We start from the raw sequence: 55,087 nt of genomic DNA, 5'->3' as shown, positions 1-55,087 counted from the left end.
TGGGCTCGATCCTGGGCGGCGGCGAGCTGACGGTGCCGTCGGACCGCCTGTTCTATTCCGGCGGCGGCGGATCGGTGCGCGGCTATGAATACCAGGGCGTCGGCCCGCGCCTGCCCGACAACACCCCGCGCGGCGGGCTGAGCCTGTTCGAGACCTCGCTGGAAATCCGCCGCGACGTGTGGCGCAGCTTCCAGGCCGTGGCCTTCGTCGACGCCGGCGCCGTCGGCTTCCAGGAAACGCCCAACTTCAGCAACCTGCGCTACGGCGCGGGTCTGGGCGTGCGCTACAAGCTGCCGTTCGGCCCGATCCGCGCCGATATCGCCTTCCCGCTGTCGGCGCGTGAAGGCGACGCCAAATTCCAGATCTACGTCAGCATCGGGCAGGCGTTTTGACCGACGCCCCGCCGCCCGAACCGACCCCGGCCGAAGCGCCTGACACGCCCGCGAAGAAGGCCCGGCGCAAGCGCACGCGCCTTCAGGCCCTCGCCTTCTTCAGCGGCATGGCCCTGGCCGCCCTGGTCGCCCTGCTGGTCGTCGTGCTGGTCGGCGGGCGGATGTACCTGGTCAGCGGCCCGGGCCGCGAACTGGTCACCAGCTTCGTCGCGGGCAAGAAGATCGGGCGCTACGGCCGGATCAACGTCGAAGGGGTCAAGGGCGACATCTTCAACGACTTCACCATCGACCATGTCACCGTCACCGATGCGAAGGGCGTCTGGCTGGAAGCGCGCGCCGTCCGGGTCGACTGGGACTGGCTGCCGCTGATCACCCGCCGGTTCCACGCCACCAACATCGAGGCCGGCGTCGTCCGCCTGATCCGCCGCCCGCTGGTCGAGCCCTCGACCACGCCGCCGGGTCCGCAGGCGCTGGGCATCGACATCGACCGCTTCGCCGCCAACGTCGAACTGCTGGAAGGCTTCAGCAAGGAGTACGGCCGCTGGAACCTGTCCGGCGAGGCCAATGTGCCGCGCCAGGGCGCCAAGTCCGCCGTCGTCAACGCCAACAGCCTGAGCCGTCCGGGCGACCACCTGCGCCTCAACGCCGTCTTCGGCGGCGATCTGGCCGAGACCCGGCTGAACCTGCGGGCGGTCGAGGCGCGCGGCGGCCCGATCGCGGGCGCCCTGGGCTATTCACCGGACCAGCCCTTCCTCGCCAGCGCCATCGTCAACGGCCAGGTGGTCGACGCCGTCGTCCGCTCCGGAGACTTCGTCCCGCTGACCGTCAAGGGCCGCTATGGCAAGGACAACACCCGGATCAGCGGCTTCTTCGACTTCTCCGGCTCGGACCTGCTGGCCCCCTTCATCGCGCGCCTCGGCCGCACCGCGAAATTCGGCTTCGCCACCTCCCCCGACACCGACGGCGACGGCCAGCAGGGCGTCGCCTGGCGGCTGATCACCGAGAACCTCACCTCCGACGCCAGCGGCCAGATCAGCATCAAGGATCGCCGCAGCCGGGACGGCGTCCGGCTGGACATCGCCACGCCGTCGCTGAACCGCCTCATCGGCCACCCGTCCGCCGGCCCCGCCTCCTACGTCGGGGTCTTCAAGGGCGACGCCGCGAACTGGACCCTGGCCGGCGCGGTCGATCTGGTCGGGGTGCAGGCCTCCAGCTACCGGGCCGCCCGCTTGCGCGGCCCGCTGAACGTGCAGGTGAAGTCGGGCCGCATGGATCTGGACGGCGACATCCAGGCCGACGGCGGGTCGACGGCGGGCATCATCGGCGGCCTGCTGGGCCCCCGCCCGCGCATCGTCTTCGAGGCCGCGCGCCTGGCCGACGGCGCCATCCTGCTGGAGAAGATCAACGCCAGGGGACAGGCGCTGGAACTGACCGGCTCGGGCGGCCGCGACCTGACCGGCGGTCTCGGCTTCCGCGGCGAGGCCCGGATCACCGACGCCTCGAAGATCCACCGCGACGCCCGCGGCGCCTTCGGCGGCCCCATCAGCGCCGCCATGGCCCGGAACGGCGCCCCCTGGCGGCTGACCTTCGACGGCCGCGGACGCGGTCTGGCCACGGGACAGGCCGAACTGGACCGCCTGCTGGGCGGGACGCCCCGCCTGCAGCTGACCGGCGCCCTGAACGGCGGACGCATCGAGGTCGAGCGGGCCGCCCTGACCGGAGCGCAAGGCTCGGCGGGGGCGCGCGGCCTGATCGAGGGCGACGGCCGCCTGCGGCTGGCCCTGAACTGGAACGCGCGCGGCCCGTTCGGCGTCGGCCCGGTCGAGATCGATGGAGCCATGACCGGCGACGGCGCCCTGACCGGCACCCTGGCCCAGCCCCGCGCCGACCTGCGCGCGGCCTTCGGCCAGGTCAGCGCCGGGGCGCTGAAACTGACCGACGCCAACCTGATCCTCAGCTTCCGCAAGGGCGCCGACGCCTCGGACGGCCGCATCGCCGTGACCGCGGGCTCGAACTACGGCCCCGCGCGGGCCAGCGGCAACTTCTACCTCGGCGGGTCGCGCATCCGCCTGACCGACGTGGACCTCGACGCCGGCGGCGTGGCGGCCCAGGGCGCGATCGCCCTGTCCAACCGCATCCCGTCCAGCGCCGACCTGACCTTCACCGCCCGTCCCGGCGCCTTCCTGGCCTCCGGGGAGGCCAATGGCCGCGTTCGCCTGACCGAGGGAGACGGGGCCGAGACGGCCATCCTCGACGTCAGCGGCCGCAATGTGCGTCTGGCAGGTTCGCCCTATGTGATCCGCACCCTCGACCTGGACGGGCGCGGGACCCTGGACCGGCTGCCCTTCAACCTGAAGGCCGACGTGGGCGGGCCGACGCCGCTGTCGTTCAACGGCACGGGCGTTTACGCCCGCGAGGGCAAGGCCCAGTCCGTGGTGCTGGAAGGCGCGGGCTCGGTGCGCGAGATCGATTTCACCACCCGTTCTCCCGCCGTGGTCGCCCTGTCCGGCGACGGCCGCGTCGCCCGGATCGACCTGTCGGTCGGCGGCGGCGTCCTGAGCGGCGAACTGCGCCAGGATTCCCGTGCGGCCATCATCGAGGCCAATCTGACCAGCGTCGAGCTGGGCTCCATCGCCCCGGACGTGCGCGGCCGGGTCACGGGCCGCCTGTCCCTGCGCGGCGCCGGCGATGACCTGTCCGGCTCGGCCAACATCAGCCTGGAGAACCTGCGCAGCATCGACGCGCCGCGCGGCCTGTCGGTGGACGGCACGCTCAGCGCCATGCTGGTCGACAACACCCTTCGCCTGGAAGCCCGCGCCACCGACGAGAACGCGGTGGAAGCCAGCGCCGACCTGACCCTGCCGGTGGAAGCCTCCGCGGCCCCGCTGCGGCTCGCCATCGCCCGCACCCGGCCGATGGAGGGCAAGATCAACATGCGCGGTCAGATCCAGCCGATCTGGGACCTGTTCCTCGGCGGCGATCGCTCTTTGTCGGGCCAGGTGACCGCCAACGCCACCCTGGGCGGCACCCTGAACGAACCGCGCATCAACGGCCGTCTCGACCTGCAGCAGGGGGCGTTCCGCGACAACGCCGTCGGCCTGCGGCTGGAAGGCGTCACCCTGAGCAGCCGGTTCGACGACACCACCGCCCTGATCGAGACCTTCACCGCCAACGACGGCTCGGGCGGCACGGTCAACGGCGACGGCCGCATCGGCCTGCGCCAGGGCTCGGGCTCCAGCTTCGAACTGGCCCTGACCCGCTTCCGCATCATCGACAACGACATCGCCGAGGCCCGGGCCTCCGGCCCTCTGACCGTGGTCCGGGGCGAGGACGGCAACATCCAGCTGGCTGGTCAGATCGACATCGACGACGCCCGGATCGAGGCCAACCCGCCGGGCTCCAACGGCATCGTCCGCATGGATGTGGTCGAGATCAACCGCCCCGGCGGCGACGTCCCCGAAGAGGCCCAGAACCGCCCGCGCGGCCCGCAGATCGGCATGGACATCGCCATCCGTTCGCCCGGCGGCGACGTGCATGTGGTCGGGCGCGGCCTGAATGTGGAGATGGGCGTCAATGCGCGCGTCACCGGCACCATCGGCCGCCCGATCCTGAGCGGCACCGCGCGGGTCATCCGCGGCGACTATGATTTCGCCGGCAAGCGGTTCGTCTTCGACGACACCGGCTCGGTCACCCTGTCGACCCGGCCCGACCAGATCCGGCTGAACCTGTCGGCCACGCGCGAGGATCCGGCCCTGACGGCCACCATCCGCGTGACCGGCACCGCGGTGCGGCCCGAGATCGCCCTGACCTCGACCCCGGCCCTGCCCCAGGATGAGATCCTGTCCCAGGTGCTGTTCGGACGGTCCGCGTCCCAGCTGTCGCCCTTCGAGGCGGCCCAGCTGGCGGCGGGCGTGGCCGCTCTGGCGGGCGGCGGCGGCTTCGATGTGATCGGGAACCTGCGCCAGCTGGCCGGACTGGACCGCCTGTCCTTCGGGGGCGAGGCGTCCAGCATCACCGTGGCGGGCGGACGCTACATCACCGACAATGTCTATCTGGAGATCATCGGCGGCGGCGAGGATGGGGCCGAGGTCAACGTCGAGTGGCAGGTGCGCCGCAATCTGACGGTCAGCTCCAAATTCGGCGGACAGGGCGACGCCAGCCTGTCCATCCGTTGGCGCCGGCAAAGCCGGCAGCCGGGCGGCGGATCCGAAGACCGCCGCCCGAACCGGTAGGCTTAGTAGGTTTCGGCGGCGCGCGTCCGGATCTTGTCCAGGGCGCTGGCGCCGCGGATGCCGGCGATGTGGGTCACGGCGGCAATCAGCATCAGGACCAGGATCGCGATGGTCAGCCACAGCGGCTGGGCCGCGCCGAACGCCGGCACGACCAGGGCCAGCAGGGACCCGCCCAGAGCCCAGATCACCAGCACCAGGAACAGGATCGGCAGCACGATGTTCGGCTTGCGCCACTGAACGAAGGCCAGGATCAGCTGCAGGACGATGAAGCCGCCCGCGATCATGATGCCGAACTGCGACTGCTGCGCGATCTGGGCCGGATCGGCCGTCTGTCCGGTCAGGTCATGAACCATGCGCGCCGCCGCTTCCTGCGCGGCCGGCGTTGAGGAGTACCAGCCGCCGATCGCCGTGTTGACCGCGCCCACCACCATGCCGACGGCGCTGACCTTGGCGGCGCCCAGCGCGGCTTCCTCGGTCGCCAACGGCGCGGTCGGGTTCATTGCCTTGAAGATATCAGTCATCCGTTTCCTCCTCTGGATGGAGCTTGACCCTAACGCGCCGCCGGAGGGAGTCGATAGCCGTCCCCGCCTTCACCTTTCTTCCGAGGGCGTCTAGGGTCCCGGCGCATGCGGATTCTGCCTTCTGATCAGACCGTGCTCGACCATGTCGCGGCGCGCGAAGCCGTCATCATCGGACGCGCCGTGACGTGGGCGAACGTCAACTCCGGCAGCCGCAACGCCGAGGGGCTGAACGCTGTCCTGACGCTGCTGGAGGCCGAGGCGCGCCGTCTGCCCGCCGCCGTCGAGCGCATCCCCACCCAGGGCTCCACCACCGTCGCCGACGACGGCTCGGTGCGGGCCGAGGCCCACGCCGACGCCCTGAAGATCACCTGCCGCCCGGACGCGCCCCTGCAGGTCGTGCTGACCGGCCACTACGACACCGTCTTCCCGGCCGAGAGCGGCTTCCAGACCGTCGTGACCCGCGCTGACGGAGCCCTGAACGGGCCGGGCGTCGCCGACATGAAGGGCGGCATCTCGGTGCTTCTGGCCGCGCTGGAAGCCTTCGAGACCCATCCGGACCGCGAGCGCGTGGGCTGGACCGTCCTGCTGAGCCCGGACGAGGAGATCGGCTCTCCCGCCTCCGCTCCCCTGCTGGCCGAGCTCGGCGCGCGCGGCCATGTCGGCATGACCTATGAGCCCGCCCTCTCCGACGGCACGTTGGCGGGCGAACGCAAGGGCAGCGGCAACTACCACCTGATCGTCACCGGCAAGGCCGCCCACGCGGGCCGGGCCTTCGACGAGGGCGCCAACGCCGTCGCCGGCGCCGCCATGATCGCCGCCCGCCTGCACGGCCTGAACGGTCAGCGCGAGGGCGTCACCGTCAATGTCGCCAAGATCAGCGGCGGCGGGGCTCTGAACGTCGTCGCCGACAACGCCGTGGTCCGCTTCAACGTCCGCGTCCCCGACGCCCAGGCCTCGGCCTGGATCTCCGAGACCGTGCGCCAGATCGCGGCTGAGCCCCCCTTCCCCGGCCTGACGCTGGACCTGCACGGCGGCATGACCCGCGCGCCCAAACCCATGGACGTCTCCCAGACCGCGCTTTTCAACGCCGTGCGTGATGCCGGCGCCCTTCTGGGCCAGACCATCGCCTGGAAGCCGTCGGGCGGCGTCTGCGAAGGCAACAACCTGCACGCCGCCGGCCTGCCCAATATCGACACCCTCGGCGTGCTGGGCGGCGACATCCATTCGGATCAGGAGTTCGCCTGGCCCGCCAGCTTCGTCGAACGCGCCCAGCTCAGCGCCCTGATCCTGTGCAAGATCGCGTCGGGCGAGATCGACGCCCTGAAACTGAAGTCCCTGCGTCTGGAGACGATGTAACCCCCATGCTCGTCGTCCGCCCCGCCGGCCCCGCCGATCTCGACTTCCTGCTGGAGCTGGCCATCCTCAGCGGCCCGGGCTTCACCAGCCTGCCCGAGGATCCGGACCAGCTGTCCGAACGCCTCGACCTCAGCCGCGACAGCTTCCACGGCAAGATGGAGCCGCAGGAGCGCTGGTACACCCTGATGCTGGAGGAGTCGGAGACCGGCGACGTCGACGGTATCGGCTCGGTCAAGGCGGCCGTCGGCCTCAAGCGCCCCTTCTTCAGCTTCCGCGTCGTCAACAACGCCCAGTCGTCGCCCTCGCTGGGCATCAAGCTGGAACAGAAGACCCTGGTGTTGGTCAACGAATGCACCGGCTGGACCGAGGTCGGCTCGCTGTTCCTGAAGGCCGACCGGCGCAAGGGCGGCGCGGGCCGCCTGCTCAGCCAGTCGCGCTACATGCTGATCGGCGCCGAGCCCGAACTGTTCAATGACAACGTCCTGGCCGAGCTGCGCGGGGTCTTCACCCCCGACGGCGCCTGCCCCTTCTGGGACCACGTCGCCCACAAATTCTTCCCGATGGAGTTCGACGAGGCCGACCGCATGACCGGCTCGACGGACAAGCAGTTCATCCTCGACCTGGCCCCGCGCCACCCGATCTACATCGACCTGCTGCCCGAGCCCGCCCGCGCCGTCATCGGCAAGGTCCACCCGCAGGGCGTGCCCGCCATGGCCCTGCTGGAAAGCGAGGGCTTCCGGCCCAACGGCCTGATCGACATCTTCGACGCCGGACCGACCGTCTCGTGCCAGCGTGACAACATCCGCACCGTTCGTGACGCCCGCCCCCTGACCGTCGCCGTGGCGGACGAGGTCGAGGCCGAACTGCCCGCCCTGATCTCGACCAACAGCGTCGGCGCCTTCCGCGCCGTGCGCCAGCGCGCCCATATCGAGGGCGACGTCGCCACCCTGAATCGCGAGACCGCCGATGCGCTCAAGGTGCGCGCCGGAGATACGGTCCGCGTGAAGACCTGAGTGATCCCATGACCGTATTCCAGTCCATCGACCCCGCCACCGGCGAAACCGTCTGGGAAGGCCCCGCCGCCTCCGCCACCGAGGTCCAGGCCGCCGCCGACCGCGCCCGGGCCGCCTTCCCCGATTGGGCCGACCGCCCGCGTCAGGACCGGATCGACGCAGTCAAACGGTATCAGGCGGTCCTGAAAGAGCGCGCCCCTCAGATCGCCGAGGCCATCAGCCGCGAAACCGGCAAGGCCTTGTGGGAGACCAACACCGAGCTTCAGGCCATGCAGGGCAAGGTCGACATCTCGATCCGCGCCTATGACGAGCGCACGGGCGAGCGAACGGCCCAGACCGCCTTCGGCTCGGCGACCCTGCGTCACCGCCCGCACGGCGTCGCCGCCGTGCTCGGCCCGTTCAACTTCCCCGGCCACCTGCCCAACGGCCACATCGTTCCGGCCCTGCTGGCCGGCGACACCGTCGTCTTCAAGCCGTCGGAAGAGACCCCGCTCACCGGCCAGCTGATGGCCGAGGCCTTCGAGGCCGCCGAACTGCCGACCGGCGTCGTCAACGTCGTCCAGGGCGGCCGCGACACGGGCGCGGCCCTGCTGGACAGCGGCATCGACGCCCTGATGTTCACCGGCTCCGGCGCCGCCGGTGCTCACTTCCGCCGCAAGTTCGCGGACGATCCGCATATGATCCTGGCGCTTGAGCTGGGCGGCAACAATCCGCTGGTCGTCTGGGACGCCGCCGACGCCGAGGCTGTCGCGGGAATTGTGGTCCAGTCCGCCTTCATCACCACCGGCCAGCGCTGCTCCTGCGCCCGTCGCCTGATCGTGCCGGAAGGACCCCAGGGCGACGCCGTCATCGAGGCCGTCGCCGCCCTCAGCGACCGCCTGCTCTTCGCCCCCTGGAACAGCGCGACGGAGCCCTACGCCGGTCCGCTGATCTCGGAGCGCGCGGCCCAGGCGGCCCTGCAGGCCCTGCAGCAGCGCATCGACCTGGGGGCCAAGGTGGTCCGCGCCTCCGGCCCGGTCGGCAACCTGCCCGGCGCCTTCGTCCGCCCCGCGATCATCGACGTGACCGGCCTGAACGTGCTGGATGAGGAGATGTTCGCCCCCTTCCTGCAGGTGATCCGGGTTCCGACCTTCGAGGCGGCCATCGCGGCGGCCAACGCCACCCGCTACGGCCTGTCCGCCGGTCTGGTCAGCGACAATCCGGCCAACTGGGACCGCTTCATCCGCCGCATCCGCGCGGGCGTCGTCAACTTCAACCGCCCGACCACCGGCGCCGCCGGCGACATGCCCTTCGGCGGCCTCGGCGCCAGCGGCAACCACCGCCCGAGCGCCTACTACGCCGCCGACTATTGCGCCTATCCGGTCGCCAGTTTCGAGGCCGAGGCGGTCAAGAACATCGAAAGCGAGATCAAGGGGTTGTCGGCGTGACCGTCCCCGCCGTCGAAGCCAACGCCGACGGCCTGATCGGCCCGACCCACTCCTATGCGGGTCTGTCGCCGGGCAACCTCGCCTCCAGCCTGAACGAGGGCCAGGAGTCCAACCCTCGCGCCGCCGTCCTGCAGGGTCTCGACAAGATGAAGCGGCTGGCCGACCTCGGCCTGCCCCAGTTCGTCCTGCCGCCGCACGAGCGGCCCAACCTGCCCTTCCTGCGCAGCCTCGGCTTCTCCGGCACGGACGCCCAGGTGGTGGAGCGGGCGTGGAAGGAGGCCCCGACCTTCGCCGCCGCCGCCAGTTCGGCCTCGCCCATGTGGGCGGCCAACGCCGCCACCGTGACGCCCAGCGCCGACAGCGCCGACGGCCGGGTCCACTTCAGCCCCGCCAACCTCGTCACCAACCTGCACCGCTCGCTCGAGCACGCCCAGACGAAGCGCGCGCTGGACGCCCTCTTCCCCGACCCCGCCCGCTTCGCCGTGCACGACGCCCTGCCTTCGGTCTCCCATCTGGCCGACGAGGGGGCCGCCAACCACGTCCGCCTGTGCGCCGACCACGGAGAGCCCGGCGTCAATCTTCTGGTCTGGGGCCGCGAGGCCTATGAGCCGTGGTCCGGCCCCTATCCCGCCCGCCAGACGCGCGAGGCCTCCGAGGCCCTGGCCCGCCGCCACGGCGCGTCCGGCGCGGTCTTCGCCCGCCAGTCGAAGGCCGCCATCGCCGGCGGCACCTTCCACAACGACGTGGTCTGCGTCGGCGCGCTGGAGACCCTGTTCCATCACGACCTGGCCTTCGAGGACACCGCCGGGACCCACGCCGCCATCCGTTCGGCCGCAAAGGGCTTCGAGCCGATCTTCGTCGAGGTCTCGTCCGCCGACCTGCCGCTGGCCGACGCCATCTCCAGCTATCTGTTCAACTCCATGCTGGTGCGGATCCCGGGCGAGGATCGCCTGACCCTGATCTGCCCGACCGAGACCCGCGACAACGCCCGCAGCCATGCGGTGGCGCAAGGCGTGGCCTCGTCCAACGGTCCTATCGGCAAGGTCGAGTACGTCGATGTGCGCCAGTCGATGCGCAACGGCGGCGGCCCCGCCTGCCTCCGTCTCAGGGTGGTCCTGAACGACGCCGAACTGGCCGCGACCAATCCCGCCATGCGCCTGACCGAGGGCCTGCACGGCGCGCTCAGCGTCTGGGGCGCGACCTGGTACCGCGACCGCCTCGGCGTCGCCGACCTGGCCGATCCGGCCCTGCTGGACGAAAGCCGGGGCGCTCTGGACGAGCTGACCTCCATCCTCGGCCTCGGCTCCGGCTTCTATCCGTTCCAGAGGGACTGACCGCCATGACGACCAATCCGGCCCTGATCGCGGGTGGCGTTCTCAGCGCCGGAGCCTCCCTTCTGCACCTCGCCGCCATCGTGGGCGGGGCATCCTGGTACCGGACCCTCGGCGCCGGCGAGCGGATGGCGCGGCAGGTCGAGCAGGGCTCATGGACCCCGCACCTCATCACCCTCGGGATCGCGGGCGTGCTCGCCGTCTGGGCCGCCTACGCCTTCTCCGGCGCCGGACTGATCCCGCGCCTGCCGCTGATCCGCACCGCCCTTGTATTGATCACCGCCGTCTATCTTCTGCGCGGACTGGTGCTCGTCCCGGCGTTCGCCCTGAACCCCGGCGGCGTCACGCCCTTCGTTCTGTGGAGTTCCCTGATCGTCCTGGCCTATGGCGTCGCCTACGCCATCGGAACCTGGACCGCCTGGCCCGCCCTCTCCGGCCGACCCTGACCTTGAGCGAGACCGAAAGGCCGACCCCATGACCGCCGCCTCGACCGAGACCATGTCGCCCGCCCGGCGCCTGCGCAACATCATCGGCGGCTCGGCGGGCAATCTGGTCGAGTGGTTCGACTGGTACGCCTATGCGGCCTTCACCCTCTATTTCGCTCCCGTCTTCTTCCCCAAGGGCGAGCCCACCGCCCAGCTGCTGAGCAGCGCCGCCATCTTCGCCGTCGGCTTCCTGATGCGGCCGGTCGGGGCCTGGATCATGGGCGTCTACGCCGACCGCAAGGGCCGCAAGGCGGGGCTGACCCTGTCCGTCACCCTGATGTGTACAGGCAGCCTGATCATCGCCTGCACGCCCGGCTACGCGACCATCGGCCTGGCCGCCCCCGCCCTACTGCTGCTCGCCCGCCTGATGCAGGGCCTCAGCGTCGGCGGCGAGTACGGCTCCTCGGCCACCTACCTGTCCGAGATGGCCACGAAGAACCATCGCGGCTTCTGGTCCAGCTTCCAGTACGTGACCCTGATCTCGGGCCAGCTTCTGGCCCTGCTGCTGCTGATCCTGCTGCAGAACACCCTCAGTGAGGACGCGCTGGCGTCCTGGGGCTGGCGCATTCCCTTCTTCGTCGGCGCGGCGCTGGCGGTGATCGTCTTCTGGCTGCGGCGTCGCCTCGACGAGACTCGCGCCTTCGTGGCCTCCGACGCCAAGGCGCCGCCGAAATCCAGCGCCCTGCTGCTGATCCTCAAGCATCCCAAGGAGGCCCTGCTGGTCATGGGCCTGACCGCCGGGGGGACGCTCGCCTTCTACGCCTACACCACCTACCTGCAGAAATTCCTCGTCAACACGACCGGCTTCACCAAGGACGTGGCGACCGAGATCAGCGCCGCCGCCCTGTTCCTGTTCATGTGCCTGCAGCCCGCCGTGGGCGCCCTGTCCGACCGTATCGGGCGCAAGCCGGTGATGATCGCCTTCGGGGTCACCGGCGTCCTCTTCACCGTGCCGATCATGTCGGCCCTGGCCACGGCCGACAGCCCCTTCGTCGCCTTCCTGCTGGCGCTCTCGGCGCTGGTGATCGTCAGCGGCTACACCTCCATCAACGCCGTGGTGAAGGCCGAGCTCTTCCCCGCCCACATCCGCGCCCTGGGCGTCGCCCTGCCCTACGCGATCGCCAACGCGGCCTTCGGCGGCACGGCGGAATATGTGGCGCTGTGGCTCAAGGGCGCCGGGATCGAGAGCGCCTTCTTCTGGTACGTCACCGCCATGATCGGCGTCTCGCTGCTGGTCTATCTCTTCATGCGCGACACCAAGCATCAGAGCCTGATCGCCCACGAGGACTGAGCCCTCCCCGCCGTCATGAGGGGCGCTCTCGCCCGGCGCGTAGAGATGCACAGGGCCGGATCGGCCCCGTCAGGAGACCGAGCATGCGCCGTTTCAGCCCCGCCCCCTTCATCGCCCTGGCGGCGATGACCGCCTTCGCCGCCGGCCCGGCGGCGGCCCACGCCCGGCTGGTCACGGCGACACCAGCGCCGAACGCGACCGTGGCGGCGCCCTCGACCATCAGCCTGACCTTCAGCGAGCGCATGGCGCCCGCCTTCTCCGCCTTCGACCTCGTCAACGCCGCGGGCGAAAAGGTCCCGGTGCGGATCGCGGTCGGCGAGGACGGCAAGACCCTGACCGGAACCCTGGCGCGCCCGGCCCCCGCCGGGGTCTACCGCGTCGACTGGCGCATCGCCTCGGGCGACGGCCACCGCATGACCGGCTCCTACACCTTCACGGTGCGCTGACGCATGCTGGAAGGCGCGGTCATCGCGCTCCGCTGGCTTCAGTACGGCGGAGCGGTCGTCCTGCTCGGGACCCCGTTGTTCCTGCTCTACAGCTTCAGGGGGACAGAGGGCCCGAACCTCGCCTGGGCGCGGCCCACGCTGATCGGGTCGGCCCTCGTCGTCGCGCTCGGTTCGCTCGCCGCCCTAGTGGCCCAGACCGCCGTCATGGCCGGCGCGTTGAGCGAAGCCCTCAAGCCCGCCTCCCTGTCCTTCATGGTCACCGGCACGACCCTGGGCATGGCCATGGTCGTTCGCGGCGCCTTGGCGTTGCTGGGCCTCGCCGCCGTCGTCGCCTTCAGACCGGGCCGCGGCCTGTGGGCCTTCCTGGTCGCGGCGGGGCTGATCATCGCCGCCAGCTTCGCCTGGACCGGGCACGGCGCGGCGACGGAAGGCCCCGGCGGACCTGTCCATCTGGCGGCCGACATCGTGCACATGGCCGCCGCCGCCCTTTGGCTCGGCGCCCTGGCGGCCCTGACCGCCCTGCTCGTCCGCCGGACCGCTTCGGATGATCCGGCGATCCATCGCGCCCTGCACGGCTTCGCCGGCCTGGGGACGCTCGCGGTCGTCCTGCTGGTGCTGACCGGCCTTGTGAACAGCGGGTTCCTGGTCGGGCCCGCCCGCGTCGGCGCGTTGGGCGCCGGCCTCTACGGCCAGCTGCTGATCGCCAAGCTCGCACTGTTCGCACTGATGCTCGCCATGGCGGCGCAGAACCGTTTCCGCCTGACGCCCACGCTCGGCGTCGTCCTGGAGAGCGGCGACGATCCCCGACCGGCGCTTCAGCGGCTCCGGCGCAGCATCGTCGCCGAAACCGTGGTCGGCGCCCTGCTGCTCGCCGTCGTCGCGGTCATGGGCACGCTGGCCCCGCCCTCGGCCCTGTGACCGCCTAGAGCCTGATCCGTTGAGGAGGAATCGCTTCGCGATTCCGCCGATGCGGTGAATCAGGCTCCAGATTTAAAGCGAGAGCCTGATTCACGCTTCAGCCGGAACCGCGAAGCGGTTCCGTCTAAAACGATCAGGCTCTAGCGCGGCGCCCGCGACGACCAGTGGATGTGATGGATGCGCCAGCCGTCGGCGTGCCGCTTCAGCACAATGGTCTCGGCCGTCAGCCGGTCCACGGCGCGGCCGTTGAACTGACCCGTCGTGCGGCCCTCGCTGGTGATCCAGGCCACGTCGCCGTCGGCCCATCCCGACCGGCGCGACACCGTCGCCTCCGAGGCCGCGGCGAAGGCGGCGTCCGAGCCGAGGTGGTGAGAGGCGTATTCGTCCCGCGACCGCTCCGCCCCGCCCTCCTCGAAGATCATCACCTCCGGCGCCAGCAGGGCCACGGCGGCGGCGGTGTTCCCGGCCTTCAGCGCGGCGTGGAAGGCGTCGACCACCGTGGCCGCGTCCGCCGCCTCGGCGGCGACGGCGCCGGCGGCGGCGCTGTGGTCATGGGCGTGATCCTGGGCGAAGGCGGGCGCCGCGCACAGCATGGCGGCCGAAAAGGTCAGGGCGAGGCGGGTTCGGGACATGATCGGCTCCGGTGCGTCAGGTTCAGGGGTGGATTCAGGTGGCCGACTGGTTGTGGCGGGCGAAAACGCGCGGGGCGCCTGATCTCAGCACCAGCAGGGTGTCGTAGGGATCCTTGTGGCCCTGCGGCGTCTCCATGCCCGGCGAGCCCAGCGGCATGGCCGGCACGGCCAGGCCCACGGCGGTCGGTCGGTCGGCCAGCAGACGGACGACATCCTCGGCCGGCACATGGCCCTCGATCAGATAGCCGCCGACCAGACCGGTGTGACAGGACGCCAGCGCGTCGGGAAAGCCCCGGCTGCGTCGCACCGGCTGAAGGTCGTCGGTCACGACGACGGTGGCGGTGAAGCCCGCCCGGCGCATGTGCGCGACCCATCCGTCGCAGCACGGGCAGGTCGGGGTCTTGTAGACCGTCAGGGCGCGGGGTGGCGCGGTCTGGGCGCAGGCGGCGCCCCCCATGCCCACGGCGAGGCCCGCCCCGAGCAACAGACGGCGGTTCAGTGTCGATCGCATCAGATGTGTTCTCCGCGGGGCGTTCATCTCTATACGGGAGATGGCGTCGCCCCCCTCATGAGGGTTATCGCCGACGCATGCGTATGCTGGACGGGGCATGGAGGCAGGTGTGCAATGACGGATGACCTCAGAACAATGATCGCCGCCGCCGGACCGGTGGACGAGACAGGGCTGGCCGGTCTGGAAGACGGCGTCTGGATCCGCGTCGACCAGCGCCGCGCCCAGATGCGGATGGGGCAGGTGCGGCTCGCCGCCGTCGCCATGGCCCTGGTCATCGGCGGGGTGAACGGGGGCCTGATGCTGGCGGCGTCCCGGTCCGCGCCGTCCGAGATGCAGGTGTTCGCCGTCTCGGCCGACGCCTCGCCCCTCACGCGCCTGGACGCCCGCGGATGAAGACCGCCTGGACCTCCATCCTGATCACGGCGGTGCTGGCCGCCTTGGCCAGCGGCGCGGCGACCTGGGTCAGCGCGACCTGGATCCTGCGCGACCGCCAGCCCCCCAGCCTGCACAGCGTCGTCCATGAGAAGCTCGACCTGAACGCCGAACAGGACCGCCGCCTCGACGCCATCGAGGCCCGCTTCGCCCCGCGCCGCACCGCCCTGGAGACCGAGGTCCGGGCCGCCAACCGCGAACTGGCCGCCGCCATCGCCGTCAACCGGGGCGACACGCCCGAGGTCCAGGCGGCGGTCGATCACTTCCACACGGCCATGGGCGACCTGCAGAAGGCGACCCTGGCCCATATCTTCGAGATGCGATCCGTCCTGACCCCGGCCCAGGCCGAGGTGTTCGACGCGGCGGTCGCCGACGCCCTGCGCCGCGACGCCGGTTAAGCGCGGGCGTGGAGGGCGAGGCGAACATCGAAGCCCGCGCGGCGCGCGGGGACCGGGCCGCCTTCACCACCCTGATGGCCGCCACCAAGCGGGACCTCCACCGCTTCATCCGCCGCTATGTCGGCGACGAGGACGAGGCGCACGACCTGCTGCAGGAGACCTATGTCGCCGCCTGGCTCGCCATACGGCGCTATGATCCGGCGCGGCCGTTCGATGTCTGGCTGCGCGCCATCGCCGTGAACAAATGCCGCGACTGGGGCCGGCGGCGCGCGGTCCGGCGCGTGGTGCGCGGGGTCATGGGCCTGGACGCGCCCGAGGCGGCGGCGGTGGGCGACGATGCGCCCGCGCCCGAGGCCCGGCTGGACGACCGGCGCCGGGCCGAAGCCCTCCAGCGCGCGCTGTCCAACCTGCCGGACGCCCTGAAGGCGCCCCTGCTGCTCGCCACCCTGGAAGGGCGGTCGCAGGCCGAGATCGCCGCCATCCTGGGCGTCACGGTCAAGGCCGTGGAGACCCGGATCGCGCGCGCCCGCAAGGCGTTGACGGAACGGATGGCGGCGTCCTCCGCCGCCGGGACCTGATCCGAAGCCGGCCTGTGGCGACCCGCCGCAGGGGGAAGCCGGTTCCGCTGCGTATCTGAACGAACAGCCGAATTCGCCCGAGGACCGCCCGCCCCATGCCGACCCCACGCCTTGATCGCCGAGCCCTTCTGCGCGGAGTCGCCGCGGGCGGCGGACTGCTGGGCCTGCAAGGCCTGATGCCCGCCTGGGCGCAGACGGGTTCGCCGGGACTGCGCGCCGATCTGCCGACGCTGACGGGGCCGAACATCGACCTGACCGTGGGGCATTCGGACTTCACCGTCGGCGGCCGCACCGGCCACGCCTTCACCGTCAACGGTCTGCTCCCCGCGCCCCTGCTGCGGATGCGCGAGGGCCAGAACGTGCGCCTGTCGGTGACCAACACCCTGGACGAGGACACCTCGATCCACTGGCACGGCCTGCTGCTGCCGTTCCAGATGGACGGCGTGCCGGGCGTCAGCTTCCCCGGCATCAAGCCCCGCGAGACCTTCGTCTACGAGTTCCCGATCCGGCAGTCCGGCACCTACTGGTACCACAGCCATTCGGGGCTGCAGGAGGCCATGGGCCACTATGGCCCCATCGTCATCGACCCGGCCGGCGCCGATCCGGTCGGCTATGACCGCGAGCACGTTCTGGTCCTGTCGGACTGGAGCTTCATGCATCCGCACGAAATCCTGGCCAAGCTGAAGAAGAGCCCCGGCTACTTCAACCACCAGCGCACCACCCTGTCCGGCCTGATCTCGGGCGAGGATCGGATGAGCCTGGAGGAACGCCGCATGTGGGGATCGATGCGGATGGATCCGCGGGACATCCTGGACGTCAGCGGCTCGACCTACACCTATCTGATTAACGGCCACGGCCCGCAGGAGAACTGGACCGGACTGTTCCGCCCCGGCGAGCGGGTGCGGCTGCGCATCATCAACGCCTCGGCCATGTCGATCTTCAACGTCCGCATCCCCGGCCTGGCCATGACCGTGGTCCAGGCCGACGGCGAGCACGTCCGTCCGGTCGAGGTGGACGAGTTCCAGATCTCGGTCGCCGAGACCTATGACGTCATCGTCCGACCGACCGAGGACCGCGCCTACACCATCGTGTCCGAGGCCATCGACCGCTCGGGCATGGGCCGCGCCACCCTGGCCCCGCGCCTGGGCATGACGGCCGAGGTTCCGCCGCTGCGCGAGGTTCCCAACCTGACCATGACCGACATGGGCATGGGTGGCGGCATGGCGGGCATGGATCACGGCTCCATGGCCGGGATGGATCACTCGGCCCATGGCGAAGCCGCCGCACCCATGGATCACGGCGCCATGAGCATGCGCGACCCGAACAACGCCCCCGCCGACATGGCGGTCGGCGTCGGGGTGGACGCCGTCGCTCCCGCGCCCGCGAACCGCCTGGGCGAGCGTCCGCAGGGCCTGCAGGACGTCGATCACCGGGTGCTGGTCTACACCGACCTGCGCGCCCTCGAGCCGAACCGCGACACGCGCCCGCCGTCACGTTCAATGGAAATCCACCTGACCGGAAACATGGAACGGTTCATGTGGGGCTTCGACGGCCGCAAATTCTCGGAGCTGGTCGAGCCGATCCGGTTCGAGCTGAACGAGCGGGTCCGCGTCACCCTGGTCAACGACACCATGATGGCCCACCCGATCCACCTGCACGGCCACTTCTTCCAGCTGGTCAACGGCCACGACGGGCATCAGCCGCTGAAGCACACGGTCAATGTGGCGCCGGGCTCAAAGGTGACCTTCGACCTGACCGCCGACGCGCCCGGCGACTGGGCCTTCCACTGCCACCTGCTGATGCACATGCACGCCGGGATGTTCAACGTCGTCACGGTCCGGCCGATGCAAGGAGCGGCCCGATGAACCGCGCCCTGCTCGCCGCCGCCGCGGTCCTGCCGCTGGTCCTGGCCGCCGGTTCCGCCGCCGCCCAGTCGCACGCCGGCCACACCGCGCCCGCCCAGACCCCGCCCCCGGCGGATCCCCACGCCGCCCACAGGCCCGCGCCTCCGCCCCCCGCGACGGCCGCAGATCCGCACGCTGGGCATGACATGAGCGGCATGCAGGCGGCTCCAGCTACGCCGCCCGCCGCCGATCCTCACGCGGGCCACAACATGAGCCCCGCCTCACCCGCAACCGATCCCCACGCCGGGCACGACATGGGCGGCATGACCGCCGGCCCGCCCAATGTTCCGACCAGCGTGGACGCCGTCGGCGGCCGCATGGTCGAGACCCCGCCCCCGCCCTCCGCCCGCGCCGCGCCCGCCCACGCGGCGGACCTGCTGTTCGATCCAGCCGCCATGGCGGCGGCGCGCAGGCAACTGCTGGTCGAGAACGGCGACGTCCGCACCACGGCGGTTCAGGTCGACAGGCTTGAGGCCCGCTTCGGCGACGGCGAGGACGGCTACGGCTGGGAGGCCCAGGGCTGGACCGGCGGCGACATCAATCGCTTCTGGTGGAAGACCGAGGGCGAAGGCGACTTCGGCGGCAAGCTGCACGACGCCGAGATTCAGGCCCTCTATAGCCGCGCCATCGCCCCCTTCTGGGACGTTCAGGCGGGCGTGCGCCAGGATGTCCGCCCGGACGGCCCGGACACGACCCACCTGACCGTCGGCGTGCAGGGCGTCGCCCCCTACTGGTTCGAGATGGGCGCCGCCGCCTTCCTGTCGACCGACGGCGACCTGACGGCCCGCGTCGAGGCGGAATACGACCAGCGTCTCACCCAGCGCTGGATCCTGCAGCCCGCGCTTGAGCTGAACCTGTCGGCCCAGGATGTCCCGGAACTGGAGATCGGCTCGGGCCTGACCTCGGTCACGGCGGGTCTTCGCCTGCGCTACGAAATCCGCAGGGAGTTCGCCCCCTACGTCGGCGTCGAATGGAGCCGATCATTCGGAGACACGGCCGACGACATCGAGGCCCGGGGCGGCGAAGCGGACGACACCCGCCTCGTCGTCGGCCTCAAGGCCTGGTTCTGATCAGGCCGCGAACCGCCCGCCCTTGGCCGCATAGGCCTGGGTGCCTTCGGTGAAGACCTCGTCGGTGGGCAGGACGGTCTCGATCGGGATGGCGTCCGCGCCCTTCAGCCGGTCGTAGATCGGGCCGAAATCCTTCAGCGTCTCGCCCTTCAGCGCCTCGATGCTGTCGATGACGAAATAGACCTGCTGGAAGTCGTCGATCCGGTACAGGGTCTTCATCACCCGCTCCAGGTCGAAGCCCAGCCGGTTCGGCGACGGATCCTCGGTGGCGAACACGCTCTCGGTCGCCGAGGAGACGATGCCGGCCCCGTAGATGCGCAGGCCGTCGGTGTCCTGCATCAGGCCGAATTCGACCGTGTACCAGTACAGGCGCGCCAGATTGGGCAGCATGCCCAGCGAGGCGGCCCGCTGCCCGCCCTTGCCGTAGGCTTCCATATAGGCGGCGAAGTCCGGGTCGGTCAGCATCGGCACATGGCCGAACACGTCGTGGAAGATGTCCGGCTCCTGCAGGTAGTCCAGCTGGTCCGGCTTGCGGATGAACTGGCCCGAGGGGAAGCGACGGTTGGCCAGGTGGTCGAAGAAGACCTCGTCCGGCACCAGACCCGGCACGCACACCACCGTCCAGCCGGTCAGGGCCTGCAGCTTGGGGTTCATCAGCGAGAAGTCGGGAATGCCGCCGGTGTTCAGATCCAGCGCCTTCAGCCCCTTGAAGAAGACGTCGGCGGCGCGGCCGGGCAGGATCTTCATCTGCCGGGCGTACAGGGTGTCCCAGGTCTTGTGCTCGGTCTCGGTATAGGCGCGCCAGTCCTGCGGGATCGTCCAGTCTTCAGCCGCGCCCGCGGGCGGCTTGTCGAAGACGTGCTCGAAATCGGACATGACGGTGCTCCTGCATCCGGGCTCTGGCGGCCCCTTGCCGACAATCTAGAACCCGGCGCGGGCGCGCGCCAGCAGTGTCAGTGGATCGCCTGCTCGCGCGGCGCGTGCCGGCCACGGGCGTCGACGGTGAAGTAGCGCTCCTCCGCATCCCGGGTCAGCATCGACAGCTCGGGGTCGTGCTCCAGCGAATCCTCGGACGCATAGGCCATGAAGCCGCCGTCGCCCCCCAGGGCCAGCACCTGGTAGAAGGGCTGGTCCGGCGAGATCGCGCCGGTCGCGCCGGGCTGCCCCGCGAAGACGGGATCCACGTCGATCACCACGCCGCGAAATCCCGCGGAACGATGCCGGACGATCTGGCCGAGGCCGAAGCGGGCTGAGACGGGATGGGTCATGCCGCCACGGTTACGCTCCCGAACCTGAGCCGGATCATGTGACCGCCGTTCATTTTCGCGACAGACACGCTTGGCGCGGACGAGTTTCGCAGTCTAGGCTGTTGGGGACGGGCGCCGTTCCGGACCGCCCACCTTGAAAGATTCGGCCATGCCGGAGACCGAAGGCGCGTCCTCGCGCCGCCGGTCCCAGCCCCGTCGATCCGACGGAGAGCGCGCCCGCGGCGGCGCGCCCGCCGGACCGGGGGCGTCAGGTCGCGACGCGCCGCTCTACGGCGCCCTCGATCTGGGGACCAACAACTGCCGTCTGCTGATCGCCCGCGCGGCGAAGGACGGCTTCCGCGTCGTCGATTCGTTCAGCCGCATCGTCCGCCTCGGCGAAGGCCTGTCGCGCACCGGCCGGCTGGACGACGCGGCCATGGAGCGGGCCTATGAGGCCCTCATGCTGTGCGGCGAGCGGGTCGCCAAGCGCGGGATCGACCCCTCGCGCCTCATGGCCGTGGCCACCCAGGCCTGCCGCCAGGCCGAGAACGGCGCCGCCTTCATCGAACGGGTGCGGCAGGGCACGGGCCTGAAGCTGCGCATCATCGACCCGGCCGAAGAGGCCCGTCTGGCCGTCCAGGGCTGCCTCAACCTGTTCGATCCCAGCGCCGAGGCCATTCTGGTCGTCGATGTCGGCGGCGGTTCGACCGAGCTCAGCTGGCTGCGCCGCAACGGCTCGGGCTTCGTGCTGGAAGGCTGGATTTCGGCCCCCATCGGCGTCGTCACCTTGGCCGAGCGCCACCCCGAACCGATCGGCGGCGATCTGAACCCCTGGTACGAAGCCATGGTGGCCGACATGGGCGCCGCCATCGCCGACACGCCGGTCGATCCGGCCCTGCGCGACGTCTTCGTCCAGGGCCGCGCCCATCTGGTCGGCACCTCGGGCGCGATCACCAGCCTGGCGGGCATCCACCTGGGTCTGCCCCGCTACCAGCGCAATCTGGTCGACGGCCTGTGGATGACGCGCGGCGACTGCGAGGCGGCGGCCGAACGGCTGAAGGCGCTGGGGCCCGAGGGTCGGGCGGCGGAATCCTGCATCGGCCCGGACCGCGCCGATCTGGTCCTGGCCGGCGCCGCCATCATGGAAGCCGTGCAGCGCGCCTGGCCGTCAGAGCGCGTGCGCGTCGCCGACCGCGGCCTGCGCGAAGGCCTGTTGCTCCAGCGCATGCGCGAGGACCGCAAGCCTCCCCGCCGCAAACGCCGGCGCGGACGCGGTCGCGGCGGAAGCGGTGGAGAGCAAACCTCGGCACGTTGAGAAGTGGCTAGTCTTTGATGACCTCGTCTAGATCCAGGCCAGCGTCGCTCGCCGCCTTCATGAACCGGATCCCGCAAAGCATTATGCCAGCTTGCGCGCGCTCGGCGTTTTGCTGAGCATCCGAGACTGCCGATGGGCGGACATTGCCATCAAGCACCTTCGCCATTGAGTCAAAGGCCGACATCTTGGCTAGATAGGCGTTGGAACAGGTCTCGATTGCCTCCTTAAACCCATCCCGATGACGCGCGGGAATGGTATCTGGAACATCGATGCGGCTGACCTCCAAACCTTCACTCGCGCAGACTGTTTTGGCCTGTTGCACCAAGGGATAGAGCACATAGGGGCTCGGGTTTCGAGCGCCGGCTGCGTCCGACACCGCCTTCGACGCGGCATCGCATCCCGCGACAGTGGAGTTGATGCGGTTCCAGAGTCCCGTGGCGGCCTCAGTCATGGCGGGTTTCAATCGTGCTTCCGCCGCCGCTTCGGCGTCATCTCGCGCCTTCTTTTCCGCTGCTTGAACTGTCTCGCGCTCTGCCTTCTCTCGCGCCTCATCCGCGGCGCGAACCGCAACCTCTTCTGGTGTCGGCGGCGGAAGTATCATGCCGCCAATGATGGTCACGACGAAGGATGCTCCCAACAAAAGGAGCCCCCGCTTCCGCGAGCCTAGATGAAGCCGCTTGAGTGGCTTCACCATCACCACGATCGAAAGCACGAACATCGCGAACGCGGCCAGCACAAGCAGACCGCCCAAAAATTCTCGCATCAGCTTCCCCCGTGTATTTCAACACGGATACCGTGAAATGCCTGATCCTTGAATACCCAGGGTCACATTTGCAGTCGCGCTCAGCCCCCGGCCACCTGAACCGGCAGGGTCACGTCGCAGACCGAGAAGTCGGCGCCGCGCGCCGCGCGGGCCTCGGTCACCAGGGTGCGGAAGCGCTCGGAGCCGGTGGCCAGCACCTGCACCGTCGGCCGCTCGGCGGCGGGGATGTCGGCGGCCACGCGCACGCGGGTCATGCGGTCCGGCTGGACCGAGGCCATCATGCCGTTCTCGCCGTCCCCGACCTGCAGCGACCGGACCACGTCCAGCCCTGACACCGTCACGCCCCAGATGGTGTAGCGCTTGTCCAGCGCCGGATAGGCCTGGCGCATGATGAAGAACTGGCTGTTGGCGGTGTCGTTGCCCTCGTCGCGGGCCATGCCCACCACGCCCGGGCAGTACAGGCCCCAGCCGTGCACCTTGCCGTCGCCGGTCTGGGCGAAGGCGGCGTCGGGCTGGGTCTGGACCGGCAGGGCGCCCAGGAAGCCGACCCGCGCGCCGGCGGGCTCAGCCACGGCGGCGAACGGCATGGCCGGGTCGCGGCGGAAGGTGAACTCGGCCTTCAGGTCGGGATAGGCGCTCTGGCCCTCGCCGCTGCCCAGCGGGTCGCCGGTCTGCGCCATGAACCAGTCGATCACCCGGTGCCACAGCAGGCCGTCGAAGAAGCCGTTGTGCGCCAGCAGGCGGATGCGCTCGACATGCAGGGGCGCGATCTGCGGCGTCAGCTCGACCAGGATGCGGCCCTTGGTCGTGTCGATGACCAGCAGGTTCTCGGGCGCGACGGCGCGCCAGTCATTCTCGGCGATCGTGGTCTGCGGCGTGGGCGCCGGGGGCGGAGGCGGCGGGCCGCCCGCGTCCTGGGCCAGGGCGGCCCCCGCGGACAGGGCCGCCACGGCCACAACGAGCGATCTTGCGAGCGTCAGTCTCATGGTCCCCTCCCCTTGCGTCCGGCTCAGCCGCCGGTGACTTCGGCCGGCGGCTGCACGTCGCAGACGGTGAAGCGATCGCCCAGTGCGGTGCGGGCTTCGGCGATCCGGGCGGCGAAGGCCGGGCCGGCCGAGACCATGACCCGCGCGGTGGGCCGCTGCCCCGCCGGCAGGGCCGCCGCGGTCCGCACCCGGGTCATGACGTCGGGATCGGTCACCCGGCCGTTCTCGGCGCGCACGCCGGGCTTCAGCGCCTTGACCGCGTCCAGTCCGGCCAGCACCCGGCCGAAGGGCGTATAGGTCCCGTTCAGGGACGCGTTGGGGCCGGTCATGATGTAGAATTGGCTGTTGGCGCTGTTCGGATCGTTGGCGCGGGCCATGCCCACGACGCCGGGGCAGAACAGGCCGATGGCCGCGACCTTGAAGTCGGCGGTGACCATCATCTGGGCGTCCGGCTGGGTCTCGACGGGCATGGAGCCCATCAGCCCCATCTGGGCGCTGCCGCTATTGCCCGGCCCGGTGGCGGCGAAGCCGTCGGCGCGGCCCCGCCGGAACGAGAACTCACCGGGCACGTCGGGCAGTTCGCTGCTGCCCTCGCCGGTGCCAAGGGGATCGCCGGTCTGGGCCATAAAGCCCTCGATCACCCGGTGGAATTTCAGTCCGTCATAGAAGCCGCGGTCGGCCAGGGTGCGCACCCGTTCGACCGACTGGGGCGCCACGCGCGGATCCAGTTCGATCACGATCCGCCCCTTGGCGGTGTCGATGATCAGCAGGTTCTCCGGCGCGATCGTGCGCCACTCCGCGGCGGGCGCCGCCGTCTGCGACAGGGCCGCCGGGGCGGTCGCGCCGGTCAGGAGGGCGGCCGACACGGCCGCCGCGAGCATCGTCTTGGTACGCATTCTAGTCCTTGACCCTGTCCAGCACCTGGGCCGCGACGGCCGGGCTGACGAAACTTCCGATATCCCCGCCCAGTCGGGCGATTTCCTTGACCAGCCGCGAGGCGATCGCCTGATGCCGCGGGTCGGCCATCAGGAAGACGGTCTCGATGTCGGCATTGAGGCGCTGGTTCATCGCCGTCATCTGGAATTCGTATTCAAAGTCGGCGACGGCGCGCAGGCCGCGCACGATCACCGTCGCGTCCAGCTCTTCGGCGAAATGCATCAGCAGGCTGGAGAAGGGCCGAACCTCGACCTTGTCGCCGAACTTCACCACCTCGGCCCGGACCATCTCGACCCGTTCGGCGGTCGAGAACAGCGGGCCCTTGTCGTCGTTCTGGGCGACGCCGATGACCAGCCGATCGACCAGCTTCACCGCCCGGCCGATGATGTCCATATGCCCGTTGGTGATCGGGTCGAACGTGCCCGGATACAGGCCTATGCGCATCGAAGTCCTCCCCGACTTTGGTCCGGTTTAGCAGGTGCGAAACCGACGGCCTAGATCGCCTGCGGCGCGTTCGACGCCCATGCGGCCTGAAGCCGGTCGATCAGCGCCGGATCCACGTCCAGGGACCGCCCATCGATGTTTCCGACCGGGCAGGCGGGCGTGGCGCTGTTGCAGATGAAGGCCTGCCGGAAGCCCGCCAGCGCGGTCCGGTCTATCGGCCGGATCTCGCTGTCCAGCCCGACGAGATCGAGCCCGTTCTCCAGCAGCGCCTGCCCCGTCCCGCGCAGCATCGGCGCCCGGGGCCAGACGATGCGCCCGTCCTCGACAAAGCCGATGTTCCAGATCGTTCCTTCCGACACCAGGCCGTCCGGCCCGACGAACAGCGCGTCGTCGAAACTCGCCGCCTTCGCCGCCCGTCGCGCGCGGGTCAGGCCGAAGGTGCCGTTGTGCTTCAGCTCCGGCGCTTCGCGGGCATAGTCCTGCGTCTGCAATCTCAGCGGATCGCACAGCGCGTTCGCCGGATCGGACACGACGGTCAGCACACTCGGCTCGCCCATGGCGTCGGGCATGCGCAGGGTGACGGTTTCCAGGAACAGCTGCACCCGCAGGCTGCGCCGTCCCTCCTGTCCCGCCAGCGCCGCCCGCATCCGCTCGCGCAGCCTCGCCTCGGGCACGGCCACGCCGAACAGCGTCAGCGCCTCATGCTCCAGCCGGTCCAGATGCAGGTCCAGGCCCCGCACGGCGCCGTCCTCGACCTGCATCGAGGTGAAGGCGCCGTAGTTCGACATCAGCACGGGAGCCAGCGCCTCGACGCTGGCCGGTTCGCCGTCGATGCGGAACAGATTCATGAGGTCCGCTCATCCCGGCGAAAGCCGGGACCCAGTGTTTTGGATGATCGGTTCAACCGAAGCTTCCTCCCTTTCGGTCCCCTTCGACGGCGTTTCCACGAAAGGACTGGGTCCCGGCTTTCGCCGGGATGAGCGGAAAGAGAAAACTCAGCCCTCGCCGCCCTCGATCTCGCCGCCTTCGCCCTCGATCACATCGTCATCAGCGCCGCCGCCGGAGTCCGGCAGGCGTTCAACCGAGACGACCTTCTCGCCGTCGGCGGTCTTGAAGATGGTGACGCCCTGGCTCGAGCGGCTGACGATGCGGACCTGCTCCATCGGCGTGCGGATCATCTGCCCGCCCGAGGTGACCATCAGCAGGTCGTCGCTTTCCTCGACCGGGAAGGACGCCGCCAGGCGCGTGCCCGCGCGGCCGCCCAGGCCGTGCGCCGTCAGCCCCTGCCCGCCGCGACCCGTGCGGCGATACTCATAGGCCGAGGAGCGCTTGCCGAAGCCGGTCTCGGTGACGGTCAGGATGAACTGCTCGGCGGCGCCCAGTTCGGCGATCCGCTCGACGCTCAGCACGGCCTCGCCGACCGCTTCGTCATCGGCCTCGACCGCCGGAGCCTCGTCCTCGCCGTCGGCGCCGGCCAGCGCCTTGCGCATGGCGTTGGCGTGCTTGACGTAGGCGGCGCGTTCTTCCGGCGTGGCGTCCACGCGGCCCAGCACGGCCATGGAGATGACCTCGTCCCCGGCCTGAAGGCGCACGCCGCGCACGCCGGTCGAATCCCGGCCCTTGAAGACCCGCACGTCGTCGGCCTTGAAGCGGATCGCCCGGCCCAGGGCGGTCGTCAGCATGACGTCGTCCTCGGCGGTGCACAGGGCCACGCCGACCATCCGGTCGCCGTCTTCCAGCTTCATGGCGATCTTGCCCGCGCGGTTTACCGTGGCGAAGTCCGACAGCTTGTTGCGGCGCACGTCGCCCGAGCTGGTGGCGAACATGATGTCGTACTCGCCCCACTCCGCCTCGTTCTCGGGCAGGGGCAGCACGTTCATGATGCTGTCGCCCGGCTCGATCGGCAGCAGGTTGACGAACGCCTTGCCGCGCGACTGCGGATTGCCCAGCGGCAGGCGCCAGGTCTTCAGCTTGTAGGCCTTGCCGTTGGTGGCGAAGAACAGCACCGGCGTGTGGGTCGAGGCCGAGAACACGCCGACGACGGCGTCGTCCTCCTTCATCGCCACGCCCGAACGGCCCTTGCCGCCGCGATGCTGGGTCCGATAGGCGTTCAGCGCCACCCGCTTGACGTAGCCGCCGTGGGTGACCGTCACGACCATGTCCTCGCGCGGGATCAGGTCCTCGTCCTCCATCTCGCCGTCGCCTTCCCCGATCAGGGTGCGGCGCGGCACGGCGAACTCGTCCTTCACGGCGATCAGGTCGGCGCGGATCACGGCCAGGATGTTGGCGCGGTCCGACAGCAGGGTCAGGTGCTCCTGGATCGTCTCGGCCAGGGCGCGGGCCTCGGCGAAGATGTCGTCACGCCCCAGGCCGGTCAGGCGGCTCAGGGTCAGCGACAGGATGGCCCGGGCCTGTTCGTCGGTCAGGTTCAGCTTGTCGCCGTCGACCAGCATCGAGCGCGGGTCGGCGATCAGCTCGACCAGGGCGATCATGTCGCCCACCGGCCAGGACTTGGCCTGCAGACGCTCGCGCGCCTCGGTCGGATCGGCCGACGAGCGGATGATGTGGATGACCTCGTCGATATTGGCCACGGCCACGGCCAGACCGACCAGCACGTGCCCGCGGTCGCGCGCCTTGGCCAGTTCGTACTTGGTGCGGCGGACGACCACCTCTTCGCGGAAGTCCAGGAAGATCTGCAGCAGGTCGCGCAGGCCCATCTGCTCGGGACGGCCGTGGTTCAGGGCCAGCATGTTGACGCCGAACGACGACTGCATGGCGGTGAAGCGCCACAGCTGGTTCAGCACCACATCGCCCGAGGCGTCGCGCTTCAGCTCGATGACCATGCGCATGCCGTCGCGGTCGGATTCGTCGCGCACGTCGGCGATGCCCTCGATCCGCTTCTCGCGCACCAGTTCGACGATGCGCTCGATCAGGGTCTGCTTGTTGACCTGGAACGGCAGCTCGGTGACCACGATGGCCTCGCGGTCCTTGCGGATCGTCTCGATCGAGGCCTTGCCGCGCACGATGACCGAGCCGCGGCCGTCGCGCAGGGCGTTGCGGGGCGCGGTGCGGCCCATGATCTCGCCGCCGGTCGGGAAGTCGGGACCGGGCACGATGTCCAGCAGGGCGTCGTCGCTGATGTTGGCGTCGTCCAGCAGCGCCACCGCCGCCTCGACCACTTCGCCCAGGTTATGCGGCGGGATGTTGGTGGCCATGCCGACGGCGATGCCGCCCGCGCCGTTGACCAGCAGGTTCGGGATGCGGCTGGGCAGGACGACCGGCTCCAGCTCCTTCTCGTCGTAGTTCGGCTGGAAATCGACGGTGTCCTTGTCGATGTCGGCCAGCAGCGCCACGGCGGCCGGGGCCATCTTGGCCTCGGTGTATCGCATCGAGGCGGGCATATCGCCGTCGACCGAGCCGAAATTGCCCTGGCCATCGACCAGCATCAGACCCATCGAGAACGGCTGGGCCATGCGCACCAGCGCCATGTAGACCGAGGCGTCGCCGTGCGGGTGGAAGCGGCCCAGCACGTCGCCGACCACGCGGGCGCACTTGGAGTAGGACTTCTCGGGCGACATCTTCAGGTCGTGCATCGAGTACAGGATGCGGCGGTGCACGGGCTTCAGCCCGTCGCGCGCGTCCGGCAGCGCCCGGCTCACGATCACGCTCATGGCGTAGTCGAGATACGAGCGGCGCAGCTCGTCTTCGATGGTGATGGTGGAGATGTCGCCGCCCGCCGGGGCTGCGGCGTTTTCGTAGGTGTCGTCGGTCAAGGAAATCAGGCTTTAAATGGCCGGAATCGGAACGTGATCCGCTGTCCGGTTTTCTAGCATCCAGGGCCTCCTTAAGCAAAAGGATCGCCCAGCTTCCAGGCTTGTACACAGGGATTTTCCACCATGCGCCAGCGCCTCCTCGCCGCCCTCATCGCCACGCCCCTCCTGGTGGGCGCCGCCGGAGCCCTCGCCCAGACGGCGGCTCCCGCCCCCACGCCTGCGCCGGCCCCTGCGCCCCAGCCCGTGGTGACCGCCGCGCTGAAGACCGCCGACGGCGCCGATGCGGGCACGGTCACCGGCTATGAAGGCCCCATGGGGATGATCTTCCGGGTCGAGGGCAAGGGCTGGCCGGCCGGCTGGCACGCGGTCCACCTGCACGCCGTCGGCACCTGCGAGGCCCCGGCCTTCACCTCGGCCGGCGGCCATGTGAACCACGCCGAGGGCGCTCGCCCCCACGGTCTGCTGAACAAGACCGGCGGACCGGATCTGGGCGATCTGCAGAACGTCCACGCCGCCGCCGACGGAACCGCCAACGCCGACGTCTACCTGGCCTGGGAAGGGCTCGACGCCCACGAAAGCGACTATGTCGATGGCAACGGCCTGTCCTTCGTCGTCCACGCCAACCCGGACGACTACGTCAGCCAGCCCATCGGCGGCGCCGGCGCCCGCATCGCCTGCGGCGTGTTCCAGCCCGCCGGCTGAGGGGCCGCCTAGACAGCGCGAGCTACATCAGTTGCGCAGCAATGCCATCGCGCTGTCGAGGCAACTCTTCATTGGGCCCCAGTTTGGTCTTCAATCTTCGGAAGCCCTCCCAATGCAGGGAGCCCCACACTCGTCCGGGTTTCGCTTACGTGAGCTTCGGAAAGTTCGCGAATAATCCAAGTACTGCTATCCTGAACAGCCTTGACCGTGCCGCCAACATCAGAAACGGTCGCCATTATCAACACCAACGTACCAATTAGAACGGCAGCGTTTGATCTTGGCTTCGCCAACTCTTTTTCAAAAGAATCTAACTTGTCATGAAGAATCTTCTTTCGGCGCTCACTGAGTCCCGAAATATCGATCTGGTGGCGAATATCGGCAATTTTCTTACCGATCTCAATTTTTCCAGAATCCCCCAGCCTGACGAGATTATCTCGCAATTTCATATCAGTTAAAACGCGCTGCTGACTGACAAAACCCTCAGCGTGGGCCAAGAACTGCTCGACCGTTACGACAGTAATGCTCCATTCTGATAGACGTTCAATTCCCAAGACTTTAGCGCAAGATTGCAATTCACTGGCATAGGATAGCTTCCTCTCGGTCGGAGTCCAATTCGACACACGACTTGCTAGGCTTTGCTCGAATTTTGGGCGAGTAATTCTTACGATTGCAGCAAATCGTTCGCCTTCGTCATCCGGCAGCCCGGAAAGCTCTGCGTCGGTGAGGCTATCGATTATGTTCATGGCTTAACCATAACGCGCGCCGTTGATTGAGCAACCGCAAGGCGATCCGCTACTCAACTCCCCCAACTTCCCCGCGATGTGAGTTCGCAACTAAGTCAGAGCGAGAGCTTGATACCGCTAGGCCATTCCGCCCATCCTGAGGGCATGGCGCTTCTTTTCGGCGATCCCGCCCCGACGTTCTCGACCCAAGGCGTCAGCAACCCGCGCTACGTCTTCGACACCGCCGCGGGCCGCTACCTGCTGCTCGCCATCGTCCCGGCGGGTCCGGCGGTCGAGCGGGCGGCCGCGCTGCTGGACGCCCGACGCACGGCCTTCGACGACCTGCACGCCAGCGCCTTCATCCTGATCGTGGGCCCGGATGAGGCCCGCGCCGCCCGGCAGGACAGCCTCCCCGGCCGCCGCTTCCTGTTCGACGAGGCCGGCGAGGCCGCCGCCTTGTATGACGCCCAGGACGCCGAGCGGTGGGTCCTGATCGATCCGGCCCTGCACGTCATGGGCATGGTCGGGGCGGAAGACGCCGAGGCCCTGCTCGACCGCGTCGCCGCCCTGCCTCCGCCCGCCCGTCACGGCGGCTTCCGCGGCCTGGCCCCCGTCCTGGTCACCCCGCGCATCTTCGAGCCCGGCTTCTGCGAGCAGTTGATCGCCCTGTATCGCCGGACCGGCGGCGAACCCTCTGGCTTCATGCGCGAGATCGACGGCGTCACCACCCTGATGATGAACGACCAGCACAAGCGCCGCTCGGACGTTCTCGTCGAGGAGGACGCCCTGCAGAAGCAGGTCGTGGCGCGGCTGAACCGCCGCCTGATCCCGCAGATCGAAAAGGCCTTCAACTTCAAGCCGACCCGGATCGAACGCTATCTGGTCGCCCGCTACGACGGCGAGACCGGCGGCTTCTTCCGCCCGCACCGCGACAACACCACCAAGGGCACGGCCCACCGGCGGTTCGCGGTCTCGATCAACCTGAACGGCGACTACGACGGCGGCGATCTCCGCTTCCCCGAGTTCGGCGACCGCACCTACCGCCCGCCCCCCGGCGGCGCCTGCGTCTTCTCCTGCTCGATCCTGCACGAGGCGACGCCGGTCACCCGTGGCGAACGCTTCGCCTTCCTGCCCTTCCTCTACGACGAGGCGGCCGCGAAGGTGCGGGAAGAGAACCTGAAGTATCTGGACCCGGCGCTGACGGCCTAGCGCCCGTCTTTCCTCGCGAGATCAGACCGCCCGCAACTCGGGCTTCGCGGACTCCTTCTGCAGGCCGAACGGCTTGCGATGAACCACGGACACGCCCGTTCCGGGGTTCAGCGCGGTCACCGTGATCGTCGCGGACAACTGGACGGCCAGCGCTTGAACGATCGCGGTGCCCAGGCCCGCCTTCGCATCGTCCGGCGAGGCGGGCATGCCGATCCCGTCATCGCAGACCGATAGAGCCCACCCCTCGTGTTCCGAGTGGTAATCCACTGTCACCACGCCGGCGCGCCCGGTCGGGAACGCGTGCTTCAACGCATTGATGACCAGCTCGGTCACGATGAGGCCCAGGCTGACGGAGACCTCGCCGGTCGTGGTGCTTCCATCGCCATTGACCTGGATGGACACCAGATCATGGTCTTCGATCATGGACGCGCCGATGCTCTGGCAAAGCTGCGCCAGGTACGGCTTCAGCATGACATCGCTGATGCTCGACGCCGCCAGCTGACGCTGAACCGCCGCCACCGACATGACCCTCTGGTGCGCATCGCGCAGGTGAACCCGGCTCTCCTCTGAAGTTACCTTCTTGGCGTTCTGAAGCAGCACGCTCGCGATGATCTGCAGGCTGTTGGCGACCCGGTGCTGGATCTCCTGAAGCAGGATGTCCTTGTCGCGGATGAGATCGCTCTTCAGCTTCTCGGCGGCCTTGGCTTTAGTGGCGTCGACGATAGTCAGCATGATGCGGACGGACGGCCCCTCGGTGAACTCCAGTCGCTGGGCGGCGAGGATGAGGCTCCGGTGCGGCTGATGCGCTTCGCTCCAGTCCAGTTCATAGGCGTCGATAAGGGCGTCCCCGGACCCGACGGCGGACAGCAGCGAACGCAGCCGGGGCAGATCCCACTCCCCGTCTCCCAGCAAGAACAAGGATCGCCCCCGAACCGCACCGGATGCGTAGCCGAACGCCCTCACGAAGGAATCGCTCGCGGCGATGACGTGCGCGTTTCCATCGAGCAGCAGCAAGGGCGCCTGCGATGCATTGATCACGGCGAGCGCCAGGGAGGAGCCCAGGTCAGGAGAAAGAGGCGGAGCAGGAGCCATATCGGCCCTTCCCGGCTGAAAAGCCTCGCGAAGCGAAAGCCCAATCTCAACCATTCGGAAACGTCGCCGAAGCCCTGATTGTAACAGGAACGCGGCGGTATGGATACGCGCGCCCTACGTCCGCCTTTGACGTGGCTTCCGTCGGAACACGTCCCCTTGGGATAGCGGTTCAGCGATTGACGGCAAAAAATATTACAATATGTTGTACAACATATTTCATTATGGATCGACCATGTTCTCTCGGCTTTGTGCTTGCCTGTTGGCCGCCGCTACGCTGTGTCCCGCGCCGGTCCTCGCCCAGACCGTGGCCCGGCCCCTGGATTCCGAGGCTCAGCGGCAGGTCGTGTCCCGCCTTGAGACGGCGCTGCGTGAAAACTACGTCTTCCCCGACCGTATCCCGGCCATCGCCGCCGAACTGGATCGACGGGTTCAGTCCACCCCCGTCGGCAGCGAACAGTTCGCCGAAAGCCTCGCCCAGGGGTTGGTCAAGGCGAGCGACGATCTCCACTTCTCGGTCGCGTTCGATCCGGATGAGGTCGCCGCGAACAGGCGGGCGAAAGCAGAGGGCGAGACGACCACCCAGGCGCAGCGCGATGGCGAGCGGGCGGCCAATTTCGGCTTCCGGGACGCCCGGCGGCTGGACGGAGGGCTGGCCTATGTCCGGTTCGATTTCTTCGCCGATCCGCAATACGCCCAGGAGGTCGCCGCCGGGGCCATGGGCTTCGCCGACGGCGCCCAGGGGCTGATCATCGATCTCCGTTACAACAACGGCGGCGTTCTGGAGATGGCCCAGCTCCTGATGAGCTACCTCTATCCAGCGGGCAAGGAACAGAAATTCTTCGATTATTTCTACAACGAGAACGGGGCGCGCGTGCAGCGCAGCCAGTGGAGCCTGGCCGCCGTGCCCGGGAGCCGGTCGGCGACCATCCCGGTCGTGGTGCTGACCGGATCGACCTCCTTCTCCTCCGCCGAATGGATGGCGTTCTCGCTGCAGAAGCTCGGCCGCGCGACTCTCATCGGTGAACAGACCGCCGGCGGCGCGCACCCCGTCACCCGCGTGCCCATCGACGACCGGTTCATGCTGCAGGTGCCGTTCGGTCAGATCCATGACCCGGTCAACGGGCAGGATTTCGAGGGCGTCGGCGTCACTCCCGATATCGCCGTAGCGGCCTCGGACGCCCTTCTGACCGCGCAGCGATTCCTGCTGAAAAGCCGGGCGGAAGCGGGCGACGCCGAGGCCCGGTGGGCCCTGCCCCCGGTCGAGTTCGCCCTCTCCGGCGAACCCGTGAGCCCGTCGGACCTGGATGAGGCGGCCGGAACCTATGAAGGCCGCGCGCTCGTCCGCACCGCGACCGGCCTGGCCTACCACTGGCGCGAGCGCTTCGTTCTGACGCTTGATCTGATCGGAAAGGATCTGTTTGCGGTCCAGGGAACGGATGACTACCGGTTCCGCCTGGTTCGCGAAAACGGACGTGTGAGCGGCCTTGAGCGCGTGTGGAAGTCGGGCGAGACGGCCGGCTATCGCCGCCTGGATTAAGGAGCTGTCGGGCGAATGATCGAGTTGAACCGCACCTTCCTGGGCCGCCTCAGCGAACAGTTGAGCGAACTGATCGAGCAGCAGTCGGCCGAGGTGTTCGAGCGGGCCGGCCTTGTCATTCCGGTCAAGTCCTCGTCCCTGATGTGCGCCATCGCGACGCTCGGCCCGGTCTCCGTCGCCGACCTCGTGCGCGCCCTGAACCGTTCACACCAGCTCATCCAGCAGAAGATGCCCAAGCTGCTGAAACTGGGTCTGGTCAGCCGCCGGCCCGATCCCGACGACCAGCGCGTCGTCCTGATCGAGCTGACCGACAGGGGCCGCGAACAACTGGCCCTGCTCGACAGTCTGGATGCGGAGTTCGAACGCGCCTACGCCGAAATGGAGGAAGACGCCGGCCCGGTGTTCGACTCGATCAGCCGCGCCATCGCCTCGCTCAAAGCCCGTCCCCTGATCGACCGCATGGTCGTCTGACGGTCGGGATAAGGAAATCGGCCCTTACGACCAACTCTGACGCATCGGCCCGCTAGGCTTCGCGGCCTTGGGTCTTTGACAATCAAGCACCGCAGCTGGGGTTGAGCCCCGCGCACCATCCCCCGTCACAAGCGAATTTGTGCACGATGTGCACTCCATTTTTTCCGAGTGCACATTTCCGCCCCCGACCATGCCGGAGGTTCGGGATGACCGCCTCAGTCCGCCCGGAACTGCAGTTCCGCCAGCCGCGCATACAGGCCGCCCTTGGCGATCAGGGCGGCGTGCGTCCCCTCTTCGACCACCTTGCCGTCCTCCATCACCACGATGCGGTCGGCGCGCAGCACGGTGGCCAGGCGGTGGGCGATGACGATGGTCGTACGGTCCTCCATGGCCTGGTCCAGCGCCGTCTGCACCAGCCGCTCGTTCTCGGCGTCCAGCGCCGAGGTCGCCTCGTCCAGCAGCAGGATCGGCGCCTCGCGGACCAGGGCCCGGGCGATGGCCAGGCGCTGCCGCTGCCCGCCCGACAGGCTCTTGCCGCGCTCGCCCAGGGGCGTGTCGAACTGCTCGGGCAGGTCCTCGATGAAGCCCAAAGCCTGCGCCTTCCCGGCGGCCGCGCGGACCTCGTCCTCGCTCGCCGCTTCCCGCCCGAAGCGGATGTTTTCCTTCGCAGAACCCGAGAATAGCGGCGCCTCTTGCGAGACCCAGGCGAAGCGGTCGCGCACCGAAACAGGATCGGCCTCGCGCACGTCCACCCCGTCCACCGACACCACCCCGCCTTGCGGATCGTAGAAGCGCAGCAGCAGGCGGAAGACGGTCGACTTGCCCGCGCCCGACGGCCCGACCAGGGCCACGGTCTCGCCGGGCCGCACGGTCAGGCTGAAGCCCTTCAGCGCCGGCAGGTCGGGCCGCCCCGGGTAGGCGAATTGCACCGCCGACATCGACACCTCGCCGACCGGCGGCTCCGGCAGGGCGATGGGCCGTTCCGGCGCGGCGATGGCGGTCTGGGCCCGCATCAGCTCGTCGATCCGCTCCATGGCCCCGGCGGCCTTCTGCACGTCGCCCCAGCTCTCGCCCAGCGCGCCCACGGCCCCAGCCGCGAAGACGGACAGCAGCACGAACTGCAGCAGCGCCCCCGGGCTCATCCGCCCGGCGATCACGTCCTGCGCGCCCAGCCACAGCACCAGGGTCACGCCGCCGAACATCACGACGATGATCATGGCCGTCATCAGGGCCCGCGCCCGCATGCGCACCAGCGACGAGTTGAAGGCGTCCTCGACCGCCGCGCCGAACCGGGCGACCGCGCTGGCGACGCGCCCGAAGGCCTGCACCGTCTCGATGGCGTCCACGCTCTCGCCGGCGAAGCCGACCGCATTGGCGAACCGGTCCTGGGTGGCCACGGTCAGTTTGCGCACCCGGCGCCCGAACAGGAAGATCGGCCCCAGCAGCAGCGGCACCACCAGCAGCACCAGCCCGGTCAGCTTGGGGCTGACCACGAACAGCAGGACGGTCCCGCCCACCAGGGTCAGGAAGTTGCGCAGGGCGAACGACACCGAGGTCGTCATCAGGGTCTCGACCAGGGCGATGTCCGTGGTCAGGCGGCTCAGCACCTCCCCGGTCCGGATCTTGGCGTAGAAGGCCGGGTCCAGCGTCAGGATGCGGTCGAACAGCCCCTTGCGCAGGTCGGCCACGACGCGCTCGCCTGTCTTGGTCACGTAGAAATAGCGCACCGCCGTGGCGACGCCCAGGAACAGGGCGTTGGCGCCCAGCATCAGGAACCACAGGTTCAGCCCCGCGCCGCCGTTCTCGAACCCATGGTCGATGGCCCCGCGCGCCGCCGCCGTCAGGCTCAGCGAGGTCGCCGTCGACACGATCAGCCAGAAGGCCGCCATCGCCAGATGGCCCTTGTGGCGCAGGGCGTAGGGCAGCAGCCGGGCCAGCGGACGGATGTCGCGGCGCTTCTCGCGGCGGTCGCCCGCCTCGGCCATCTGCTCGGCCAGGACCGCGCCGGCGCCCGGCCGTCCGCGAAGGTCAGGGGCGTCGGTGATCGGTGCGGAGGTTTCGGTCATGGCCGCGCCTCTTGCCCCGGAACGCCCCCCGGTGTAAACGCCGCCGCTCATTCCCGCCGCCTAGCGTGGCGGGTTTCTCATTTTACGCGCACAGACGGTCGGCATCGTCACCGCGCAGAGACCGGACGACGACCATGAAGGCGGACACGCACCCCGACTACCACTTCATCACCGTGGTGATGACGGACGGCACCAGCTACCAGACCCGTTCGACCTACGGGAAAGAGGGCGCGACCCTGAACCTGGACATCGATCCGTCGACCCACCCGGCCTGGACCGGCGGCAACCAGCACATGCTGGACCGCGGCGGTCGCGTGTCGCGCTTCAACAACAAGTTCGCCGGCTTCATCAAGAAGTAAGCCGCTTCCGGTCTGGCTTTCCAGCCACACCGCAGGTGCAAGACGACAAGAAGGCGTCGGTCCCCGGACCGGCGCCTTTCTGTTTGGCCGGAACGCCGATAATGTCGTCCGCGTTGGGCTTTCGGGGCGTGGGCGTTGGGTCCGTGCGACGGAACGGACGAAGAGCGACGTGATGAATCGAAGGCAACTGGGTCTGGGCGCGGCGGTTTCGGCGCTGGCGTCCTCGTTCGGCGCGAGCGCGCTGGCGCAGACCCGTGATCCGGGCGCCGTCGCCTTCTACGACAGCTTCAACGATCAGCTGGCCCGCCTGCCCGCCACCCTCCAGCCCGACGTGCGCGCCTTCTACGAGCTGAACGGCTGGCGTCCGGTGTGGACCGCCGACCGCCTGCGCGCCCTGCAAACCGCCGCCGCCCGCGCCGAACGCCACGGCCTGTCGCAGTCCGACTTCTTCGATTTCACCGCCCTGGCCGCCGACCGCGACGCCGCGGAGATGAAGACCACCGCCGCGGCCATGACCTACGCCCGCGTCCTCGCCGAGGGCCGCGTCCGCCCCGAGGCGGTCGAGGACCTGTGGGAGATGCAAAAGAACCGCGTCGACCTGCCCGCCGGGCTGAATGACGCGCTCGCAACCAACCGCCTGCTCGACTGGTTCGAGGGGCTGGCCCCCACCGACATCGGCTACTCCAACCTGTCGGCAGGCTATGTCCGCTACCGCCGCCTGATCCGCGACAACGGCGGTTGGCCCGCATTCCGCGTCGGCGCGAACATCGAGCCGGGCGGCAGCGACCCGCGCATCCCGATCATCGTCCAGCGCCTAGTGGCCGAGGGCGACCTCTCGGCCGCCGACGGCGCCCGCATCGCGGCCATGGGCCCGGTCTACGGCCCCGACCTGGAAGCCGGCATGCGCAGCTTCCAGACCCGTCACGGCCTCGTCGCCGACGGCCGCATCGGCACGGGCAGCCAGCGCTCGCTCTCGGCCTCGGCCGAGGATCGCGCCCGCCAGATCGCCCTCAACCTGGAACGCCGCCGCTGGCTCAAGCGCGAGGTCAATCCCGAGCGTATCGAGGTCAACACCGCCGCCGCCATCATGGTCTACTGGAAGGACGGCCGTCCGGTGCACTCCAACCGCGTCGTCTGCGGTTCGCCCAGCAACCAGACGCCCAGCCTGGAGAAGCCGTTCGCCTCGGTCGTGGCCAATCCGCCCTGGTATGTGCCGGCTTCGATCGCCCGCAACGAGATCCTGCCGCGCGGCCCCGGCTATCTGGCCAGCCAGAACATGTACGTCCAGAACGGCACGGTCATCCAGCGCGCCGGCCCGACGGCCGCGCTCGGCTATGTGAAGTTCGAGCTGCGCGACAGCTACGCCATCTTCCTGCACGACACCCCGTCCAAGGCGGCCTTCAACCTGGCCATGCGCCAGCGCAGCCACGGCTGCGTGCGGGTCCAGAACGCGGTCGACTTCGCCCGCCTGCTGCTGTCGCCCGATCCGGCCCTGCTGGCCCAGTTCGACACAGCCCAGGACACGCGCGAGACCAAGCGCATCCAGACGGGCCGCGAGATCGGCGTGCGCCTGCTCTACTGGACCGCCTTCGTCGACGGCCAGGGCCGCGTCGCCTTCCGCGAGGATGTCTACGAACGGGACGCCAAGCTGGCCGACGCCCTCGGCATCGGCGTCAGCCTGCCCAAGCCGGTGGACGACGGCCGCGGCCGCGACGCCAACGACGTCGGACCTTAAAGCTTCAGGGGATCGTCCGCACGTCGATCTGGATCGCGGCGCAGCTGCCCGCGACGATGTCGACTCGCTGCGGACGCCCCGGGGCGACATGGCCGCCCCTCGTCCGGTTGATGCCGCTCTCGTCGCGGCACGTGACGACGAAGCTGTGGTCCGGGACGCGGGCGGCCTTCAGCACCCGCCTGCGGGGCGCCACCTCGCCCGTCCAGGAGAAGGCGCCCGCATCGACCGTCTCGACCGACAGGGTCAGCGGCGCCGTGCTCCGGTTCTCGATGATGATCAGCGAGCGCTCGCTCACGATCCAGGCGGTCGCCAGACCGGCCACGATCAGGGCCGCCACGCCCAGGGCGATCAGCAGCCGCGGGCCGCGCTTCATTGCCGGAACGCCGCCGCCAACCGGTCCAGCTGGCTCTGCACCGGGTTGATCGCCTCTTCCTCGGGCGCGTCCAGGTACATCTTGCGGTCCAGGTGCACGACGCGGTCGTACAGCCGCTCGGAGCGCACCAGGTATTCGACCAGGGCGATGGGCAGTTCGCCGTGGGTCGGCTCGGTCTCGACCTTGCGCTCGGTCAGGCGGTAGCGGGGCTCGCAGGCGGCCAGGGCGCTCATGTCCCCTTCCCGCACGGCCCGCTGCACCAGCAGCCACGAGGCGATCTGCATCAGCCGGGTGGTCAGCTTCATGCTCTCGCCCGCATAGGCCAGGGCGGCGGCGCGCGACAGCAGCTTGGATTCCCGCCGTCCGTCCCCGTCCAGATAGGCGGCGGTCTCCTCGACCAGCTCCATCCCCTCGCGGAAGGTGCGGTCGAACAGCTCCGAGCGCGCGAAATCGTCCACCACCGCTTCGCGGCTGCGGCCCGAAGGCGTCAGAAGGGTGGTGTCGTCGGTGGACATAAACTCAACCAGGCTCATGGAGTGCAGGCATCCGTATCATGGCCGGCACGGTTGCGCGCGGTCGGACAGCCGACTGCAACGCCTGTGCCATACCCGTAACGGGGGAAAACCCTCAGCTGCGGAAATTGAACAACGCATCCGCGGCGTTACGTTGCGAGGACTTGCCGTCGATGGCCGCCTGCGAACGGGCGATCTCCGCCTCCAGCGCGGCGATCCGCTCCTTCAGGTCCTCGACGGAATAGCCGTCCAGGTCCTCCCGGGTCAGAGCGATCAGGGGGGCGCCGCGCGCCGGGCGTGGCTCAAGATCCTCGAACACTGCCGCCTCCTTCGTGGCCATCAGGGACGTAACCCCCTATCTGAACGCCCGGACACGGACGATTGCAAGGACGGGAACAGCGGATGCGGGTGATCGAAATCGCGGGCGGAGCCGGTCCGGCCGAGGCCCTGACCCTGTCCGAACGGCCCGATCCGGTCGCCGGGCCCGGCCAGATCCGCATTCGGGTGCGCGCCGCCGGGGTGAATCGTCCCGATCTGCTCCAGCGCAACGGCCTGTACCCGCCGCCGCCCGGCGCGCCCGATCTCCTGGGGCTGGAGGTCGCGGGCGAGGTGGATCAGGTCGGTCCCGGCGCGGGACGCTGGGCCGTCGGCGACCGCGTCTGCGCTCTTCTGGGCGGCGGGGGCTACGCCGAATACGCCGTGGTCGACGCCCGCCACGCCCTGCCCGTCCCGGAGGGTCTCGATTTCGTCCAGGCCGCCGCCCTGCCCGAGACGGTCTGCACCGTCTTCGCCAATGTCTTCGAGGCCGGCGCGCTCAAGGCGGGCGAGACCCTGCTGATCCATGGCGCGACCAGCGGCATCGGCGTCAGCGCCATCCAGATGGCCAGGGCGGCGGGCGCGACGGTCATCGCCACCTCGCGCGGCGCGGCCAAGGCGGAGGCCGCCCGGGCGCTGGGCGCGGACCTCAGCCTCGACGCCACGACCGGCGACATGGCCGAGGCCATCCGCGACTTCGGCGGCGTCGATGTGGTGCTGGACATGCTGGGCGCCGACTATGCCGAACTCAATCAGGCGGTGCTGAAGCCGTTCGGACGCTGGGTCGTCATCGCCACCCTGACCGGCGCGGCGGCGCAGGTCGACCTGCTCAAGCTGATGATGAAGCGGATCGTGCTGACCGGTTCGACGCTGCGCGCCCGTCCGGCGGACGAGAAGGCGCGGCTGATCGCGGCGGTCGAGGCCGGGGCCTGGCCCTGGGTCGCCTCGGGCGCCCTGCGGCCGCCGGTCGAGGCGGTCTTCCCGCTCGAACAGGCGTCGGCCGCCCACCTCAGGCTTGAGGCGGGCGGCCACGTCGGCAAGGTCGTGCTGACGCTTTAGACGCTCCAGACTCGGCCGATCTCGCTCTAGCGGCGCACGGGACGCAGCGACGAGATGCTGTCGTTCATGGCCAGCAGCACCAGATTCCGGATGTCGCCGCGAACAGTCTGGCAGCGGCCGCGGAAGTAGGCGTCCGAGCAGACCTCCCACTCGCCCTCGACCTGAACCGAGCTGATCTGGTCGTTGAAGCCGGTGCTGCCCAGGTTCGCCATCTCGCCGTCATAGCGCGTCGAGGCGCCGCGGAAGTTGGAGTCCTGGTAGACGGTGATCGACTGACGGCCCCAGCCGGGCCCGCCCCCGCCGTTCTCGTCCTCATACTGGCCGCGCCACGAACCGCAGACCAACAGGCCGTTGTCGTTGCGGATGTCCTCGCCGCGGCAGCGGCTCAGTTCGATCGACGACCGGCGGGTCTGATTGCTGCGCGAGCGGCAGCTGGCGTACAGGCGGTCGCGGCGGACGTCGGCGCCGCTGCAGCTGTTCTGATAGTCGCCGCGCGGAGGCTGGTTGGGGTTCCAGCCGCCGCCGCCGCCGCCCTGATCCTCGAACTGGCCGCGCCACGAGCCGCAGACCAGCAGGCCGTTGTCATTGCGGATTTCGTCGTTGCGGCAGCGGCTCAGCTCGATCGACGAGGTCCGGAAGCCGGGGCTGCGCGTGCGGCAATCGGCATACAGCCGGCCCCGCTCCACCCGCGTCCCGCCGCAGCTGCTCTGATAGTCGCCGCGCGGCGGTTGGTTGGGGTTCCAGCCCCCGCCGCCGCCGCCGCCACCGCCGTTGTCGTCCTCGTACTCGCCCCGGTTCGGCCCGCACACCAGCAGGCCGTTGTCGTTGCGGATTTCATAGTCGCTACAGCGGTTCAGCTCGATCGAGGTGCCGCGGATCTGATTGTTGCGCGCGCGACAGTCCGCATACAGGCGTCCTCGGTTCGTATAGGCGCCGCTGCAACTGTCGCGATAGTCGCCACGGGGCGCGGCCCGCTCCTGGCCTCCGCCGCCCATGGCCGCCATCTCCTGGCCGCCTCCCAACAGAACCGCCACGGCGGCGAGAGTCTGGATAAACATAGGTCCCTCCCATTGCTCAGCTGGACGCACAACGCGCCATTGCGGCCAATGTTCACAACGGAGATGAACCTTGGCTGTACAGTGGATCGGCAGTCGTTTCCTTTTCCACCGAATAGGCCTATATCCGTATCATCAGCGCCCGGCCGAAAGGTCGGGCGCCGTCGTATCCGGAACCCGCCGACCCCCGGTCTGGGCGGGTCAAATCAAGAAGCGAAGACGCCTATGACCGACATTCTGATGCCCAAGGCCACCGCGGTCTGGATGGTCGACAACACCTCGCTGACGTTCGAGCAGATCGCCGACTTCTGCGGCCTGCATCCGCTGGAAGTGCGCGGCATCGCCGACGGCGACGTGGCCCGCGACATCCGCGGCGTCGATCCCATCACCGGCGGCCAGCTGACCCGCGAGGAGCTGGACAAGGCCCAGGACAACCCCGACTACCGCATGAAGGCCGTGGTCAGCCGCCACGCCGAACTGATGAAGTCGGCCAAGCCGGCCCCGAAATACACTCCGGTCTCGCGCCGCCAGGACCGTCCGGACGCCATCGCCTGGTTCGTCCGCAATCACCCGGAAGTGACCGACGCGCAGATCTCCAAGCTGCTGGGCACGACCAAGGCCACCATCGAAAGCGTGCGCAACCGCACCCACTGGAACTCGGCCAATATCAAGCCGGTCGATCCGGTGACCCTGGGTCTCGTCGGCCAGCTGGCGCTGGACGACCTGGTCAAGAAGGCCGCCGACAAGAAGGCCCGGGACGACGCCAAGAAGGGCGGCGCCACCCTGCAGGCCGTCGACGCCCCGGTCGAACCGGTCGAGCCGGAGTTCGTCCCCGAGGAACGCGAGCGCCGCGGCGCCGAGCCGACCGCCGCGTCCGTCTTCGGCACCAAGAACTAGGACCCTTCCTCCCCTAGGGGATGAAAAACGGCCCCGGAGATCGCTCTCCGGGGCCGTCGTCGTTTCGGGAGGTCTGGACCGTTAGTGCGCCCGGGCCTCCAGACTGGTGATCTCTTCCTTCAATCGCAGCTTTTGCTGCTTCAGCTCCCTGACGTGAAGCGAGTCCGAGGCCGGGCTGCGGGTCTCGCGCTGGATGGTCTCATCCAGGCTGCGATGACGGTTTCCCAGTTCGCGGATACGAGCTTCGATGGTCATGGCTTGCGCCTCCATGTCTAAGGGACCACTAGAGTGAGCGCCCGGCTTGACCGCCTGTGGAATCACATTCCGGTGAGGCTGGCGGCCTTCCGGACGCGAGTACCCTGGAGCCCGAATTGGCCGAAGATGTGAACGGAGCCGCAGGAACCCCGCCGCGGCGTCTCGTTGTTGGAATTTCCGGAGCGTCCGGCGTGACTTACGGTGTCCGCGCCCTTGACGCCCTGCGCGAACTGGGGGTCGAGAGCCACCTCGTCGTGACCCGAGCCGCCCTGCTCACTTTGTCGCAGGAGACCGATCTGTCGGCGGACGATCTGCTGAGCCGCGCCGATGTCGTGCACAAGCTCAACGACGTGGGCGCCAGCATCGCTTCCGGCTCTTTCCGGACCATGGGCATGCTCGTGGCTCCCTGTTCGGTGCGGACCATGGGGGAGATCGCCACCGGCGTGACCTCCACCCTGCTGACCCGCGCCGCCGACGTTGCGCTGAAGGAACGGCGGCCGCTGGTGCTGATGGTGCGCGAGACGCCCCTGCATCTGGGCCATCTGCGCACGATGACCGCCCTGGCCGAGATGGGCGCGGTCATCGCCCCGCCCCTGCCCGCCTTCTACGCCAGGCCCGCCACCATCGCCGAAATGGTCGATCAGTCGGTCGGGCGGGCGCTGGACGTCTTCGGCCTCGACTGGTCGGCGGTGAAGCGCTGGGACGGGCTCAAGGGCCCGGCGTCCGAATGAGCCTGTGGGATTGGTCGGTCCGCGCCTGGGCCGTGGAGGGCGTGCGGAACGCAAGTCTCGACCTGCAGGACGCCCAGGGCCAGAACCTGCCGCTGCTGCTGTGGGCCGCCTGGTGCGCCCGGACGGGCCGCGCGCCCGACGCCGACGACATCGAGGCCGCCTGCGACACCGCCCGTGTCTGGCAGGAGACCACCGTGGCCCCGCTGCGCGCCATCCGCCGCACGTTGAAGACCCGCACGCCCGACCTCGACGACGACGACCGCGAGGCGGTGCGGGCCCAGGTCAAGACCATCGAACTGGACGCTGAACGGCGGCTGCTGGCGGCGCTCGAAGCCCTCGCCCCCGAGCCTGCGGGCGCGGCCAGGCCGGTCCTGCCCGCCCTGATCGCCGTGGCCCGGGAATGGGCGCCGATCACGCCGCGCCGCTCGCTCGAACTCCTCGCCGACCGCCTTCCGGCCTGACCGGCGGCGCGCTATAACCGCCCGGTCCGGGACCCCATCATGAACGACGACGAACCATTTCTCACCGAGGAAGAGCTGGCGCTGCACGCCCGGCTCAAGGAACTCCAGCAGGAGCACGCCGACCTCGACGCCTCGATCGAGGCGCTCGGCCACATGCCGATCCCCGACCAACTGATGATCGCGCGCCTGAAGCGCAAGAAGCTGATCCTGCGCGACGAGATCGTGAAGATCGAGAACCGGATCCTGCCGGACATCATCGCCTAGTCGAGGCTCAACGCCCCTTCTTGCGGACCCACATGGCGGCGTCGGCCTCGGCCAGCCAGATTTCCGGATCGGCCTGGCCCGCATAGGCGCGCACGCCGAACGAGCCGCCCAGTCCGGCGCTGCGGCCGTCCCATTCGAACGGCTCGGTTTCCAGGGTGGCGGCGAGGCGGCGAGCCTTCTCGCGGCCTTCCTCCAGGCCGGCGTTGAGCATCAGCAGGCCGAACTCGTCGCCGCCCAGCCGGCCCAAGGCGTCCGACTCGCGCAGATTGGCGCGCATCATCTCGGCCACATGCACCAGGGCGGCGTCGCCGGCGGCGTGGCCCAACTGGTCGTTGACGCCCTTGAAGCCGTCCAGGTCGAGGTAGAGCAGCACCGCCGGCACGTCGTGGCGCTGGCAATAGGCCATGGCGCTCTTCATCTGGGCGACGAAGCCGCGCCGGTTCAGCGCGGGGGTCAGCACGTCGTGATCAGCGGCCGCCTCCGCCGCCTCGGCGCGCAGGCGCAGGGCCTCAAGCTCGGCGCGCAGGCGCTCGATCTCGGCATACGGGTCGATAGTGGCCGCGTCGGTCACGGAAGCTCCCCAGACCATTTTCGCTTCAGGTCGGGACGACCTGAATCCAGAAAAATGGTCCAGCATAATTCGAGAGCATGATTCACGCTCTCGATGGAACCGCGAAGCGGTTCGCATCTCGAACGATCATGCTCGAGCCGGCGACTCAACACGTCCGGCCAGTGCGGAGCCTAACGCCGTCGGTTGCGGGCGCAACGCGAGTCCTGTATCGCGCCGCTTTCCGCGAGAAGGTGCGTGTAATGGCGACCGAGACCCCGCCGGTGGCGATCATCATGGGCAGCCGTTCGGACTGGCCGACGATGAAGCACGCCGCCGACGCCCTGGACCGGCTCGGCGTAGCCTGGGACGCCAAGGTCGTCAGCGCCCACCGCACCCCCCAACGCCTGGTCGAGTTCTCCACCGGCGCCCGCGCCGCGGGTTACAAGGTCATCATCGCCGGGGCCGGCGGCGCCGCCCACCTGCCGGGCATGGCCGCCTCCATGACCGAGCTGCCCGTGCTGGGCGTGCCGGTGCAGTCCAAGGCGCTCAAGGGCCTCGACAGCCTGCTCTCCATTGTCCAGATGCCCGGCGGCGTGCCGGTCGCGACCCTGGCCATCGGCGAGGCGGGCGCCAAGAACGCGGGCATCCTCGCCGCGCAGATCCTGGCCCTCAACGATCCGGTGCTGATGGGACGGCTGAGCGCCTTCCGCGAAGCCCAGACCGAAGCCGTGCACGAGTCGGTCGAGGACTGAGTGAGCGTCTCCCCGTCCCCTTCCGCGTCTCTGGCCCCCGGCTCGACCATCGGCATTCTCGGCGGCGGACAACTGGGCCGCATGCTCAGCCAGGCCGCCTCCCGCCTCGGCTTCAACGTCGTCATTCTCGATCCGGAAGAGAACAGCCCGGCGGGCCGTGTCTCCCAGGGGCAGATCGTCGCCGCCTATGATGATCCCACCGCCCTGACCGTGCTGGGCCGGGTGGCGCAGGCGGTGACCTTCGAATTCGAGAACGTCCCGGCCTCTTCGGTCGCGACCCTGGCCGAGAGCGGCGCCCTGGTGGCCCCCGGCCCCCGCGCCCTGGCCGTGGCCCAGGACCGGGTCGAGGAGAAGACCTTCCTGAACGGCGTCGGCGCGACCACGGTGGACTTCGCCGCCGTCGACAGCCTCGACGACCTGCTGGCCGGGCTGGAGCGTCTCGGAACGCCCGCCCTGCTCAAGACCCGCCGCGACGGCTACGACGGCAAGGGCCAGGTCTGGGTGCGGTCGGCCAGGGAAGCCGCCGACGCCTGGCACGCCATCGGCGAACGCCCCGCCATTCTTGAGGCCAAGGCCGCCTTCACCCGCGAACTGTCGATCATCGCCGCCCGCGGCCGCGACGGCGCGGTCGCCGTCTATCCGCTGGGCGAGAACATCCACAAGGGCGGGGTCCTGAAGACCACCCTCGCCCCCGCCGCCGTCGATGCGAAGACCGAAAAGCGCGCCAAGGCCATCGCCGCCGCCGTCCTCAACGGCCTCGACTACGTCGGCGTGCTGGGCGTGGAGCTGTTCGACCTCGGGAACGGCCGGCTGCTGGTCAACGAGATCGCGCCGCGCGTCCACAACACCGGCCACTGGACCCAGGACGGCTGCGTCTGCGACCAGTTCGAACAACACATCCGCGCCATCGCCGGCTGGCCGCTGGGCCCCACCACGGCCCATTTCCGCGTCGAGATGACCAATCTGCTGGGCGACGAGGTCGAGCAGTGGACGAAGGCTTCCGCCCGCGCGGACGTGCGCATCCACCTGTACGGCAAGGCCGAGGCTCGCCCGGGCCGCAAGATGGGCCATCTGAACCGGGTCAAGCCCCTCTGACCTCTTCCCTCTCCCGATGGGAGAGGGCTCCTACTCCGTCTTCGCCCCGTACCGCAGCCGGCTCAGTGCATCCGCCACCTTCCTCAGCGGGGCGTCGAAATCCTTGCCGGCCTTCCACTTCTCGAAGGTCATGACGTTCTCGATGCGGGCGGCGACGAAGGCCTCGGCGGCCTCGCGCCCGTCGAACAGCCGCATCGTCAGGGCCGGGATCAGGATGCCCGACAGGATCGCCCGCTTGGAATAGTGGTTCCAGTCGGTGGCGGTGTCCCCGGCCCAGTTCCACAGCAGGTCGGCGCTCTCCCACGCCAGCTTCAGCCCCAGGTCCGCATTGACCGGCAGGGCCAGGAAGGCGGCGCATTTCTTCGAGGCGTCCAGATCGGCGGCCGCGGCCTCCAGCCGTTCCGACACGGCGCGGGCGATTCGCTCGCGCATCTTCAGCGACGACGCCTCGACCTGTCCCAGCGCCGCCATGGCCCGGTCGTCATGGCGGCGCGACAGCAGGGCGGCCAGATCCCGGGCGCCGTTGGGCAGCAGCAGTTCCTCGTCGCCCAGCGACAGCCCGTTGTCCGCGCAGGCGGCGCGCACCAGCCGCGCGTTCCAGCCCAGGGCGGGCGCACGGGCCACGGCGGCGTCCAGCACGGACTGTTCCATCCGGTCGGCCCAGTCGGCTTTGAGAGCCTCTCCCTCGGGCTGCGCGTTCGACAGGTGCGGTGCGTCGGTCATGGACACACCATAAGCCCGTCCGGCGGGGGTTTCGAGCCTCCAGAAGTGATCGCGACCATATGGACAGCGTGGGTCGGCTCGTGTATCAGCCCGCCTTCATCCGCGGACCCTGTTCGCCGGAAGACGATTTTATTTGTTCGCCCGTCTCCCTCACAGGACGCGGCGGGCGGCCAAAGGAGAGTTCAACCTGGTACAGATTTTCGTTCGCGATAATAACGTCGATCAAGCGCTGAAAGCCCTCAAGAAGAAGATGCAGCGCGAAGGCAGCTTCCGTGAAATGAAGCGCCACGTTCATTACGAAAAGCCGTCGGAAAAGCGCGCCCGTCAAAAGGCCGAGGCTGTCCGTCGCGCCCGCAAGCTGGCCCGCAAGCGCGCCCAGCGCGAAGGCCTGCTGCCGGCTCCGAAGCCCCGTGTGCCGGGCGGCGCCGGTCGCAGCTAAGCGACGGCCCTACGGCTGAAAGATCAAAGGGCCGCTCCGGAAACGGAGCGGCCCTTTTTCTTTGGCTTCACCTCCCCCATCGCCCCTTCGAGGCGATGGGGGAGGACAGGCTCAGACCTAGTTCCCCCCGCCCCGGATCGCCGCGCCGAAGCTCTTCCAGCTCAGCTTGACGTCCGACAGGGCGCCGGCGCGGAAGGCGCGGCCCGAGATCCAGACCATCAGCAGGGCGAAGGCGAACATCCCGGCCATGGCGCCGATAACCTCCCACAGGGGCGGATCGGACGGCAGACGGGCGATCATCAGGAACGGGGTGAAGAACGGCACCCACGACAGGACCTGCACCACCGGAGAATCCGGCTGACGCAGCGCCAGTTGCATGACGACCAGCGGCACCACCAGCACCATCATGATCGGTCCCATCAGCGTCTGGGCGTCCCGCGGCGTGTCGCAGAAGGCGCCGATCGCCGCGAACAGCACGGCGTACATCAGATAGCCGCCGATCATGAAGGCCGCGAACCAGCCCAGCATCCCGCCGTGCAGCAGGATTTCACCGGTCCAGGCGGCGTATTTCGGCGCCACGGTGATCAAGGCCCCGCTGCCCAGTACGCCCCAGGCCAGCGAAACCGTCAGGGTCAGCAGCGCCACCCCCAGCACCTTGCCCGACAGGATTTCGGTGGTGGAGGCCGACGACAGCAGCACCTCTAGGATCTTGTTCGACTTCTCCTCCATCACGCTGTTCAGCAGGATCGAGGCGCCGGTCAGGATCAGCGACCACAGCATGAAGCCGGAGATGAAGCCGATCAGTTGAGGCAGACGATCCCGGAACGACACCTCGGCGCCGGTCGAGGCCTTGGGCGAATAGGCGGTCACGTGCGGGCGGAATTGTTCGGAGCTGACGATAACCTGTGGCGAAACACCCGAGGCGCCGAATACCTCGCGCCGGTTCGCGGATTTCAGGGCCTCGCGCACGAAATCATCGACCGCGTCCTCATTGGTGCGGGCGGTCCAGACCCGGGCCGCCGGCTTGCCGTCCTCCCGCGTCAGGAAAACGATGGCGCTGAGTGAACGATCGCTCTTGTCCGCGGCCAGATAGGCCTTGGCGGCGTCGTCGCGCGCCTTCCCCGGCGCCGCGGCGACGACCTGGGCGGGCGCGGGCGCTAGGGTGACGGGCGTCTTCGGCTCGCGCCATGCTGCTGCGGCCATGGGCGCGACCCGGCGTAGTTCCGCCATGCCTGCGTCGAAGCCCTGCGTCTCGGCGATCTCCCGAACCCGATCCGCCGCCCCGGTCCCGGCGTCAGGCGTGGTCTGTGTCTCGGCCAGCGCCGCGGCGCGAAGGCTACTGGCGCGCCGGCGGTCGTTCTCGACCTTCAGATGGTCCTGGACGGCCGTAGCGAGGCCGGCGGCGCCGGCTCCGTCCTCGACGACGGCCACCGCCGGAATGGTCTCTCCGGTGCGGACCAGATAGGACACGCCGCCGCCGATCACCGCGAACAGCGGGAAGGCCAGCAGCGACAGCCAGAAGCCCACGGTCATGGCGTAGGCGGCGTATTCGCGCCGCGCGATCAGGAACATCCGGTTCATCGGGCGGCCTCCACGCCGGTCGGCTTCACGCTCTGGTCGACATCGGGGCGGTCCCCGGTCAGGTCGATGAAGGCGTCGTGCAGGCTGGGCTCGCGCAGTTCGAAACGGCGCACGTCCAGGCCGGTCAGGAAGGCCGCCTTGAGCGCCTCCTGCCCTTGCGCGCCCTGAGCCAGCGCGGCCTTCAGCACCCGGACTTCGCCGTCATCGGAGACGACCTCGACCCCCGCCACGCCGGGCAGGCGTTCGGCCTGGTCCGGCGCGATGGCGCCCTCCAGCTCCAGGAACCGGCGCGAGGTGGCGCGGGCCTCGGCCACCGTGCCCTCGAACGCCTTCCGGCCCCGGGCCAGCAGCACGACCTTGTCGCACAGCCGCTCGGCGTGCTGCATCACATGGGTCGAGAACAGGACGGTGGCGCCGTCGGCGGCCAGCCCCCGGATCATCTGCTCCAACCCTTGCTGGTTGACCGGATCGAGGCCCGAGAACGGCTCGTCCAGGATCACGAACTCGGGCCGGTGCACCACCGACGAGATCAGCTGGACCTTCTGGGCCATCCCCTTGGACAGCTCCTTCATCTTCTTGCGCTTGGAGGCGCCCAGCCCCTGGGCGTCCAGCATTTCTCTGGCCCGCTTGCGGCCCTCGCCCAGCGGCAGGCCCTTCAGCGAGCCGAAGAAGGCGATGGCGTCCACCGGCGTCATCTTCTTGTAGAGACCGCGCTCTTCCGGAAGGAAGCCGATGCGGTCGCGCACCCGGCGGCCGTCGTCGGCGCCGAGGATCTCGATCCGGCCCGAGGTCGCGGGCTGCAGACCCAGGATCATGCGGATGGTCGAGGTCTTGCCCGCCCCGTTCGGCCCCAGGAAGCCGCAGATCGAGCCCTTGGGCACCTCGAAGCTGAGATCGCGCACGGCCTGGAATTCGCCGTATCGCTTGCTCACGCCCTCAAGCGTCAAAGCCGCCGTCATAAGCCCCTCCTTGCAACAGAATAGGAGCCTAGGGATGTAAAGGACGTTTGACAACCCGGAGCGGGACGCTTCCCGGATCGATTGTCATGAATTCCGTGTCATGTTCGGCGGATAGCGAGTCGCCCCGCGCGCACGCTCCAGTGGAAGCGCAATGCCCTACGAAGCCGCTCAGTCCCCCGTCGCCCCGTCCGCGGCCTCGCGCCTGTGGACCGTGGGCGCCAGCGCGGGCGTTTCGGTGGTCGTGCTGCTGACGCTGGCGGTCTTCTATCCCGCCCTGGCCCAGTGGCTGATCGGCGGCGCCGTGCTGGTGGGCGTCTCCACCTGGGCCGTGAACCGCCGCCCGCGTTCCGCGCCGAGCGCCGAAACCGCCGAAGCGGCCGCGCCGCCGTCGATCCCCGCCGCCGACCAGCGTCTGCTGGACAGCGCCTTCGAGGCCCTGGCCGATCCGGTGCTGGTGGTCTCGGGCGGCGAGGCTGACGACATCGCCGGACGCCGCGTGGTGCTGGCCAACAGGGCCGCGCGCGACCTGTTCCGCATCCAGCGCGAGGGCGCCCTGCTGGTCTCCGCCGTGCGCGAACCGACGGTGCTCGAGGCGGTCGACGAGGCCCTGTTCGGCGGCATCGCCCGCACCACCGACTACTCCGGCGTCGGCGCCCAGACCCGCCACTGGCGGGCCCTGACCCGCCCCCTGCCCGCCCCGCCCGGCGACGGCGCCACCCTGGCCCTGCTGGTGCTGCGCGACGAAACCGACGTGCGGCGCATGGAGCTGATGCGCGTCGACTTCCTGGCCAACGCCAGCCACGAACTGAAGACGCCGCTGGCCTCGCTGGCCGGCTTCATCGAGACGCTCAAGGGCCACGCCCGCGACGACCCCAAGGCGCGCGACCGCTTCCTCGACATCATGGCCGTGCAGGCCGACCGCATGAGCCGGCTGGTCGCCGACCTGCTGTCGCTGAGCCGGATCGAACTGAACGAGCACGTCCCCCCCTCGGGCCGGGTCGACCTGGCGCGGGCGGCGGTGGACGTCATGGACGCCGTCAGCGTGCTGTCGGCCGAACGCGACGTCAGCATCGTCATGCAGGACCGCGAACTGTCCGCCCCGGTCCACGGCGACCGTGACGAGATCGTCCAGGTGGTCCAGAACCTGGTCGACAACGCCATCAAATATTCCCCGTCGGGCGACACGGTCGATATCGTCATCCGCCCCGACGTGACGCTGGACGAGGCCGCCGCCCCCTGGTCGGGCGGCAATCGCGAGGGCGGGGTCACCCGCCTGCCCCTGGTCACGCCGGACCGCGAGCCGGGCAACCGCTACGCCGCCATCACCGTGCGCGACCACGGCCCCGGCATGGCCCGCGAACACCTGCCCCGCCTGACCGAGCGCTTCTACCGGGTCGAGGGCCAGAAGAGCGGCGAGCGCCAGGGCACGGGCCTGGGCCTGGCCATCGTCAAACACATCGTCAACCGCCATCGCGGCGGGCTGACGGTCGAAAGCGCGCCGGGCCAGGGCGCCGTCTTCACCGCCTATTTCCCCATCGCGCTGAAGGCGGAAAAGACCAAGACGTGACGCGCCTGCGACAACAGGCCCGACGGCGTAACAGAACTGTCATGCGCCCGTCTTAATCCGCTGACCATTCCCGGGCAGTTTCCGCCCCGGGGCGAACCGGGCGACCGGGACCGCTCCGATTCTTCCTCCCGGATCCTCATGACCTGGCTTTTCCTGCCGATCCTGATCGCCGCAGCCGTCGCCGCCTATTTCGGCGCGCGCCGACTGGCGAGCCGACGCGCGCGGGGGGCCAAGGCCCATTCGCGGCCCGCCCAGCACGGGGCCTACGCCCTGATCTGGACCGCGCTTCCGGCCCTGGCCGTGCTGCTGGCCGCCTCCGTCTTCTCGGGCCCGGTCCAGCACCAGCTGATGGCCTCCGGCGCGCCTGAGGCCGTCCAGCAGCTGGAGCCCTTCCGCCGCCAGGCCTTCTACGCCGACGCCCACGCCGTCGGCGCCGGGCAGCAGACCATGCAGATCTGGCCCGCGCCCTACGCCGAGCTCCTGCCCGCCGAGGGCCGCCGCGCCGCCCGCATCGAGCTGATGCTGAGCCTGGCCGGGATCACCGGCGCCGCCCTGGCCGCGCTGCTGGGCGCCCTGTTCGTGTTCAGCCAGATCCGCCCCGACATGCGCGCCCGCAACCGGGTCGAGGGCTGGATCGTCGGCGCCCTGTTCGCCTGCTCGGCCGTCGCGGTCCTGACCACCGTCGGCATCGTCGCCTCGCTGGTCTACGATTCGATCCGCTTCTTCAGCTCGGTGCCCGTCACGGAGTTCCTGTTCGGAACGCAGTGGAGCCCCCAGACCGCCATCCGCGCCGACCAGGTTGGATCGTCCGGCGCCTTCGGGGCCCTGCCGCTGTTCGCCGGCACCTTCCTGATCATGATCATCGCCATGTGCGTGGCGGCCCCGGTCGGCCTGTTCTCGGCCATCTACCTGTCGGAGTACGCCGGCCCGGTGTTCCGCGCGACGGTGAAGCCGATCCTCGAAATCCTCGCGGGCGTCCCGACCGTGGTCTACGGCTTCTTCGCCGCCCTGACCGTCGGCCCGGCCATGCGCGTCTTCTTCCACACCATCGGCAGCTGGTTCGTCGGCGGGCCGCTGGACGGCCTGGGCCAGTATCTGATGCTGGTCCAGAACCAGATGGCCCTCGTCGCCGGCGGCGTCATGGGCATCATGCTGATCCCCTTCGTCAGCTCCCTGTCGGACGACATCATCAACGCCGTGCCGCAGTCGCTGCGCGACGGCTCCTACGCCATGGGCGCGACAAAATCCGAGACGGTCAAGCGGGTCCTGCTGCCCGCCGCCCTGCCCGGCGTCGCCGGCGCCATGCTGCTGGCCATGTCGCGGGCCATCGGCGAGACCATGATCGTGACCATGGCCGCCGGCCTGGCCGCCCGCCTGACGCTGAACCCGCTCGAGACCGTGACCACCGTCACCGTCCAGATCGTCACCCTTCTGACCGGCGACCAGGAGTTCAACAGCCCCAAGACGCTGTCGGCCTTCGGTCTCGGCCTGACCCTGTTCCTCGTGACCCTGCTGCTGAACATCGTGGCCCAGCGCATCGTCCAGACCTACCGGCAGCAATATGACTGACGCAGCCGACAACGCCCCCGTCTCTGGACCCGTCTCCGGGGTCGACGCCGCCCGCGTCGACCGCCTGCGCTCGGGCCTGAAGAAGCGCTACGCCCGCGAGAACCGCTTCCGCTTGTACGGCCTGCTGGCCATCGGCGTGGCGGTCGGCTTCCTGCTGCTGCTTCTGGGCCGGATCATCGATCAGGGCCACACGGCCTTCTACGCCCACACGGTGACCCTGCCGGTCTACATGGACCCGGCCCGCGTCGACCGCGCCTATCCGCAGGGCACCAATTTCGAACAGCTGGTCGCCGAACAGCAGCTGCGCCGCATGGGCGAGCAGGACGACGCCTCGGGCGCCAAGGCCACCGCCATGCGCGGCCTGTTCTCCTCGGAGCTGAAGTTCACCGCCGCCGAGCGTATCCAGAAGCAGCCGGGCCTCATCGGCCAGACGGTGATGATCGCCGCCCCCGCCTCGGACGACGCCGACCTCTATTTCAAGGGCGAGATCTCCCGCGCCACGCCCGCCGACCAGCGCCGCCTGTCGGACCAGCAGATCGACTGGCTGGACCGGATGAAGGCCGACGGCCACGTCTCGGCCCACTTCAACACCGCCCTGTTCACCAAGGGCGACTCGACCGAGCCGGAGCTGGCCGGGGTGCTGGGCGCCGTCATCGGCTCGGCCTTGATGCTGCTGGTCACCGCCCTGATCGCCATCCCGCTGGGCGTCGGCGCGGCCCTCTACCTCGAAGAGTTCGCGCCCAAGAACCGGCTGACGGACATCATCGAGGTCAACATCAACAACCTCGCGGCCGTGCCGTCGATCATCTACGGCCTGCTGGGCCTGGCCCTGTTCATCAACTGGCTGCACCTGCCCCGCGCCAGCCCGCTGGTAGGCGGCCTGGTGCTGGCCCTGATGGCCCTGCCGACCATCATCATCGCCACCCGCTCCTCGCTGAAGGCGGTGCCGCCGTCGATCCGCGAAGCCGCGCTGGCCATGGGCGCCTCCAGGACCCAGACGGTCTTCCAGCACACCCTGCCCCTGGCCATGCCCGGCGTGATGACCGGCGCCATCATCTCGATGGCCCACGCCCTGGGCGAGACCGCCCCCCTGCTGCTGATCGGCATGGTCAGCTTCGTGCCGGGCATCCCCCACAGCGTCGTCGAGCCGACGGGCGCCCTGCCCTCGCTCGTCTACATCTGGGAGAACGCGTCCGAACGCGCCTTCCACGAGCGGACCGCCGCCGCGATCCTGGTCCTGCTCGCCTTCATGATCGTCATGAACGCCGCCGCCATCCTGCTGCGCCGGCGCTTCGAACGCCGGTGGTAAGCCCCATGTTCTCGAAAATCTTCCGCGCCGCGGACGGCGTTGAGGGCGGCACGCCCGCCGAAACCCCGGTCATCGCCGCTCCGGCCGTGACCCACGGCGGCGGCCCCGTCGGCCCGACCAAGATCGCCGCGCGCGACGTGTCGGTCTTCTACGGCGGCAAACAGGCCCTGTACGATGTCTCGCTCGACATCCCGGACAAGACCGTCACGGCCCTGATCGGCCCGTCGGGCTGCGGCAAGTCGACCTTCCTGCGGACCATGAACCGCATGAACGACACCATCAGCCACGCCAAGGTCACCGGCCGCATCGAGATGGACGGCGAGGACG

Annotated in this window: 57 protein-coding genes (2 of these 57 cut by a window edge); 34 read left to right on the top strand and 23 right to left on the bottom strand. The window is 69.4% G+C overall.

What is annotated here, in order from left to right; genetic code table 11:
* A protein-coding gene (locus AC07NB_RS00570; protein ID WP_492313510.1) for an autotransporter assembly complex protein TamA crosses the window boundary here: on the top strand, positions 1-392 show its 3' portion. Its footprint begins 1,396 nt before the window's first position; 392 of the gene's 1,788 nt are visible here — the last part of the coding sequence; its start codon lies off the left edge, out of view; the stop codon is at positions 390-392.
* Positions 389-4,624: a translocation/assembly module TamB domain-containing protein gene (locus AC07NB_RS00565; RefSeq protein ID WP_494571708.1), complete on the top strand. Its 4,236-nt coding sequence runs from the start codon at positions 389-391 to the stop codon at positions 4,622-4,624. Before AC07NB_RS00570 ends, AC07NB_RS00565 begins: the two co-directional genes overlap by 4 nt.
* A 2-nt stretch (positions 4,625-4,626) precedes the next feature.
* On the opposite strand, the gene AC07NB_RS00560 is transcribed toward AC07NB_RS00565, so the two are convergent.
* Complete coding sequence (locus AC07NB_RS00560; protein WP_291832283.1) at positions 4,627-5,145, bottom strand: hypothetical protein; 519 nt, start codon at positions 5,143-5,145, stop codon at positions 4,627-4,629.
* A gap of 105 nt (positions 5,146-5,250) precedes the next feature.
* On the opposite strand from AC07NB_RS00560, the gene AC07NB_RS00555 reads away from it, so the two are divergent.
* The 8 genes from AC07NB_RS00555 (at position 5,251) to copD (ending at position 13,412) form a co-directional block, all read left to right on the top strand.
* Entirely contained in the window at positions 5,251-6,501 is a 1,251-nt protein-coding gene (locus AC07NB_RS00555; RefSeq protein WP_494571707.1) for a hydrolase, read from the top strand.
* A gap of 5 nt (positions 6,502-6,506) precedes the next feature.
* The gene (locus AC07NB_RS00550) at positions 6,507-7,514 is read left to right on the top strand and encodes an arginine N-succinyltransferase (protein WP_291832281.1); all 1,008 of its coding nucleotides are present in this window, start codon (positions 6,507-6,509) and stop codon (positions 7,512-7,514) included.
* Positions 7,515-7,522: 8 nt separating this feature from the next.
* On the top strand, positions 7,523-8,941 hold the full coding sequence (gene astD, locus AC07NB_RS00545; RefSeq protein WP_494571706.1) for a succinylglutamate-semialdehyde dehydrogenase: 1,419 nt from the start codon (positions 7,523-7,525) through the stop codon (positions 8,939-8,941).
* Positions 8,938-10,275 carry an N-succinylarginine dihydrolase gene (astB, locus tag AC07NB_RS00540; RefSeq protein ID WP_494571705.1) on the top strand — a complete coding sequence of 446 codons (1,338 nt, stop codon included), beginning with the start codon at positions 8,938-8,940 and terminating at the stop codon, positions 10,273-10,275. Before astD ends, astB begins: the two co-directional genes overlap by 4 nt.
* Before the next feature lie 5 nt (positions 10,276-10,280).
* Positions 10,281-10,718 (top strand): hypothetical protein, encoded by a 438-nt coding sequence (locus AC07NB_RS00535; protein WP_494571704.1) that lies wholly within the window; start codon positions 10,281-10,283, stop codon positions 10,716-10,718.
* A gap of 28 nt (positions 10,719-10,746) precedes the next feature.
* On the top strand, positions 10,747-12,048 hold the full coding sequence (locus AC07NB_RS00530) for an MFS transporter (RefSeq protein ID WP_494571703.1): 1,302 nt from the start codon (positions 10,747-10,749) through the stop codon (positions 12,046-12,048).
* 83 nt (positions 12,049-12,131) lie between these two features.
* Positions 12,132-12,494, top strand: coding sequence for a copper homeostasis periplasmic binding protein CopC (gene copC / locus AC07NB_RS00525; RefSeq protein ID WP_492313517.1), 363 nt, complete (start codon positions 12,132-12,134; stop codon positions 12,492-12,494).
* A gap of 3 nt (positions 12,495-12,497) precedes the next feature.
* Positions 12,498-13,412 (top strand): copper homeostasis membrane protein CopD, encoded by a 915-nt coding sequence (gene copD / locus AC07NB_RS00520; RefSeq protein ID WP_494571702.1) that lies wholly within the window; start codon positions 12,498-12,500, stop codon positions 13,410-13,412.
* Positions 13,413-13,552: 140 nt separating this feature from the next.
* On the opposite strand, the gene AC07NB_RS00515 is transcribed toward copD, so the two are convergent.
* Positions 13,553-14,044, bottom strand: a complete 492-nt coding sequence (locus AC07NB_RS00515) for a YybH family protein (protein ID WP_494571701.1) — start codon at positions 14,042-14,044, stop codon at positions 13,553-13,555.
* A 34-nt stretch (positions 14,045-14,078) separates the two neighbouring features.
* Positions 14,079-14,555, bottom strand: coding sequence for a DUF411 domain-containing protein (locus AC07NB_RS00510; protein WP_494571700.1), 477 nt, complete (start codon positions 14,553-14,555; stop codon positions 14,079-14,081).
* Positions 14,556-14,690: 135 nt separating this feature from the next.
* Here AC07NB_RS00510 and AC07NB_RS00505 point away from each other — a divergent pair, with 135 nt between their 5' ends.
* The 5 genes from AC07NB_RS00505 to AC07NB_RS00485 all read left to right on the top strand — a co-directional run bounded on the left by AC07NB_RS00505 (position 14,691) and on the right by AC07NB_RS00485 (position 18,937).
* Positions 14,691-14,948, top strand: a complete 258-nt coding sequence (locus AC07NB_RS00505; protein ID WP_494571699.1) for a hypothetical protein — start codon at positions 14,691-14,693, stop codon at positions 14,946-14,948.
* Positions 14,945-15,385, top strand: a complete 441-nt coding sequence (locus AC07NB_RS00500) for a Spy/CpxP family protein refolding chaperone (protein ID WP_492313522.1) — start codon at positions 14,945-14,947, stop codon at positions 15,383-15,385. Before AC07NB_RS00505 ends, AC07NB_RS00500 begins: the two co-directional genes overlap by 4 nt.
* 8 nt (positions 15,386-15,393) lie before the next feature.
* Positions 15,394-15,963: an RNA polymerase sigma factor gene (locus AC07NB_RS00495; protein ID WP_494571698.1), complete on the top strand. Its 570-nt coding sequence runs from the start codon at positions 15,394-15,396 to the stop codon at positions 15,961-15,963.
* A 95-nt stretch (positions 15,964-16,058) separates the two neighbouring features.
* The gene (locus AC07NB_RS00490; protein WP_494571697.1) at positions 16,059-17,828 is read left to right on the top strand and encodes a copper resistance system multicopper oxidase; all 1,770 of its coding nucleotides are present in this window, start codon (positions 16,059-16,061) and stop codon (positions 17,826-17,828) included.
* The gene (locus AC07NB_RS00485) at positions 17,825-18,937 is read left to right on the top strand and encodes a copper resistance protein B (RefSeq protein ID WP_494571696.1); all 1,113 of its coding nucleotides are present in this window, start codon (positions 17,825-17,827) and stop codon (positions 18,935-18,937) included. Before AC07NB_RS00490 ends, AC07NB_RS00485 begins: the two co-directional genes overlap by 4 nt.
* On the opposite strand, the gene phhA is transcribed toward AC07NB_RS00485, so the two are convergent.
* Both phhA and hspQ read right to left on the bottom strand, forming a co-directional pair.
* Positions 18,938-19,813: a phenylalanine 4-monooxygenase gene (gene phhA, locus AC07NB_RS00480; RefSeq protein WP_494571695.1), complete on the bottom strand. Its 876-nt coding sequence runs from the start codon at positions 19,811-19,813 to the stop codon at positions 18,938-18,940. It abuts the gene before it with no gap.
* Positions 19,814-19,890: 77 nt separating this feature from the next.
* Entirely contained in the window at positions 19,891-20,205 is a 315-nt protein-coding gene (hspQ, locus tag AC07NB_RS00475) for a heat shock protein HspQ (RefSeq protein WP_494571694.1), read from the bottom strand.
* Between the two features lie 148 nt (positions 20,206-20,353).
* Between hspQ and AC07NB_RS00470 the strand changes: the two genes are divergently transcribed.
* Positions 20,354-21,499, top strand: coding sequence for a Ppx/GppA phosphatase family protein (locus AC07NB_RS00470; RefSeq protein WP_494571693.1), 1,146 nt, complete (start codon positions 20,354-20,356; stop codon positions 21,497-21,499).
* Positions 21,500-21,506: 7 nt separating this feature from the next.
* Here the strand turns inward: AC07NB_RS00470 and AC07NB_RS00465 are convergent, their stop codons facing one another.
* The 6 genes from AC07NB_RS00465 to gyrA all read right to left on the bottom strand — a co-directional run bounded on the left by AC07NB_RS00465 (position 21,507) and on the right by gyrA (position 28,401).
* Positions 21,507-22,262, bottom strand: coding sequence for a hypothetical protein (locus tag AC07NB_RS00465; RefSeq protein WP_494571692.1), 756 nt, complete (start codon positions 22,260-22,262; stop codon positions 21,507-21,509).
* An 80-nt stretch (positions 22,263-22,342) separates the two neighbouring features.
* On the bottom strand, positions 22,343-23,248 hold the full coding sequence (locus AC07NB_RS00460) for a peptidylprolyl isomerase (protein ID WP_494571691.1): 906 nt from the start codon (positions 23,246-23,248) through the stop codon (positions 22,343-22,345).
* A gap of 23 nt (positions 23,249-23,271) precedes the next feature.
* Complete coding sequence (locus tag AC07NB_RS00455; RefSeq protein ID WP_291833029.1) at positions 23,272-24,144, bottom strand: peptidylprolyl isomerase; 873 nt, start codon at positions 24,142-24,144, stop codon at positions 23,272-23,274.
* 1 nt (position 24,145) lies between these two features.
* Positions 24,146-24,628: a pantetheine-phosphate adenylyltransferase gene (gene coaD, locus AC07NB_RS00450; protein WP_291833027.1), complete on the bottom strand. Its 483-nt coding sequence runs from the start codon at positions 24,626-24,628 to the stop codon at positions 24,146-24,148.
* A 50-nt stretch (positions 24,629-24,678) separates the two neighbouring features.
* Positions 24,679-25,476, bottom strand: coding sequence for an aminotransferase class IV (locus tag AC07NB_RS00445; RefSeq protein WP_492313530.1), 798 nt, complete (start codon positions 25,474-25,476; stop codon positions 24,679-24,681).
* Between the two features lie 147 nt (positions 25,477-25,623).
* A complete protein-coding gene (gene gyrA, locus AC07NB_RS00440; protein ID WP_492313531.1) occupies positions 25,624-28,401 on the bottom strand; it encodes a DNA gyrase subunit A in 2,778 nt (925 codons plus the stop codon).
* Positions 28,402-28,524: 123 nt separating this feature from the next.
* Between gyrA and AC07NB_RS00435 the strand changes: the two genes are divergently transcribed.
* The gene (locus AC07NB_RS00435) at positions 28,525-29,103 is read left to right on the top strand and encodes a superoxide dismutase family protein (RefSeq protein ID WP_494571690.1); all 579 of its coding nucleotides are present in this window, start codon (positions 28,525-28,527) and stop codon (positions 29,101-29,103) included.
* 68 nt (positions 29,104-29,171) lie between these two features.
* Here the strand turns inward: AC07NB_RS00435 and AC07NB_RS00430 are convergent, their stop codons facing one another.
* Positions 29,172-29,846: a hypothetical protein gene (locus AC07NB_RS00430; RefSeq protein WP_494571689.1), complete on the bottom strand. Its 675-nt coding sequence runs from the start codon at positions 29,844-29,846 to the stop codon at positions 29,172-29,174.
* 144 nt (positions 29,847-29,990) lie between these two features.
* On the opposite strand from AC07NB_RS00430, the gene AC07NB_RS00425 reads away from it, so the two are divergent.
* The gene (locus AC07NB_RS00425) at positions 29,991-31,034 is read left to right on the top strand and encodes a 2OG-Fe(II) oxygenase (protein ID WP_494571688.1); all 1,044 of its coding nucleotides are present in this window, start codon (positions 29,991-29,993) and stop codon (positions 31,032-31,034) included.
* Between the two features lie 21 nt (positions 31,035-31,055).
* Here AC07NB_RS00425 and AC07NB_RS00420 read toward each other — a convergent pair whose 3' ends face one another.
* Positions 31,056-32,126 carry a sensor histidine kinase gene (locus AC07NB_RS00420; protein ID WP_494571687.1) on the bottom strand — a complete coding sequence of 357 codons (1,071 nt, stop codon included), beginning with the start codon at positions 32,124-32,126 and terminating at the stop codon, positions 31,056-31,058.
* 259 nt (positions 32,127-32,385) lie between these two features.
* Between AC07NB_RS00420 and AC07NB_RS00415 the strand changes: the two genes are divergently transcribed.
* On the top strand, positions 32,386-33,663 hold the full coding sequence (locus AC07NB_RS00415) for a S41 family peptidase (protein WP_494572548.1): 1,278 nt from the start codon (positions 32,386-32,388) through the stop codon (positions 33,661-33,663).
* Between the two features lie 15 nt (positions 33,664-33,678).
* The gene (locus AC07NB_RS00410) at positions 33,679-34,134 is read left to right on the top strand and encodes a MarR family transcriptional regulator (RefSeq protein WP_494571685.1); all 456 of its coding nucleotides are present in this window, start codon (positions 33,679-33,681) and stop codon (positions 34,132-34,134) included.
* Positions 34,135-34,349: 215 nt separating this feature from the next.
* Here the strand turns inward: AC07NB_RS00410 and AC07NB_RS00405 are convergent, their stop codons facing one another.
* Positions 34,350-36,200, bottom strand: coding sequence for an ABC transporter transmembrane domain-containing protein (locus AC07NB_RS00405; RefSeq protein WP_494571684.1), 1,851 nt, complete (start codon positions 36,198-36,200; stop codon positions 34,350-34,352).
* A gap of 134 nt (positions 36,201-36,334) precedes the next feature.
* Between AC07NB_RS00405 and rpmE the strand changes: the two genes are divergently transcribed.
* Positions 36,335-36,559 (top strand): 50S ribosomal protein L31, encoded by a 225-nt coding sequence (rpmE, locus tag AC07NB_RS00400; protein ID WP_291833002.1) that lies wholly within the window; start codon positions 36,335-36,337, stop codon positions 36,557-36,559.
* Positions 36,560-36,731: 172 nt separating this feature from the next.
* Complete coding sequence (locus AC07NB_RS00395; protein ID WP_492313538.1) at positions 36,732-38,294, top strand: L,D-transpeptidase family protein; 1,563 nt, start codon at positions 36,732-36,734, stop codon at positions 38,292-38,294.
* A 4-nt stretch (positions 38,295-38,298) separates the two neighbouring features.
* Here the strand turns inward: AC07NB_RS00395 and AC07NB_RS00390 are convergent, their stop codons facing one another.
* From AC07NB_RS00390 to AC07NB_RS00380, 3 genes are all read right to left on the bottom strand, one after another.
* Entirely contained in the window at positions 38,299-38,667 is a 369-nt protein-coding gene (locus tag AC07NB_RS00390) for a hypothetical protein (RefSeq protein ID WP_494571683.1), read from the bottom strand.
* Entirely contained in the window at positions 38,664-39,182 is a 519-nt protein-coding gene (rcdA, locus tag AC07NB_RS00385; protein WP_291833047.1) for a protease adaptor protein RcdA, read from the bottom strand. Before rcdA ends, AC07NB_RS00390 begins: the two co-directional genes overlap by 4 nt.
* 112 nt (positions 39,183-39,294) lie before the next feature.
* Entirely contained in the window at positions 39,295-39,498 is a 204-nt protein-coding gene (locus AC07NB_RS00380) for a DUF1192 domain-containing protein (RefSeq protein WP_492313540.1), read from the bottom strand.
* 83 nt (positions 39,499-39,581) lie between these two features.
* Between AC07NB_RS00380 and AC07NB_RS00375 the strand changes: the two genes are divergently transcribed.
* Complete coding sequence (locus tag AC07NB_RS00375) at positions 39,582-40,553, top strand: NAD(P)H-quinone oxidoreductase (protein ID WP_494571682.1); 972 nt, start codon at positions 39,582-39,584, stop codon at positions 40,551-40,553.
* 26 nt (positions 40,554-40,579) lie between these two features.
* Here the strand turns inward: AC07NB_RS00375 and AC07NB_RS00370 are convergent, their stop codons facing one another.
* The gene (locus tag AC07NB_RS00370) at positions 40,580-41,611 is read right to left on the bottom strand and encodes a CVNH domain-containing protein (RefSeq protein ID WP_494571681.1); all 1,032 of its coding nucleotides are present in this window, start codon (positions 41,609-41,611) and stop codon (positions 40,580-40,582) included.
* Positions 41,612-41,833: 222 nt separating this feature from the next.
* Here AC07NB_RS00370 and AC07NB_RS00365 point away from each other — a divergent pair, with 222 nt between their 5' ends.
* Positions 41,834-42,505, top strand: coding sequence for a DUF1013 domain-containing protein (locus AC07NB_RS00365; protein WP_492313543.1), 672 nt, complete (start codon positions 41,834-41,836; stop codon positions 42,503-42,505).
* Positions 42,506-42,586: 81 nt separating this feature from the next.
* On the opposite strand, the gene AC07NB_RS00360 is transcribed toward AC07NB_RS00365, so the two are convergent.
* A complete protein-coding gene (locus AC07NB_RS00360) occupies positions 42,587-42,760 on the bottom strand; it encodes a YdcH family protein (RefSeq protein ID WP_291832982.1) in 174 nt (57 codons plus the stop codon).
* 128 nt (positions 42,761-42,888) lie between these two features.
* Between AC07NB_RS00360 and AC07NB_RS00355 the strand changes: the two genes are divergently transcribed.
* The 3 genes from AC07NB_RS00355 to AC07NB_RS00345 are packed head-to-tail and all read left to right on the top strand — an operon-like array spanning position 42,889 to position 44,216.
* Entirely contained in the window at positions 42,889-43,491 is a 603-nt protein-coding gene (locus AC07NB_RS00355) for a UbiX family flavin prenyltransferase (protein WP_494571781.1), read from the top strand.
* Positions 43,488-43,952 carry a TIGR02444 family protein gene (locus tag AC07NB_RS00350; RefSeq protein WP_494571680.1) on the top strand — a complete coding sequence of 155 codons (465 nt, stop codon included), beginning with the start codon at positions 43,488-43,490 and terminating at the stop codon, positions 43,950-43,952. The genes AC07NB_RS00355 and AC07NB_RS00350 overlap by 4 nt, the downstream gene beginning before the upstream one ends.
* Positions 43,953-43,991: 39 nt before the next feature.
* A complete protein-coding gene (locus AC07NB_RS00345; RefSeq protein ID WP_291841054.1) occupies positions 43,992-44,216 on the top strand; it encodes a YdcH family protein in 225 nt (74 codons plus the stop codon).
* A gap of 7 nt (positions 44,217-44,223) precedes the next feature.
* Here AC07NB_RS00345 and AC07NB_RS00340 read toward each other — a convergent pair whose 3' ends face one another.
* A complete protein-coding gene (locus AC07NB_RS00340; protein ID WP_492313545.1) occupies positions 44,224-44,787 on the bottom strand; it encodes a GGDEF domain-containing protein in 564 nt (187 codons plus the stop codon).
* 239 nt (positions 44,788-45,026) lie between these two features.
* On the opposite strand from AC07NB_RS00340, the gene purE reads away from it, so the two are divergent.
* On the top strand, positions 45,027-45,518 hold the full coding sequence (purE, locus tag AC07NB_RS00335; protein WP_291841058.1) for a 5-(carboxyamino)imidazole ribonucleotide mutase: 492 nt from the start codon (positions 45,027-45,029) through the stop codon (positions 45,516-45,518).
* Positions 45,519-46,613: a 5-(carboxyamino)imidazole ribonucleotide synthase gene (locus AC07NB_RS00330; RefSeq protein ID WP_494571679.1), complete on the top strand. Its 1,095-nt coding sequence runs from the start codon at positions 45,519-45,521 to the stop codon at positions 46,611-46,613.
* Positions 46,614-46,643: 30 nt separating this feature from the next.
* On the opposite strand, the gene AC07NB_RS00325 is transcribed toward AC07NB_RS00330, so the two are convergent.
* Entirely contained in the window at positions 46,644-47,336 is a 693-nt protein-coding gene (locus tag AC07NB_RS00325; RefSeq protein WP_494571678.1) for a COQ9 family protein, read from the bottom strand.
* A gap of 187 nt (positions 47,337-47,523) precedes the next feature.
* Here AC07NB_RS00325 and rpsU point away from each other — a divergent pair, with 187 nt between their 5' ends.
* On the top strand, positions 47,524-47,775 hold the full coding sequence (rpsU, locus tag AC07NB_RS00320) for a 30S ribosomal protein S21 (RefSeq protein ID WP_291840936.1): 252 nt from the start codon (positions 47,524-47,526) through the stop codon (positions 47,773-47,775).
* 117 nt (positions 47,776-47,892) lie between these two features.
* Here rpsU and AC07NB_RS00315 read toward each other — a convergent pair whose 3' ends face one another.
* Both AC07NB_RS00315 and AC07NB_RS00310 read right to left on the bottom strand, forming a co-directional pair.
* Positions 47,893-49,356, bottom strand: coding sequence for an ABC transporter permease (locus AC07NB_RS00315; RefSeq protein WP_492313548.1), 1,464 nt, complete (start codon positions 49,354-49,356; stop codon positions 47,893-47,895).
* The gene (locus AC07NB_RS00310) at positions 49,353-50,315 is read right to left on the bottom strand and encodes an ABC transporter ATP-binding protein (protein WP_291840932.1); all 963 of its coding nucleotides are present in this window, start codon (positions 50,313-50,315) and stop codon (positions 49,353-49,355) included. Before AC07NB_RS00310 ends, AC07NB_RS00315 begins: the two co-directional genes overlap by 4 nt.
* 151 nt (positions 50,316-50,466) lie before the next feature.
* Between AC07NB_RS00310 and AC07NB_RS00305 the strand changes: the two genes are divergently transcribed.
* The 4 genes from AC07NB_RS00305 to pstB all read left to right on the top strand — a co-directional run.
* Entirely contained in the window at positions 50,467-51,882 is a 1,416-nt protein-coding gene (locus tag AC07NB_RS00305) for a sensor histidine kinase (RefSeq protein WP_494571677.1), read from the top strand.
* A 138-nt stretch (positions 51,883-52,020) separates the two neighbouring features.
* Positions 52,021-53,451, top strand: coding sequence for a phosphate ABC transporter permease subunit PstC (pstC, locus tag AC07NB_RS00300; protein WP_291835812.1), 1,431 nt, complete (start codon positions 52,021-52,023; stop codon positions 53,449-53,451).
* Positions 53,444-54,760: a phosphate ABC transporter permease PstA gene (gene pstA, locus AC07NB_RS00295; RefSeq protein ID WP_494571676.1), complete on the top strand. Its 1,317-nt coding sequence runs from the start codon at positions 53,444-53,446 to the stop codon at positions 54,758-54,760. Before pstC ends, pstA begins: the two co-directional genes overlap by 8 nt.
* A 5-nt stretch (positions 54,761-54,765) precedes the next feature.
* Positions 54,766-55,087, top strand: the beginning of a protein-coding gene (pstB, locus tag AC07NB_RS00290) for a phosphate ABC transporter ATP-binding protein PstB (RefSeq protein WP_492313552.1). The gene runs 542 nt beyond the window's last position; 322 of the gene's 864 nt are visible here — the first part of the coding sequence; its start codon is at positions 54,766-54,768; the stop codon falls past the right edge of the window.

Source organism: Brevundimonas sp. GW821-FHT09G01, from assembly GCF_059416065.1.
This window is presented reverse-complemented; position numbering and strand designations above follow the sequence as displayed.

Coding starts and splice junctions, on each gene's coding strand:
- AC07NB_RS00350 (WP_494571680.1), top strand. CDS start 43,488: ATGAGCCTGTGGGATTGGTCGGTCCGCGCCTGGGCCGTGGAGGGCGTG.
- AC07NB_RS00420 (WP_494571687.1), bottom strand. CDS start 32,126: ATGGCTCCTGCTCCGCCTCTTTCTCCTGACCTGGGCTCCTCCCTGGCG.
- AC07NB_RS00370 (WP_494571681.1), bottom strand. CDS start 41,611: ATGTTTATCCAGACTCTCGCCGCCGTGGCGGTTCTGTTGGGAGGCGGC.
- AC07NB_RS00430 (WP_494571689.1), bottom strand. CDS start 29,846: ATGAACATAATCGATAGCCTCACCGACGCAGAGCTTTCCGGGCTGCCG.
- AC07NB_RS00505 (WP_494571699.1), top strand. CDS start 14,691: ATGATCGCCGCCGCCGGACCGGTGGACGAGACAGGGCTGGCCGGTCTG.
- AC07NB_RS00360 (WP_291832982.1), bottom strand. CDS start 42,760: ATGACCATCGAAGCTCGTATCCGCGAACTGGGAAACCGTCATCGCAGC.
- AC07NB_RS00490 (WP_494571697.1), top strand. CDS start 16,059: ATGCCGACCCCACGCCTTGATCGCCGAGCCCTTCTGCGCGGAGTCGCC.
- AC07NB_RS00310 (WP_291840932.1), bottom strand. CDS start 50,315: ATGACGGCGGCTTTGACGCTTGAGGGCGTGAGCAAGCGATACGGCGAA.
- AC07NB_RS00510 (WP_494571700.1), bottom strand. CDS start 14,555: ATGCGATCGACACTGAACCGCCGTCTGTTGCTCGGGGCGGGCCTCGCC.
- AC07NB_RS00500 (WP_492313522.1), top strand. CDS start 14,945: ATGAAGACCGCCTGGACCTCCATCCTGATCACGGCGGTGCTGGCCGCC.
- AC07NB_RS00530 (WP_494571703.1), top strand. CDS start 10,747: ATGACCGCCGCCTCGACCGAGACCATGTCGCCCGCCCGGCGCCTGCGC.
- AC07NB_RS00425 (WP_494571688.1), top strand. CDS start 29,991: ATGGCGCTTCTTTTCGGCGATCCCGCCCCGACGTTCTCGACCCAAGGC.
- AC07NB_RS00445 (WP_492313530.1), bottom strand. CDS start 25,476: ATGAATCTGTTCCGCATCGACGGCGAACCGGCCAGCGTCGAGGCGCTG.
- AC07NB_RS00485 (WP_494571696.1), top strand. CDS start 17,825: ATGAACCGCGCCCTGCTCGCCGCCGCCGCGGTCCTGCCGCTGGTCCTG.
- copC (WP_492313517.1), top strand. CDS start 12,132: ATGCGCCGTTTCAGCCCCGCCCCCTTCATCGCCCTGGCGGCGATGACC.
- phhA (WP_494571695.1), bottom strand. CDS start 19,813: ATGTCCGATTTCGAGCACGTCTTCGACAAGCCGCCCGCGGGCGCGGCT.
- AC07NB_RS00405 (WP_494571684.1), bottom strand. CDS start 36,200: ATGACCGAAACCTCCGCACCGATCACCGACGCCCCTGACCTTCGCGGA.
- purE (WP_291841058.1), top strand. CDS start 45,027: ATGGCGACCGAGACCCCGCCGGTGGCGATCATCATGGGCAGCCGTTCG.
- copD (WP_494571702.1), top strand. CDS start 12,498: ATGCTGGAAGGCGCGGTCATCGCGCTCCGCTGGCTTCAGTACGGCGGA.
- AC07NB_RS00365 (WP_492313543.1), top strand. CDS start 41,834: ATGACCGACATTCTGATGCCCAAGGCCACCGCGGTCTGGATGGTCGAC.
- AC07NB_RS00465 (WP_494571692.1), bottom strand. CDS start 22,262: ATGCGAGAATTTTTGGGCGGTCTGCTTGTGCTGGCCGCGTTCGCGATG.
- rpmE (WP_291833002.1), top strand. CDS start 36,335: ATGAAGGCGGACACGCACCCCGACTACCACTTCATCACCGTGGTGATG.
- AC07NB_RS00390 (WP_494571683.1), bottom strand. CDS start 38,667: ATGAAGCGCGGCCCGCGGCTGCTGATCGCCCTGGGCGTGGCGGCCCTG.
- AC07NB_RS00515 (WP_494571701.1), bottom strand. CDS start 14,044: ATGTCCCGAACCCGCCTCGCCCTGACCTTTTCGGCCGCCATGCTGTGC.
- AC07NB_RS00345 (WP_291841054.1), top strand. CDS start 43,992: ATGAACGACGACGAACCATTTCTCACCGAGGAAGAGCTGGCGCTGCAC.
- AC07NB_RS00470 (WP_494571693.1), top strand. CDS start 20,354: ATGCCGGAGACCGAAGGCGCGTCCTCGCGCCGCCGGTCCCAGCCCCGT.
- AC07NB_RS00325 (WP_494571678.1), bottom strand. CDS start 47,336: ATGACCGACGCACCGCACCTGTCGAACGCGCAGCCCGAGGGAGAGGCT.
- hspQ (WP_494571694.1), bottom strand. CDS start 20,205: ATGACCCATCCCGTCTCAGCCCGCTTCGGCCTCGGCCAGATCGTCCGG.
- AC07NB_RS00460 (WP_494571691.1), bottom strand. CDS start 23,248: ATGAGACTGACGCTCGCAAGATCGCTCGTTGTGGCCGTGGCGGCCCTG.
- pstC (WP_291835812.1), top strand. CDS start 52,021: ATGACCTGGCTTTTCCTGCCGATCCTGATCGCCGCAGCCGTCGCCGCC.
- AC07NB_RS00550 (WP_291832281.1), top strand. CDS start 6,507: ATGCTCGTCGTCCGCCCCGCCGGCCCCGCCGATCTCGACTTCCTGCTG.
- AC07NB_RS00435 (WP_494571690.1), top strand. CDS start 28,525: ATGCGCCAGCGCCTCCTCGCCGCCCTCATCGCCACGCCCCTCCTGGTG.
- coaD (WP_291833027.1), bottom strand. CDS start 24,628: ATGCGCATAGGCCTGTATCCGGGCACGTTCGACCCGATCACCAACGGG.
- AC07NB_RS00535 (WP_494571704.1), top strand. CDS start 10,281: ATGACGACCAATCCGGCCCTGATCGCGGGTGGCGTTCTCAGCGCCGGA.
- AC07NB_RS00455 (WP_291833029.1), bottom strand. CDS start 24,144: ATGCGTACCAAGACGATGCTCGCGGCGGCCGTGTCGGCCGCCCTCCTG.
- pstA (WP_494571676.1), top strand. CDS start 53,444: ATGACTGACGCAGCCGACAACGCCCCCGTCTCTGGACCCGTCTCCGGG.
- AC07NB_RS00555 (WP_494571707.1), top strand. CDS start 5,251: ATGCGGATTCTGCCTTCTGATCAGACCGTGCTCGACCATGTCGCGGCG.
- AC07NB_RS00395 (WP_492313538.1), top strand. CDS start 36,732: ATGAATCGAAGGCAACTGGGTCTGGGCGCGGCGGTTTCGGCGCTGGCG.
- astD (WP_494571706.1), top strand. CDS start 7,523: ATGACCGTATTCCAGTCCATCGACCCCGCCACCGGCGAAACCGTCTGG.
- rcdA (WP_291833047.1), bottom strand. CDS start 39,182: ATGTCCACCGACGACACCACCCTTCTGACGCCTTCGGGCCGCAGCCGC.
- AC07NB_RS00305 (WP_494571677.1), top strand. CDS start 50,467: ATGCCCTACGAAGCCGCTCAGTCCCCCGTCGCCCCGTCCGCGGCCTCG.
- AC07NB_RS00315 (WP_492313548.1), bottom strand. CDS start 49,356: ATGAACCGGATGTTCCTGATCGCGCGGCGCGAATACGCCGCCTACGCC.
- AC07NB_RS00375 (WP_494571682.1), top strand. CDS start 39,582: ATGCGGGTGATCGAAATCGCGGGCGGAGCCGGTCCGGCCGAGGCCCTG.
- AC07NB_RS00410 (WP_494571685.1), top strand. CDS start 33,679: ATGATCGAGTTGAACCGCACCTTCCTGGGCCGCCTCAGCGAACAGTTG.
- AC07NB_RS00560 (WP_291832283.1), bottom strand. CDS start 5,145: ATGACTGATATCTTCAAGGCAATGAACCCGACCGCGCCGTTGGCGACC.